The organism is Streptomyces montanus, assembly GCF_005786655.1.
GTDB classification, from domain to species: domain Bacteria; phylum Actinomycetota; class Actinomycetes; order Streptomycetales; family Streptomycetaceae; genus Streptomyces; species Streptomyces sporangiiformans.
In genome coordinates, this window is record NZ_VBZC01000007.1 from 115,343 (window position 1) to 173,013 (window position 57,671).

Annotated in this window: 46 protein-coding genes and 2 pseudogenes (2 of these 48 running past the window's edge); 20 read left to right on the forward strand and 28 right to left on the reverse strand. The window is 70.3% G+C overall.

What is annotated here, in order from left to right; translation table 11 throughout:
* A protein-coding gene (locus FE633_RS08155; protein WP_138044418.1) for an ABC transporter substrate-binding protein crosses the window boundary here: on the reverse strand, window positions 1–520 show its 5' end (the start). The gene continues 767 nt to the left of window position 1, outside the view; only the first 520 of its 1,287 coding nucleotides appear in the window; its start codon is at window positions 518–520; its stop codon lies beyond the left edge, outside the window.
* 367 nt (window positions 521–887) lie between these two features.
* On the opposite strand from FE633_RS08155, the gene FE633_RS08160 reads away from it, so the two are divergent.
* Window positions 888–2,228 (forward strand): Gfo/Idh/MocA family protein, encoded by a 1,341-nt coding sequence (locus FE633_RS08160; RefSeq protein ID WP_138044419.1) that lies wholly within the window; start codon window positions 888–890, stop codon window positions 2,226–2,228.
* 156 nt (window positions 2,229–2,384) lie between these two features.
* Here the strand turns inward: FE633_RS08160 and FE633_RS08165 are convergent, their stop codons facing one another.
* Together FE633_RS08165 and FE633_RS08170 are read right to left on the reverse strand one after the other, a co-directional pair.
* Complete coding sequence (locus FE633_RS08165) at window positions 2,385–2,681, reverse strand: hypothetical protein (RefSeq protein ID WP_138044420.1); 297 nt, start codon at window positions 2,679–2,681, stop codon at window positions 2,385–2,387.
* A gap of 172 nt (window positions 2,682–2,853) precedes the next feature.
* Window positions 2,854–3,840 carry an LLM class flavin-dependent oxidoreductase gene (locus FE633_RS08170; protein ID WP_138044421.1) on the reverse strand — a complete coding sequence of 329 codons (987 nt, stop codon included), beginning with the start codon at window positions 3,838–3,840 and terminating at the stop codon, window positions 2,854–2,856.
* Window positions 3,841–4,005: 165 nt separating this feature from the next.
* On the opposite strand from FE633_RS08170, the gene FE633_RS08175 reads away from it, so the two are divergent.
* Window positions 4,006–4,446 carry an SRPBCC family protein gene (locus FE633_RS08175; RefSeq protein ID WP_138044505.1) on the forward strand — a complete coding sequence of 147 codons (441 nt, stop codon included), beginning with the start codon at window positions 4,006–4,008 and terminating at the stop codon, window positions 4,444–4,446.
* A gap of 123 nt (window positions 4,447–4,569) precedes the next feature.
* Window positions 4,570–5,061, forward strand: a complete 492-nt coding sequence (locus FE633_RS08180) for a hypothetical protein (protein ID WP_138044422.1) — start codon at window positions 4,570–4,572, stop codon at window positions 5,059–5,061.
* 5 nt (window positions 5,062–5,066) lie between these two features.
* On the opposite strand, the gene FE633_RS08185 is transcribed toward FE633_RS08180, so the two are convergent.
* A complete protein-coding gene (locus FE633_RS08185) occupies window positions 5,067–5,876 on the reverse strand; it encodes an HAD family hydrolase (protein ID WP_246113493.1) in 810 nt (269 codons plus the stop codon).
* A 22-nt stretch (window positions 5,877–5,898) separates the two neighbouring features.
* On the opposite strand from FE633_RS08185, the gene FE633_RS08190 reads away from it, so the two are divergent.
* Window positions 5,899–6,612, forward strand: a complete 714-nt coding sequence (locus FE633_RS08190; protein ID WP_138044423.1) for a MerR family transcriptional regulator — start codon at window positions 5,899–5,901, stop codon at window positions 6,610–6,612.
* 123 nt (window positions 6,613–6,735) lie between these two features.
* On the forward strand, window positions 6,736–7,698 hold the full coding sequence (locus tag FE633_RS08195; protein ID WP_138044424.1) for an LptM family lipoprotein: 963 nt from the start codon (window positions 6,736–6,738) through the stop codon (window positions 7,696–7,698).
* A 223-nt stretch (window positions 7,699–7,921) separates the two neighbouring features.
* On the opposite strand, the gene pdxR is transcribed toward FE633_RS08195, so the two are convergent.
* Window positions 7,922–9,361: a MocR-like pyridoxine biosynthesis transcription factor PdxR gene (gene pdxR, locus FE633_RS08205; protein WP_246113494.1), complete on the reverse strand. Its 1,440-nt coding sequence runs from the start codon at window positions 9,359–9,361 to the stop codon at window positions 7,922–7,924.
* Window positions 9,362–9,407: 46 nt separating this feature from the next.
* On the opposite strand from pdxR, the gene FE633_RS08210 reads away from it, so the two are divergent.
* From FE633_RS08210 to FE633_RS08220, 3 genes and pseudogenes are all read left to right on the forward strand, one after another.
* Window positions 9,408–10,349: an aldo/keto reductase gene (locus FE633_RS08210; protein ID WP_138044426.1), complete on the forward strand. Its 942-nt coding sequence runs from the start codon at window positions 9,408–9,410 to the stop codon at window positions 10,347–10,349.
* 16 nt (window positions 10,350–10,365) lie between these two features.
* On the forward strand, window positions 10,366–11,217 hold the full coding sequence (locus FE633_RS08215) for an NAD(P)H-binding protein (protein ID WP_138044427.1): 852 nt from the start codon (window positions 10,366–10,368) through the stop codon (window positions 11,215–11,217).
* 233 nt (window positions 11,218–11,450) lie between these two features.
* Window positions 11,451–11,678, forward strand: a pseudogene (locus FE633_RS08220) (hypothetical protein); the annotation flags it as partial.
* A 30-nt stretch (window positions 11,679–11,708) separates the two neighbouring features.
* Here the strand turns inward: FE633_RS08220 and FE633_RS08225 are convergent.
* From FE633_RS08225 to FE633_RS08260, 8 genes are all read right to left on the reverse strand, one after another.
* A complete protein-coding gene (locus tag FE633_RS08225) occupies window positions 11,709–12,746 on the reverse strand; it encodes a LacI family DNA-binding transcriptional regulator (protein WP_138044428.1) in 1,038 nt (345 codons plus the stop codon).
* Between the two features lie 89 nt (window positions 12,747–12,835).
* Window positions 12,836–14,887, reverse strand: coding sequence for an alpha-L-fucosidase (locus FE633_RS08230; protein WP_138044429.1), 2,052 nt, complete (start codon window positions 14,885–14,887; stop codon window positions 12,836–12,838).
* A 19-nt stretch (window positions 14,888–14,906) separates the two neighbouring features.
* Window positions 14,907–15,233, reverse strand: coding sequence for a hypothetical protein (locus tag FE633_RS08235; RefSeq protein ID WP_138044430.1), 327 nt, complete (start codon window positions 15,231–15,233; stop codon window positions 14,907–14,909).
* A gap of 225 nt (window positions 15,234–15,458) precedes the next feature.
* On the reverse strand, window positions 15,459–16,424 hold the full coding sequence (locus tag FE633_RS08240) for an ABC transporter ATP-binding protein (protein WP_246113506.1): 966 nt from the start codon (window positions 16,422–16,424) through the stop codon (window positions 15,459–15,461).
* An 82-nt stretch (window positions 16,425–16,506) separates the two neighbouring features.
* Window positions 16,507–17,553, reverse strand: coding sequence for an ABC transporter ATP-binding protein (locus tag FE633_RS08245; protein ID WP_138044432.1), 1,047 nt, complete (start codon window positions 17,551–17,553; stop codon window positions 16,507–16,509).
* Complete coding sequence (locus FE633_RS08250) at window positions 17,543–18,451, reverse strand: ABC transporter permease (RefSeq protein ID WP_246113496.1); 909 nt, start codon at window positions 18,449–18,451, stop codon at window positions 17,543–17,545. Before FE633_RS08250 ends, FE633_RS08245 begins: the two co-directional genes overlap by 11 nt.
* Window positions 18,452–18,458: 7 nt before the next feature.
* Entirely contained in the window at window positions 18,459–19,541 is a 1,083-nt protein-coding gene (locus FE633_RS08255; RefSeq protein WP_138044433.1) for an ABC transporter permease, read from the reverse strand.
* A 12-nt stretch (window positions 19,542–19,553) separates the two neighbouring features.
* Window positions 19,554–21,194 carry an ABC transporter substrate-binding protein gene (locus tag FE633_RS08260; RefSeq protein ID WP_138044434.1) on the reverse strand — a complete coding sequence of 547 codons (1,641 nt, stop codon included), beginning with the start codon at window positions 21,192–21,194 and terminating at the stop codon, window positions 19,554–19,556.
* Window positions 21,195–21,595: 401 nt separating this feature from the next.
* Here FE633_RS08260 and FE633_RS08265 point away from each other — a divergent pair, with 401 nt between their 5' ends.
* Window positions 21,596–24,655 carry an alpha-mannosidase gene (locus FE633_RS08265; protein ID WP_138044435.1) on the forward strand — a complete coding sequence of 1,020 codons (3,060 nt, stop codon included), beginning with the start codon at window positions 21,596–21,598 and terminating at the stop codon, window positions 24,653–24,655.
* Window positions 24,656–24,709: 54 nt separating this feature from the next.
* On the forward strand, window positions 24,710–27,802 hold the full coding sequence (locus tag FE633_RS08270; protein ID WP_138044436.1) for a glycoside hydrolase family 2 TIM barrel-domain containing protein: 3,093 nt from the start codon (window positions 24,710–24,712) through the stop codon (window positions 27,800–27,802).
* 328 nt (window positions 27,803–28,130) lie between these two features.
* Here the strand turns inward: FE633_RS08270 and FE633_RS49170 are convergent, their stop codons facing one another.
* Window positions 28,131–28,259, reverse strand: coding sequence for a hypothetical protein (locus FE633_RS49170; RefSeq protein WP_281291148.1), 129 nt, complete (start codon window positions 28,257–28,259; stop codon window positions 28,131–28,133).
* A gap of 21 nt (window positions 28,260–28,280) precedes the next feature.
* Between FE633_RS49170 and FE633_RS49710 the strand changes: the two are divergent.
* Both FE633_RS49710 and FE633_RS08285 read left to right on the forward strand, forming a co-directional pair.
* A pseudogene (locus FE633_RS49710) lies at window positions 28,281–28,385 on the forward strand (transposase); the annotation flags it as partial.
* Between the two features lie 221 nt (window positions 28,386–28,606).
* The gene (locus tag FE633_RS08285; protein WP_246113498.1) at window positions 28,607–30,121 is read left to right on the forward strand and encodes an alpha/beta fold hydrolase; all 1,515 of its coding nucleotides are present in this window, start codon (window positions 28,607–28,609) and stop codon (window positions 30,119–30,121) included.
* A gap of 141 nt (window positions 30,122–30,262) precedes the next feature.
* On the opposite strand, the gene FE633_RS08290 is transcribed toward FE633_RS08285, so the two are convergent.
* The 5 genes from FE633_RS08290 to FE633_RS08310 all read right to left on the reverse strand — a co-directional run bounded on the left by FE633_RS08290 (window position 30,263) and on the right by FE633_RS08310 (window position 36,851).
* Window positions 30,263–31,393 (reverse strand): glycoside hydrolase family 6 protein, encoded by a 1,131-nt coding sequence (locus FE633_RS08290; protein ID WP_138044437.1) that lies wholly within the window; start codon window positions 31,391–31,393, stop codon window positions 30,263–30,265.
* A gap of 358 nt (window positions 31,394–31,751) precedes the next feature.
* The gene (locus FE633_RS08295) at window positions 31,752–32,927 is read right to left on the reverse strand and encodes an XdhC family protein (protein WP_138044438.1); all 1,176 of its coding nucleotides are present in this window, start codon (window positions 32,925–32,927) and stop codon (window positions 31,752–31,754) included.
* The gene (locus FE633_RS08300) at window positions 32,903–35,353 is read right to left on the reverse strand and encodes a xanthine dehydrogenase family protein molybdopterin-binding subunit (protein ID WP_138044439.1); all 2,451 of its coding nucleotides are present in this window, start codon (window positions 35,351–35,353) and stop codon (window positions 32,903–32,905) included. The genes FE633_RS08295 and FE633_RS08300 overlap by 25 nt, the downstream gene beginning before the upstream one ends.
* A 2-nt stretch (window positions 35,354–35,355) precedes the next feature.
* Window positions 35,356–35,952, reverse strand: coding sequence for a (2Fe-2S)-binding protein (locus FE633_RS08305; protein WP_138044440.1), 597 nt, complete (start codon window positions 35,950–35,952; stop codon window positions 35,356–35,358).
* Window positions 35,952–36,851 (reverse strand): FAD binding domain-containing protein, encoded by a 900-nt coding sequence (locus FE633_RS08310; RefSeq protein WP_138044441.1) that lies wholly within the window; start codon window positions 36,849–36,851, stop codon window positions 35,952–35,954. The genes FE633_RS08305 and FE633_RS08310 overlap by 1 nt, the downstream gene beginning before the upstream one ends.
* 253 nt (window positions 36,852–37,104) lie before the next feature.
* Here FE633_RS08310 and FE633_RS08320 point away from each other — a divergent pair, with 253 nt between their 5' ends.
* Window positions 37,105–38,892 carry a PucR family transcriptional regulator gene (locus FE633_RS08320; protein WP_138044443.1) on the forward strand — a complete coding sequence of 596 codons (1,788 nt, stop codon included), beginning with the start codon at window positions 37,105–37,107 and terminating at the stop codon, window positions 38,890–38,892.
* Between the two features lie 151 nt (window positions 38,893–39,043).
* Window positions 39,044–39,823: a hypothetical protein gene (locus tag FE633_RS08325; protein ID WP_138044444.1), complete on the forward strand. Its 780-nt coding sequence runs from the start codon at window positions 39,044–39,046 to the stop codon at window positions 39,821–39,823.
* A 33-nt stretch (window positions 39,824–39,856) separates the two neighbouring features.
* On the opposite strand, the gene FE633_RS08330 is transcribed toward FE633_RS08325, so the two are convergent.
* The gene (locus tag FE633_RS08330) at window positions 39,857–40,792 is read right to left on the reverse strand and encodes a GntR family transcriptional regulator (protein ID WP_138044445.1); all 936 of its coding nucleotides are present in this window, start codon (window positions 40,790–40,792) and stop codon (window positions 39,857–39,859) included.
* A gap of 237 nt (window positions 40,793–41,029) precedes the next feature.
* On the opposite strand from FE633_RS08330, the gene FE633_RS08335 reads away from it, so the two are divergent.
* Window positions 41,030–41,821 (forward strand): (2Fe-2S)-binding protein, encoded by a 792-nt coding sequence (locus tag FE633_RS08335; protein WP_138044446.1) that lies wholly within the window; start codon window positions 41,030–41,032, stop codon window positions 41,819–41,821.
* 367 nt (window positions 41,822–42,188) lie between these two features.
* The gene (locus tag FE633_RS08340; RefSeq protein WP_138044447.1) at window positions 42,189–43,229 is read left to right on the forward strand and encodes a DUF2637 domain-containing protein; all 1,041 of its coding nucleotides are present in this window, start codon (window positions 42,189–42,191) and stop codon (window positions 43,227–43,229) included.
* A gap of 201 nt (window positions 43,230–43,430) precedes the next feature.
* On the opposite strand, the gene FE633_RS08350 is transcribed toward FE633_RS08340, so the two are convergent.
* Window positions 43,431–43,853 (reverse strand): ATP-binding protein, encoded by a 423-nt coding sequence (locus tag FE633_RS08350; RefSeq protein WP_246113508.1) that lies wholly within the window; start codon window positions 43,851–43,853, stop codon window positions 43,431–43,433.
* A 255-nt stretch (window positions 43,854–44,108) separates the two neighbouring features.
* A complete protein-coding gene (locus tag FE633_RS08355; RefSeq protein ID WP_138044448.1) occupies window positions 44,109–45,689 on the reverse strand; it encodes a protein phosphatase 2C domain-containing protein in 1,581 nt (526 codons plus the stop codon).
* A gap of 154 nt (window positions 45,690–45,843) precedes the next feature.
* Here FE633_RS08355 and FE633_RS08360 point away from each other — a divergent pair, with 154 nt between their 5' ends.
* Both FE633_RS08360 and FE633_RS08365 read left to right on the forward strand, forming a co-directional pair.
* Window positions 45,844–46,329: a DUF456 domain-containing protein gene (locus FE633_RS08360; RefSeq protein WP_138044449.1), complete on the forward strand. Its 486-nt coding sequence runs from the start codon at window positions 45,844–45,846 to the stop codon at window positions 46,327–46,329.
* Between the two features lie 116 nt (window positions 46,330–46,445).
* The gene (locus FE633_RS08365; RefSeq protein ID WP_138044450.1) at window positions 46,446–48,824 is read left to right on the forward strand and encodes a glycosyl hydrolase family 95 catalytic domain-containing protein; all 2,379 of its coding nucleotides are present in this window, start codon (window positions 46,446–46,448) and stop codon (window positions 48,822–48,824) included.
* 61 nt (window positions 48,825–48,885) lie between these two features.
* On the opposite strand, the gene FE633_RS08370 is transcribed toward FE633_RS08365, so the two are convergent.
* From FE633_RS08370 to rsgA, 4 genes are all read right to left on the reverse strand, one after another.
* Window positions 48,886–49,398, reverse strand: coding sequence for a methylated-DNA--[protein]-cysteine S-methyltransferase (locus tag FE633_RS08370; protein ID WP_138044510.1), 513 nt, complete (start codon window positions 49,396–49,398; stop codon window positions 48,886–48,888).
* Window positions 49,399–49,403: 5 nt separating this feature from the next.
* A complete protein-coding gene (locus FE633_RS08375; RefSeq protein WP_246113499.1) occupies window positions 49,404–50,849 on the reverse strand; it encodes a DNA-3-methyladenine glycosylase 2 family protein in 1,446 nt (481 codons plus the stop codon).
* Between the two features lie 79 nt (window positions 50,850–50,928).
* Complete coding sequence (locus FE633_RS08380) at window positions 50,929–51,705, reverse strand: ArsR/SmtB family transcription factor (RefSeq protein ID WP_246113500.1); 777 nt, start codon at window positions 51,703–51,705, stop codon at window positions 50,929–50,931.
* 221 nt (window positions 51,706–51,926) lie between these two features.
* The gene (rsgA, locus tag FE633_RS08390; protein ID WP_171059857.1) at window positions 51,927–53,042 is read right to left on the reverse strand and encodes a ribosome small subunit-dependent GTPase A; all 1,116 of its coding nucleotides are present in this window, start codon (window positions 53,040–53,042) and stop codon (window positions 51,927–51,929) included.
* Between the two features lie 414 nt (window positions 53,043–53,456).
* Here rsgA and FE633_RS08395 point away from each other — a divergent pair, with 414 nt between their 5' ends.
* Both FE633_RS08395 and FE633_RS08400 read left to right on the forward strand, forming a co-directional pair.
* On the forward strand, window positions 53,457–55,988 hold the full coding sequence (locus FE633_RS08395) for a tetratricopeptide repeat protein (protein ID WP_171059858.1): 2,532 nt from the start codon (window positions 53,457–53,459) through the stop codon (window positions 55,986–55,988).
* Between the two features lie 177 nt (window positions 55,989–56,165).
* Entirely contained in the window at window positions 56,166–56,969 is an 804-nt protein-coding gene (locus FE633_RS08400) for a Crp/Fnr family transcriptional regulator (protein WP_138044455.1), read from the forward strand.
* On the opposite strand, the gene FE633_RS08405 is transcribed toward FE633_RS08400, so the two are convergent.
* On the reverse strand, window positions 56,902–57,393 hold the full coding sequence (locus FE633_RS08405) for a Pycsar system effector family protein (protein ID WP_138044456.1): 492 nt from the start codon (window positions 57,391–57,393) through the stop codon (window positions 56,902–56,904). The genes FE633_RS08400 and FE633_RS08405 overlap by 68 nt on opposite strands.
* A 3-nt stretch (window positions 57,394–57,396) precedes the next feature.
* Window positions 57,397–57,671, reverse strand: partial view of a hypothetical protein gene (locus tag FE633_RS08410; RefSeq protein WP_138044457.1) — the 3' end only. It continues 730 nt past the right edge of the window; the window shows 275 of its 1,005 coding nt (coding positions 731–1,005); its start codon lies beyond the right edge, outside the window; it ends in the stop codon at window positions 57,397–57,399.

A 57,671-nucleotide genomic window follows, 5' to 3' on the forward strand; every position in this document is an offset into this window, starting at 1 on the left:
ATGTCCAGCCTTCGCGCGGCAGTTCGACGCCCGTGGCCTTCCACTGCTTCGCGTCGTACACGATGGTCTCGGTGCCGCGTGCCTGGGGAACCGCGTACTGCTTGCCGTCCACGACGCCCGTGGCCAGCAGCCCCGCGTCGATGTCGGCGGTGCTCAGCGCGGACCGCTGCTTCGCCAGGTCCAGCAGCACGCCGCCGGACGCGTACTGGTCGATCATGCGGTAGTCGAGCTGCATCACGTCGGGGGCGTCACCGCCGGCGGCCTGCGTGGCCAGCTTCTGCTTGTACGCGTCGTATCCCGCGAACGACGTCTGTACGTCGATGCCGGGGTGCTGTTTCTCGAACAGCGCGACCGCCTCCTCGGTGCGGGCCGCCCGGTCCGGGTTGCCCCACCAGGTGTAGCGGAGCACGGCCTTGCCGCCGCCGCCCGAGTCGCCGGACCCCGAACAGCCGGAGAGCGCCGCACAGAGTGCCAGCACCGCGGCCGTCGCGCAGGACCTCGTTGTCCTGTTTCCGGGCATACGCAGAGTCACCTCTCCCAGTAAGAAAGCGCTTGCACCCAGGTCGACCCTAGGGAACGTCCGGATGTCACTACAAGACCCGTGTAGCGAGAAACGGAAATGCGACCTCCGCTCGGCGGGACTGACGGGCATGCGGGGGCAGCGGGCCGGCTGGGTTGGTGCAAACGTTGCCAGTTCATTTCCAATGGGCCCGGAAACTACGCCCGTAGCAGCCACCCAGTCAATGAAGAAGAGCCAATCAACGGCCAGCCAACAGGGAGTTGTACACCAGGAGCACCCCTTGTCCCGGGAACCCTCACATGCAATCGTTGCCGCTGTCACCCATCTCATCCGCACCGAGGCACGCCCGCCGGGAAACGGAGACCGCATGACCGCCGACCCCGCACGCCCCCGCCGCTGCGCCGTGGTGGGCCTGGGCGCCCGTGCCCAGCTCTTCACCCAGGCGCTGACCGGCCCGCACGCGGACCGTACGGAACTGGTGGGCTTCTGCGATGTCAACGCGCACCGCATGGCCGTCCACAACGACTGGCTGGCCGCCGACAGGCCCGGCCGGGAGCCCGTACCGGCGTACGCGGCCGAGGACTTCGACGAGATGCTGCGCCGCGAACGTGTCGACCTCGTCGTCGTCTGCAGCGTGGACCGTACCCACGACGACTACATCGTGCGCGCGCTGGAAGCGGGCTGCGACGTGGTCACCGAGAAGCCGATGACCACGGACGCCGACAAGGCCCGCCGCATCCTGGACGCCCAGCGGCGCACCGGCCGCGAGGTGCGGGTCGCCTTCAACTACCGCTATAACCCCGTCCATTCAGCCGTACGGGAGGCCATCGCGGCCGGTGAGATCGGCGAGGTCGGCTCCGTGCACTTCGAGTGGCTGCTCGATCTGCGGCACGGCGCCGACTACTTCCGCCGCTGGCACCGCGACAAGGCCAACTCCGGTGGCCTGATGGTCCACAAGGCCACCCACCACTTCGATCTCGTCAACTGGTGGCTGGGCACCGAGCCCGAGACGGTCTACGCCCAGGGCGGCCTGTTCTTCTACGGCGACACCGCGGGCCGGCGCCGCGGCCTCGCCCGCCCCTACACCCGGGCCCACGGCTCCCCCGCGGCCGACGGCGACCCCTTCGCCGTACACCTCGCGGACTCGCCCGTGCTCAGCGCGCTGTATCTCGACGCCGAGCGGGAGGACGGCTACCACCGCGACCAGAACGTCTTCGGGCCCGGCGTGACCATCGAGGACGACATGGCGGTACTCGTGCGGTACGCGTCCGGTGCGACCCTGACGTACCACCTCACGGCGTACGCCCCCTGGGAGGGCTACCGGGTCTGCTTCAACGGCAGCGAGGGGCGGCTCGAACTGCTGGTCGAGGAGACGACATGGGTCCGCCCGGACGCCCGGGCGGAGGGCTCGGGCCCCGTGATGCACGGCTCGGCGGTCGGCGAGGACGTGGGCCGCACCGAACTGCTGCTACGGCGCTTCTGGGAGCGTCCGCGTGAGGTGAAGGTCGCGACCGGCGAGGGAGGGCACGGCGGCGGGGACGTCCGGATGCTGGCGGATCTGTTCGGCGAGCGGACCGGCGCCCCTGATGCCCTGGGGCGCGCGGCCGACGCGACGGACGGAGCGCGGTCCCTGGTGACGGGACTGGCGGCCAACCGGTCGTTCGAGACCGGGCTGCCGGTTCGGGCGCGGGACCTGCTGGACGTCTGACCTCCGGCTCGCCCGGTCACCGACGGACAGGAAACACCGAGGCCGTGCATGGAGTGGGACTGGAAGCCACGGATCCCCGCCCGAAACCTGTGCCGCCTAGCGGCACAGCAACGGACGACAAGGCCAGAATCCTCAGGCTTCAGCCCGAGGAGCAAGTCAAGGCGTCACCAGGTTGAAGACCGGGTAGATCTTCGGCTCCACCTCTGGAGCACCGGCCTCCCGCAGGAGAGGCAGGACGATTTCGCTGAACCGTCGGAACGCCTCTTCGGACTCCCAGACGTCGGCGACATACCAGCCATCGGGAGTGGGGGCGGAGGTGTGCGAGATGAGGCCGGGTACGGGCCAGTCCGTAGGGCTCTTGACCAGGCCCTTGCCTTGGTTCACCTTGTCGGCGACCTGCTCGTACTGGGCCTGGGTCATGCCGGGTTGGTCGAAGATCGCGATGATTGCCATGTGGCGCTCCGTTGCGGGCAGGTTTGCAGAGTCAGACTCAGCCGACCATCTCGGCAGGTCGGCCGCACCTCGGGCTGCGCCGTACGTGACGGACGGCGCGAAGCCGTCCACGCCGGTCGAGCGCTTCGGGTGTCGCGCTTGACCGGCGTGGTGGGCTCTGCGTTCCGGGTTCCTACGGTGCTGTCATGGCCTCTGAGTGTTTCTTGATGAGTTCGTAGGAACGGATGCGGTCGCGGAGGTCGTAGACGGGTGTGGTCAGCATCAGTTCGTCCGCTCCCGTCTCACCGGCCAGTTGCGTGAGCCGGTCCACGACGGCCTGGGGCGTTCCGACCGCTTGCTGGGCACGGAAGCCGGCCAGCGCCTGACGCTCCTGCGCCGTGAAGGCGTGGACGGCCGCCTCCGCCGGCGTGGGGAAGGGCGTCTCACTCAGTCCTTTGAGCAGCCCGGCCTTGACGACGTCCATCGGTCCGACTCGCCACGCGGCTTCTTCTTCCGTCTCGGCACACACCGCCTCCACGCACAACAGCACCCGAGGCTGCTCGCACCAACGGGATGGGGTGAACGCCTCCCGGTAACGCTCCAGGACCGCACGGGTGTTGTCCGGCCGGATGTGGTGTGCGACGGCGACCGGCAGGCCGAGTCCCGCGGCGAGAGCGGCACCCGCGGTGCTGGAGGCCAGCAGCCATGGCTCCGGCAGCGGGCCGAGTGCGACTTCGTCGACCAGAAATGACAGGATCGCGGCTATGTCGCCTTGGTACTCAGCATCCGTCGCCGGTCCGGCTCCGCGGCGAAGTGCCCGTGCGGTGGCCTCGTCAAAGGTGCCAGGACCGCGACCGATGCCCAGGTCGATGCGGTCCTGGTGCAAGGCTGCCAGCGTTCCGAACTGCTCCGCCACCATGATGGGTGCGTGGTTGGGGGCCAGCACTCCACCCGAACCGAGACGGATGACCGAGGTGGAAGCGGCGGCGTGCGCGGTCAGCACGACGGGTGGGAACGCGCCGATAGCGGGCGAGTGGTGATGCTCGGCGTACCAGATCCGGTGGTAGCCCAGCCGTTCCAGTTCCTGTGCGAAGGCCGCCGTGTCCCGCAGAGTGTCCACGGCTCGGGCGCCCGTCTGGACCATCGCGACTTCCAGCGCTGAGAGAGGTAAACCAACCATGGCGTCAGCATAGAGATCATGCGTTCGGCGAGGGAGCGGCGACCTCTTTTCGGCCACGGAGCGGCCGAGCGGAGCTCACTGCTCGAACCGGGCGGCACCGTGACCCGTTACGACGTCGGGAGCCGCTTCGCCCATGGGCTCGGCCGGCCTGCCTACGATCGGTCCGTGGCCCTCTTCCAGCTGGAACGCGTAGCTCCGGGTCCGGTCAGCGAGGTCTGGCGGCGGCTCACGACATGGGAACGCCACGGGGACGTCGTACCGCTCACCCGGGTCACCGTCGTCACCTCACCGCCGACCCGCGAGGGCACGGTCTTCGTGGCGCGATCGGGGATCGGACCCGTCGCCTTCGACGACCCGATGGAGGTCGTGACCTGGCGACCGCCGACGGACGGACACTCCGGGATGTGCCGTCTGGTCAAGCGCGGGACGTTCGTGACGGGGTGGGCCGACATTGCCGTGCATCCGCACGGGGACGGAGGTTCACGGGTGGTGTGGCGGGAGGAGCTGCGCGTGCGCCGGCTGCCGACCGCTTTCGACCGGCCACTGGGGTGGGTGGCCCGGGGGATGTTCGGGCGGGCGGTCGACGGGCTGCTGAAGCGGTCTTGATCTTGACGATACGATCAGCCTCACTCACGGGTCGGGGCATCGTGTGCCAATGAGGCATCGTGTGCCAAGGTGATGGCCATGTCGACGGCTGATCATCAAGACTGGTCATTCACCGCCGCGCGCGTGCCGGCGTCGTTTACCGCGTGCCGCGAGACGGACGCACAGGCCGCGGAGCACGCGCTCTCGGGGAACGCCACGCTCTGCGGCATCCCACGGGATCAAGTGACCGTGTACCGGCACCTGTTCTCCGCCAGGAAGGCAGAGGCGTGTCCGCAGTGCAGGACGAAGGCGGCCGACGCGCCCACCGAACCGGGAGTCCAAGAACTCCTTCACGGACGGCTTGAACACGCGGCGCCGAGTGGCCTGCGGGACGAACTGCTCGCGGCGCTCCGGCAGGGCGCCGACGTACGGCTCTGGATCAACGGGCCGACGGAACAGATGGTGCGCCACTACGCGGAGCTCCATCGGATCGTCGAGGGTGGTGAACTGATCACACCCGTGGTGCGCGGCGGCGGCCGGCTGGGCCTGGCACGTGTGGTTCACGGTGCTCAGGAGTTCGTCGTGTTCCTTCCGGAGGGCGGCGTGCCGTTGATAGCCCGCGCCGCGCCGGCGTAGTCACCTCAGCGGCGAAACCCTCTGGGCGGCTCCAACTGGGCCAGGCCGGGGGCGCCTTGTCCCGGTGAGCTGATGGCGTGGCTGATCGCGGAGGCGACGTCGTCGGCGATGTGGGTGGGCCGGCAGGAGTCCTCGGTCCACCGCCGGCCGTCCGACACCCACACGCTTCGAAGACCGAGCGCGTCGGCGCCGGCGATGTCGGCATGTGGTGAGTCGCCGATGACCCACGCGCCGGAGAGGGAGACGCCGACGGTTTCCGCCGCCGCCTGGAAGATCTCTGGGGCCGGTTTCTTGTGGCCGACGTCTTCGGAGATGACCCAGCCCTGTACGAGCTGGTCAAGTCCGGTGTGACGAATCTTCGCTTCTTGCTGGGCGGTACGGCCGTTGGTGACGATCACGCAGGTCCAGCCGACCGCCTGTGCTGTGCCCAGCGCCTCGCGGGAGGAGCGCGCCAGGACGACGCGATCGGCGGCGCCGTTGTCGAGCAGGGCACGGATGGCGGCGGTCGGCACAACGTCCCCGTAGCGGTCGGCCAGGGCCGCGGCGACCTCGTCGCGGGCGGTGTAGCCGCCGGCGTCGACGGTCATCACCCACGTGAGGTCGGTGTCGGGCAGGCCGTACTCGGCAAGGAAAGCAACGACGGCGGCGCGGAAGGCCGCATCGCGGTCGACCAGGGTGTTGTCGAGATCCAGCAGCAGCAACGGCATGACCGGCAGTAGATCACGGGCGTCGGCATCGGGTCGGATGGGTTTCCGTCCGCCGTCGACGTGATCGGCGAAGCCCGAGTCCGCCGCCGGCGGTTGACTCTCGGGCAACCCGAAACCCGATGCTGTTCGAGTGAGCAACGACAACCTCCTGAGCATCGGCAGCTTCGCGCTCCTCAGTGGCCTGTCCCTCCACGCCCTGCGGCACTACGACGAGGTCGGCCTCCTGCCTCCAGCCGTGGTCGACCCGGACACCGGCTACCGCCGCTACCGACCGGACCAGGTCCAACGCGCCCGACTGATCGGCGCCCTGCGCAAGGTCGACTTGCCACTCCACGAGATCCGCCGGCTCCTGGATGCCCCGGACCCCGTCACTGGCCAGGCCGTCCTCGCCCGCCACCGCCAGGAGCTGGCAGAACGTGCCCACACCCTGTCCCGCATGGTCCACACCGTGGATCACTTCATCGAACATGGAGTCGCTGTGCCCCAGGTGACCAGCCCGCGCATCGTCCAGGTGACCATCAACGTCCACGATCTGAACGAAGCGCGGGCCTTCTACGGACAAGTGTTCGCGGCGGAGTTCAACGAGGAGATCTTCTCCTTCCAGATCGGGACCTGGCCCGGTGAGGAATTCTTCCTGCTGACCGTCGCGCACGAACCCGACCACCCCGGCCCCGCAGGCCCTTCACGGTTCGGTCTCCTGGTCGCCGATCTCGACACGGTGCACCAACGGGCGCTCGACGCGGGCGCGACCGAGGTCGAGGCTCCTGTCGACCGGCCCTGGAAGCCCCGCTCCTCCTGCCTGACCGACCCCAGCGGCAACCGCATCGACCTCTTCCAGAGCTGAGCCCGCAGTCACAACTGTCGTAGATCGTCATCGCTGATCGGTCCCGGACCTGTGATCCGGCTGTGACCCGGAACTATGGCCTCCACCACAGTCGCGTACGCCGGGTCCTGATGAGCTGGCCCGATGCGCAGAGACGTCCCCCTCTTACTGGTCCTCGCCTCAGGCCTCGCCCTCGCGGCGTGCGGGCAGCAGACCGATCCGCCCGCGTCCCCCGCGCGGCCCACCTCGTCGGACGACCCGAGGTTCCTGCCGCTGGCCGCGTACGACATGCCCGACGACGACAGCCTTACGGTCGGCAGGGCCCGGTGGACGCTCGCCAAGGAGTGCATGGTCCGTCTCGGCTTCGACAGCCTGAAGAACCTCGACATCGACCCGCTACCCGCGTGGCCAAAACGCCCCGCCGGCACGGGCGTGGTGATGCTCGTCGCGTACTCCTCGGACAACTTCCGCTACGGCGTCCAGGATCCCGAGCAGGCCGCGCGGTACGGCTATCAGGGGGCGCAGGCCGAGAACGCGCGCCTCTACCCGGAGAAGAAGTGGTCCCTTTCCGAACACCTCGCGCTCACCGGCGAGTTCGTCAGGGAGGATCCGAAGACCGTGCACGGCCACCGGATCCCGAAACGCGGCTGTCTCGGCGACGCGGACCGCACGATCTTCGGGTCGAACCGCCAGGACCGGAAGGATCCGGTCCTGAACCTGGAGACCAAGAGCCTGCGCCAGGGCATGCGGGACCCCGCCTGGAAAAAGGCGGACAAGGCGTGGTCGGCCTGTATGCGGAAAGCGGGCTACCACTACGCCACCCCCAAGGACGCCGAGGCCGGCCGCGACCGCGATGCCCCGGAGCTGCAGAGACGGCTGGACGATCCGCAGTACGACCCGAACAAGCCGACCGCCCTCGAGAGGAAGACCGCGATCGCCGACGCCCGCTGCAAGCAGAAGACCGGCTACGTCCGCACCGTGCACGCCATCGACGTACGCATGCAGAACCAGCTCATCCCCAAGAACCGGACGAAGCTCAAGGAACAGCGCCGCTGGAACCGCGCCGCGACCCGCAAAGCCCACGACATCCTCGACGACCGGTCTTGAAGTGCTCTCCCGGCTGAAGCCGGGAGATTCCTGCTTACCTTGCGGCAGCGGGCCGGCTGCCGGGCGTGATGAGGCCGCACGCGGGAACAGCGCCGGGACGAGTTGGGGGCCGGGACCTCGCGCAGGGTGCCGCCATACCGGGCGGTCTCGTACGTCAACTTCGTGACCATACCTGGGACAGCTCGATGCCAGGCATGAACCCCGCGTCAGCGATCGTCATGACTCAGCTGTGCTTACGCGTTGGTGGCGAGGCCATCGGTGAACGCAACGCTTCGCGCAGGAGCGCGACGGCCGGGGGGATCTCCGTGTCGCTGATGTTGCCGTACCCGAGGACGAGAGCGGGTTCCGCCGACCGATGCGCGCGATAGTCGTCGAGGTCCGCCAGGTGTAGCCCGGCGGCGGCCGCCGCCCGGACCGCCCCGCGGGTGTCGGCGCCGTCCGGTAGGTGGAGCAGGATGTGCAGCCCGGCGGCGGTGCCGGCGACCCGGCCCTCCGGCACCTGGGCGCCGAGCGTCCGGACCAGCAGGTCGCGCCGGGATCGGAACCGCCGCCGCGCCGCGCGCAGGTGGGCGTCGTACCATCCGCGGTCGATGAAGGTGGCGAGCGCGAGTTGGTCCAGCACCGGTGGCGCGGCGGCGACGAGGTTCGCTGCCCGGAGCACCGGGGTCATCGCGGCAGGCGCGACCAGCCAGCCCAGGCCGAGGGCCGGCGACAGCGTCTTGCTGACCGAGCCGAGGAGGAAGACCCGGCTCGGGTCCATCCCCTGCATGACGGCGACGGGGTGGTGGTCGTAGCGGAACTCGGCGTCGTAGTCGTCTTCGATGACGAAGCCGTCCACCTCGCGGGCCCAGCGCACCAGACGTGCCCGGCGTGCCGGGGACAGCACCGTGCCGGTGGGAAACTGGTGTGCCGCGCCGACGACGACGGCCCGGGCCGGCGTACGCGCGAGGTCGTCGACGTGGAGGCCGTCGTGGTCCACGGGCACCGGGTGTACGCGTAGGCCGGCGCTGGTCGCGGCGTCCCGCAGCCGCCCCCAGCCCGGGTGTTCCACCGCCAGGTCGGCGATCCCGTCGGCGCGCAGCGCGCGGCACGTGCGTACCAGACCGTCGGTGACGCCCGCGCACACGGACACGGTCGCAGTGTGCGCGTCCGCGCCGCGCGAGCGCCGCAGGTACTGCGCGACGGTGGTACGCAGCACCGCGTGCCCGGCGGGGTCGGGCAGGCCGAGGTCGTAGTGGACGGCCGAGCCGGTGACCGCCCGGACGGCGTCCGCCCAGCGGCGGCGGGGAAACGCCCGCAGGTCGGGCAGGCCGGGTGCGAGGTCGTACCGGATCGGCGGCCGTGCCGGTGCGCGCTGCGCGCGAGGCCGCGGCGGTGCGGTGTCCGGTGACCACGAGACACGCGTCGCGGAACCCACCCGGGCGGAGAGGTAACCCTCCGCGATGAGCTGCCCGTACGCCTCCGTCACGACCCAACGTGAGCAGCGGAGCTCCTCAGCGAGCGCTCGGCTCGGTGGCACGGCGGCGCCCTCCGCCAGCCGGCCGTCCCGGATCGCGGTGCGCAGCGCGTGAGCCAGGCGATCGTGCAGGCGGCGCCGCCCGCCATCCGGAGGACCGACATCCAGCAGCGTCGCCCACGCGAGATTGGTCTGGGAAACAGCCACAAGATTGGAGCGTACCGCCGATCCGAATCCGCCTAGCGTGAGGGACATGATTGAGAACCTGGCTCTTGGGGCCATGCTGTTCGGCACGGCTCAGGACGAGCGCCGATCGTTCGAGCTCCTGGACCGCTTCGTGGACGCCGGAGGCGTCTGGATCGACACCGCCAACTGCTACGCGTTCTGGGACGACCCGACCGGCTTCGGCGGGCAGAGCGAGACGTTGCTCGGACGCTGGCTGGCACGCCGCCCGGGCGTCCGTGACCGCGTCAGGATCAGCACCAAGGTGGGCTGCGAGCCGACCGTGGCCGGACGCTTCCCGGAGACGGCCGAGGGCCTCTCCGCCGGGGCCGTCAAGAGCGGGATCGAGGGCAGTCTCCGACGACTGGGTACGGACCGCGTCGAGCTGTACTGGGCCCACAAGCCCGATTCGGCCACACCGCTGGAAGAGACGGTCGCCGCCTTCGACGAGCTCGTGTCCGCGGGTACGGTCGGCCGCCTCGGCTGCTCCAACTACCCCGTCTGGCAGATCGAGCGGGCACGGCAGATCGCGCGGGCCCACGGCAGTGCCGGCTTCACCGCGGTGCAGCAGCATCACACGTACCTGCAACCGCGCCCCGCGACCCGGCCCACCGTGGTGCACAGGTTCGGCGCGGTCACCGACGAGGTGCTCCACTACCTGGAGCACCACGCGGACATGGCTCTGTGGGCGTACACGCCGCTGCTGAGCGGCCGCTACACCCGCGCGGACAAACCTCTGCCCGCGGAGTACGACCACCCCGGCACCGCCCGCCGCCTCGCGATGCTCGACGAGATCGCCGCCGAGACCGGTACGAACCGCAACCGGGTGGTGTTGGCGTGGCTGACCGGAGGGAACCCGGCTGCCACGCCGATCGTCGGCGTCAGCACGGTCGGGCAACTGGACGAGGCGGTCGCGGGGGTGTCACTGGAGTTGACCGCCGATCAGCGCGAACGCCTGGACTCCGCGGTGTGACCTACGAGACGAGTCGATGCGAGGAGTTGTTGTGACGGTCCTGGTGACTGGTGGGCGTGGACATGTGGCGCGGGCGGTGGTTGACAGACTGCTGGCCGTCGGGCAGAAGGTGCGGGTGGCGAGCCGCAAGCCGGAGGAGGCGGTGCTGCCGGCAGGGGTGGAGGTGGTGAAAGCTGATCTGTCCGATCCGGACACCCTGCCGGGCTTACTGGACGGTGTCAGCAAGGTGTTCCTGTACGCGGACCCGAAGGGGATCGACGGGTTCGTCGCTGCCGCCGAGGTGTCCGGCTCACCTCACATCGTCGTGCTGTCCGCGAGCGGGGTGGAGGAGGGCGACCCCGCGACCGACCCCATCGTGCGGATGCACCGTGCCGCCGAGAGTGCCCTGCGCGCGTCCCGGCTTTCGTGGACGTTTCTGCGTCCGGGGACGTTCTCGACGAACACGTTGCAGTGGGCGCACGCCATCCGCGGCACGCGGGTGGTCAAGGCCCCGTTCCCGAACGCCCACGCCTCGGCGATCCATGAGAGCGACATCGCGGACATCGCTGTGCTGGCCATGACCGAGCCGGGCCATGAGGGCAAGGCGTATCCGCTGAGCGGTCCGGAGTCGGTGACGCAGCGGGAGCAGGTCGAGTGCATCTCCGAAGCCATCGGCCGCAAGGTCGTCCTGGAGGAGATCACCGCCGAGGAGTACCGGGACGCACTCGGCCGCTGGGGCGACGCGGAGGTGGTCGACACCCTGGTCAGGCACCTGGTCGAGGCCGATGGCCGCCCGGCCCCGGTGCTCACCACGTACCAGGACCTGACAGGCGAGCCGGGGCGCACCTACGCCGACTGGACGGCGGACCACGCCGACGACTTCCGCTGACTCCCACCGCATGCCGTCCTGTACGACGACGGGAAACAAGCAGTTTGAACGCGGGAATCGACAGCGCCACTCCCCAATCGGCGTGCTGGATTCCATCCTCACTACTCGCCAACTCCTCGGCGCCGGACCCGAAGCACTCGCGCAGGCGAAGACGCTGGTCCTCACTAGTCCAGCCCGGTACGCGGAACATGAGCACCCACCAGGCGCTGCGTGAGGATCTGGCGCGTTGCTTCCGGCAGGAGCTGCTGGTGGAGACCGCCCGTCTGTGGCGGTCGCTCGGCCACCACGACCACTGCGGCGTCTTCCACATCAACGGCGTCACCGGTCCCGACGAGTACAGCGCTGTCGCGGACGACAACACGTACACGAACCTGATGGCCCGGGCCAACCTGCTGGCCGCCGCCGACATCGCCGGGCGCCACCGCGAGGAGGCGGCGCGGCTCGGTGTCGACGACGAGGAGAAGGGCCGGACGAGCGTCTCCTTGAGACGATCATGTGGAGGCGCGGACGATCAGTTCCGGTACCACCCATGCGCCTTCTCCCACGGCCGGCTCCCGGCCTTGCAGCATCTGGGTAATCTGCTCGACCGCCAGTCGGCCTACCTGCCGCTTGTCGATGCACAGCGTGCTCAGCGCCGGCTCGACCAGTTCCCCCAGTGCCAGCCCGTCGAAGCCGAGGACGGCGATGTCGTCGGGCACGCGCAGGCCGCGGCGGCGGGCGGCACGCATGCCGCCGATCGCGACGAGGTCGTTGAAGCCGACGACAGCGGTGACGTCCGGATGGCGCTTCAGGAGCTGTTCGATGGCGTGCTCGCCTCCTGCCACGCTGTGGCCGTCGCAGTGGGTGAGCCAGTCCGGGCCCACCGGGAGTCCGTGGGCCCTTGCCTCGGCGAGGAAGTATGCACCGCGGGGGCTGTGGACCCCCGGCAATGCGCAGTCCAGCATGCCGATGCGCCGGTGCCCCCGCTCCACAAGGTGGGCCATGCCCTGCCGCATGCCGGTCGCGAAGTCGATCCCCACCGACCCGAACCGGGTCTGGTCGGGGGCTCGTTCCAGGAGCACCATCGGCAGACCGGAGGCGTACCGGGCGAGCTCGTCGTCGGCGCCGTCGAAGTAGCCGACGATGGCGTCGGCCTGACCGGACAGCAGATCCAGCGCCTCGCGTTCCTCCTCGGCGGCGTTGCGGGACTCGCACACGGTGACGTTCCACCCCTGCGGCTTGGCCACCTCCAGCACACCGGCGGCGACCTCGGGGAAGTACGGATTGGCCAGGTCGGAGAGGACCAGCCCGAGCGTCACCGAGCCCGCCTGCCGCAGGCCCCGGGCGTGCCGGCTGGGCCGGTAGTCGAGGCTGCGGACTGCTTCCAGCACCCGCTCCTTGGTCGCGGGGTCGATCTCGCCCTTGTCGTTGATGGCACGCGAGACGGTCTGCCGGGAGACTCCGGCCAGCCTCGCGACATCCACGATGGTGGCCCGGTCCGCTTTGATGAGTGCGTGACCAGCGCGTCGCTGCTGTTTGCCGGGCACCACTTTCAACCTCCTCACAGGTGTGTTCTGCCTGCTCCGAGAACCGCCCAAGAACTCTAACCGGGCCTCAGAGCCTGTGTCTGAGCAGGCTCTCAGCCGAGCGCGACGGCGAAGACGTGCACCCCGGATTCCTCGGGACTGGCCCCCGCGCCGTAGCGGGGAAGAGTGATCGACTCCAGGGTCTTCGCGGGGTCGAGCGACGCCGAGCACCAGCCGACGCGGGCGGGCCTGTCGACGCGTCCGCCGGGCCGGTTGTGGTAGGGCATCGACACGACCGTCTGCGCGGCGGCCGGGTAGTCGCCCTGCCCGAGGGTGTCGAGGGCCAGCAATGGGATCTCCTGCTGGGTGCCGTCCGTGTAGGTCACCAGGCCCGGCCCGAAGCTGCGGTCGGCAGTGCCGGCGAGCAGGAAGCCGATCCGGGACCCCGAGCCGCCCATCCTGATGGTCTGCCCGTCGGCCCGCACGTTGTCCGGCTCCCCGGGGGCCCTCTCGGGCCACCGGAACTCCAGTCCGCCGTGCGTGACCCGCCCGCCGGGGACGATGCCGGCCGCGGTCAGGGCCTGGGCGGACAGGCTCATGCCGGTGCCGTCCAAGTCGGCGAGGCCCGGTGCGTCGTCGCTGCTGATCCCTGCGTTGTCACGGGCCGCGGCGAACGAGTCGTGCACAGCAGGCTCGGGCACCGTCGGGTCGAGGAAGACAGAGACGGCCGGCCGCGGCATCCCGCGCGAGGCCAGGACACGGACCCGGACGCCGCCGGATGTGATCGGGTGCGGCAGCGACACCAGACGCCGGTGCCCCACGGTCGTGCCGGTCGCCACCTGGGTCCAGGCCCCGGACAGCCACGCGTCCACGGCGAAGGACTCGACGAGCTGCCCGTGCCTGATGTCCTCGCTCAGGCCCACGACGTTGAAGGTCCGCGGCTGGGGCAGTTCGACGGCCACGCTCCCCGAAGCCACCTCGTCGGCGCGTGCCCCGGAGGCGAGATCGTCTCCGTACACGTCGCGCAGGACGCGCCCGAACTCGGCAAGCCGCTCCACGTCCGGGTCGGCGAACAGTCCCCGCCGGTCCGGCGGGACGTTGAGCAGCAGTACGGCGTTGCGGCCCACCGAGTGCCGGTACAGGTCCATCAGCCGGGGCAGCGACTTGACGGCCGTGTCCTGGGAGGCGTGGTGGAACCAGCCCGGCCGGATGGAGACGTCGACCTCGGCGGGATACCAGGCGAAGTGGCCCGCCCGGCGCATGGCGGCCGGGACTGCGAGGTCGTGCTCCTCCTCTGCCACGGCGGTGGTCTGCCCGAACTCCGACGGCTCGCCGCGCATCGGGACGACGCTCCACTCGCTGTAACGGGCGTAGCCGCTCTCGTTGCCCACCCACCGGACGTCGGGGCCGCCGACCGCGCAGGTGGCGTCGGGAGCCAGGGCGCGCACCATGCCGAACCATGCGTCGTGGTCGTAGTGCTGCTTGGTCGCGGTCGGATCGGCTCCGTCCAGCCACACCTCGCTCATGGGACCGTACTCGGTGAGCAACTCGTACAGCTGGTTGAGGTAGTAGCGGTTGTAGTCGTCCACCGCGAAGGTGAACGACGGCAGTTCGCCCGAATCGACCCGGCCGGTCCGGTCGTCCCCGGGCACCAGGGTGGGGATGACGGTCTCGACTACAGGGCTGCCGTTGCCGTAGCAGCCGCCGGGGGCGTTCGTCTGGTGCAGGTCGGCCGGGGAGAGATAGACCCCGAGGCCCAGCCCGTGCGCGCGGGCGGCCTCGGCGAGCTCCTGTACGACGTCGCCTCGTCCGTCGCGCCAGGGCGTGGCCGCCACCGAGTGACCGGTGTAGCGGCTCGGCCACAGGCAGAACCCGTCGTGGTGCTTGGCGGTGAGGATCACCGACCTGAACCCGGCATCCGCGAGGCTGCGCACCCACTGCCCGCAGTCCAGCTCCGCCGGGTCGAACAGGGAGAGGTCGTCCGTGCCGGTGCCGCACTCCAGGCCGGTGAACGTGTTGATGCCGAAGTGCACGAACGCGACGAGCTCCTGCCGCTGCCAGGCGACTTGCCGGGGCGCCGGGCGGACCAGTGACGCCTTACGGCGTAGCTCCTCGTCGCTGTCGCCGGGGGCGACGGCGACCCGGAGGGAGACTGCGGATGTCATGGGGTTCCCTTGAATGCGCTCAGAGGGCGTGGTTGTCGTCGATGAGGCGGACGAAGGCGCGGGGGGTGACGACCTCGACGTGGGGAGCCAGTCCGTCGACGACGGTCTGCACGTTGGCCAGGCTCTTCGTCCAGCAGTGCACCAGGACCAGCGTGTAGCCGTCGGCGGAGGCCGGGTCGGCGGGCCGGCTGTTGATGTTGTCGATGAGTTCGGGTTCCTCGGTGAGGCCTGCCCACAGAACGTCCCGCTGCGAGGGCGATGCCGTAGGTGGTGTGCGGGAAGTTCTTCCAGACCGCGCCCGGTCCGCCCTCGTCGATGAAGATGCCTTCCGCAGAGGTGTTGGCAACCAGCCCCTGGAGCGAGGCCACCAGCACCCGGTCCGGGTTGGAGGTGAGGTTGGCGGACGGGATCACGTCCAGCGACCGCAGGGCGGAGCCCTTGGGCAGGGCGACTCCGGCCGAGGTGGCCGAGGCGCCTTGCGCCGCCGCGGCGCAGGCGGTGGCGGGCACGGCAGTCAGGGCGGAGGCCGCGAGTACCGACTTGCCGAGGGTCCTACGGCTGATGTTCATGGTCATGCGGATGCTCCGGACGGGTACAGCCAGCAGTGCACCCACTGGCCCGTGGGGTGTTCGGTGCGGGCCGGGAACGCCCGGCGGCAGTCGTCGGTGGCGAATGGGCAGCGGGGGTGGAAGCGGCAGCCCGGTGGCGGAGCGGCGAGGTTCGGGGGTTCACCGCTGTCCTCGACATCGGCGAAGACGGAGCTCCCGCCGGCCGTGACGGTGCGAGCCGGGTCGGGCGAGGCATCGAGCAGCAGCCGGGTGTACGGGTGCTGGGGATTCTGGATGATCTCCTCCGCCGGACCGCCCTCGACCATCTGGCCCGCATACATGACATGGATCTCCTCCGCCAGGTACCGGGCGCTGGCGATGTCGTGAGTGATGTAGAGGAGGGCCAGTTCCTCCTCGTCCCGGAGCCTGGCGAGCAGGTTGAGGATGTCCAGCCGCATCGACACGTCCAGCATGGAGATCGGTTCGTCGCCGAGGATCACCTTGGGACCGACCGCGAGTGCCCGGGCGATGGCCACCCGCTGCCGCTGGCCCCCGGACAGCTCGTGCGGCAGCTTGTCGATGAAGTCCTTGGTGGGCGTCAGGCTGACGCGCTCCAGGAGGTCGAGCATCCGTTCCTCGATGTCGTTCTTGCCCGCCCGGCCGTGGATGAGCAGGGCACGCCTGAGGTTGTGGCGGACGGTATGCATGGAGTTGAGGGAGGCGAACGGGTCCTGGAACACCATCTGGACCTCGGAGTAGTACTCCCGGGCCGCCCGGCCGCGGCCAGGAGCCACCGCCTTTCCGCGCAGCCGGATCTCGCCAGAGGTCGGGGTGTACATCAGCGCGAACAGCCGGGCCAGGGTGGTCTTGCCGCTGCCGCTCTCGCCGACGAGGGCAACGATCCTCCCGCGCCGCAGCTGCAGCGAGGCGTGCTCCAGCGCCCTGACGGTCGAGGTGCGGCCGAGCCCGCCGCGGACCGTGAAGTGCATGGTGACGTCGACCGCCTCCAGGACGGGCGGTTCGGCGCCTGCCTCGGGTCCGCGGTCGTGCGCCCGCGCGTCCACCCCGCCGTCAGTGTCCGACAGCATCGTCGGTCCTCTCCTTTCGTGCAGGCTCCTGAGCTGATCGCCCGGAGTGCAGCAGGCAGGCCACCTGCTGGTCGCCGACCGGGCGCAGCACCGGCAGGACGCTGTCGCACGCCGCGAACCGGTGCGGGCAGCGAGGGTGGAAGGCGCAGCCGGGCGGCGGGTCGCGCAGGTCCGGCGGCGAGCCCGGGATGCCGCTCAGCAGACGGACCGGTTCCCGCAGCGGCGGGAAGGAGGCCCGCAGGCCCTCGGTATAGGGGTGGCCCGGGCGGTGGTAGATGTCGAAGGCGGTGCCGATCTCGACGATCCGGCCCGCGTACATGATGGCGATCCGGTCGGCCAGCTCGACCAACAGCGACAGGTCGTGGGTCACGAACACCACGGCGAAGCCGAGCCGTGCGCGTAGGCGCAGGATGTTGGCAAGTATCTGACGCTGCATCACCACGTCGACGGCCGTGGTCGGTTCGTCCATGACGACGAGGTCGGCGCCACAGGCCAGGGCGAGGGCGATGGTCGCGCGCTGCCGGGTGCCGCCGGACAGTTCGTGCGGATAGCGGTTCGCCTGGTCGGCGGTGAGGCCGACCAGGGCCAGCAGTTCCCCGGTGCGTTCGCGAGCGTCCTGCCGGCTGAGCGTCCGGTCGTGTTCACGCAGGACGTCGGTGAACTGGGCGCTGAGCCGCATGACGGGGTTCAGGGCGTTCATGGCGCTCTGCAGCACGATGGCCATGTCCCGCCAGCGCAGCTTCCTCAGGTCCCGCTCGGTCAGGCCGACCAGGTCGACGGGTTCCGCGGCTCCCCGGGGCCGGAAGAGGATTTCGCCCGCCGTGGTCACCGCGGGCGGCCGCTCCAGCCGGGTCAGGGCGGTGATCAGGGTGGACTTGCCCGAGCCGGACTCGCCCGCGACGCCGAGGATCTCGCCGCGCCGGACGGTGAAGGACACGTCGTCGCAGGCGCACACGGACCCCCGCTCAGAGAGGTATTCGACGGTCAGCCCCCGGACGTCCAGCAGTGTCTCGCCGTTCTCACCGGGCATGCGACACCTCCTTGGCTCGGCTCGCCTGCTGCGCGCGCTTCACCAGGGACCGGTTGGCGTTGCGCAGACGCGGGTTGGAGATCTCGTCGACGCCGAAGTTGACCAGGGCGACGGAGGCACCGAGCAGGGCGATGCACAGGCCCGGCGGAGCGAACCACCACCACATGCCGCTGATGAGGGCGTTGCCCTGCTGCGCCTGGCTGATCATGATTCCCCAGCTGATGGTGCTGGGGTCGGAGACGCCGAGGAAAGCCAGGCCGGCCTCCGCCAGTACACCGCCGACGAAGCCGCCGAGGAACATGGCGGAGATCCAGCCGATCAGGTGCGGCAGGACCTCGACCATCGCCAGTCGCCACCGGCTCTCGCCGAGCATCCGCATGGCGAGGACGAACTCCCTGCTGCGCAGGCTCATGGCCTGGGCTCGCAGTGCCCGGGTGCCCCCCGCCCAGCCGAAGAGTCCGATGATGATGCCGATGACCACCGGACCGCCGCCCCGGGTGTAGCCGCTGATCACGAAGATCAGCGCGAACCCGGGCATGGTGAGGAAGACGTTGGTCAGACCCGTGAGGGCGGAGTCGACGATCCCGCCCGCAAGTCCGGCGGTCACCCCGACCACGACGGCGATGGAGGTACCGAGCACCGAGGCGACCAGACCGGCGAGCATCGACTCACGGGTGCCGGACACCAGTTGCGCCAGGACGTCCTGCCCGTTCGCGGTCGTCCCGAGCAGGTGCTTCGAACTCGGTGGCGCACTGACGGAGTTGAGGTCGAGAGCAGTTGCGCTTTGATGGAGCAGCTGGTGCGTCATCCACGGCCCGAACACGGCGAGCAGACAGAAGAAGGCGAACACGGCCGCGCCGAGGCGTACCTTCCAGCCGGTCAGCAGTCTCTTGACCACGTGTGTGTCACCTCGATTCCCTGGTCCGCGGATCCAGCAGGACGTACACCGAGTCCGCGACGAAGTTGGCCAGCAGCACGGCGAGGGTGATCAGCAGGAAGACGGCCTGCATCGTCGGGTAGTCACGCTTGGAGACCGCCTCGAAGAGCAGGAACCCCATGCCGGGGTACGAGAACACGATCTCGGTGAGCAGGGCGCCGCCGACCAGTCCGCCGATCGCGAGGGCGAAGTTGGTGATGCTGGGGAGCATCGCGTTGCGCGCGGCGTAGACCAGCATGACCTTCCAGCCGGGCAGGCCCTTGGCCCGGGCGAGCAGGACGTAGTCCTCGCTGAGCGTGGTGACCATCATGTTGCGCTGGCCGAAGACCCAGCCGCCGAACGAGGAGAAGACGATGGTGGCGACCGGCAGCAGGCCGTAGTGCAGTGTGCTCACCAGGAACGGCAGGTTGAGGCCGGGCAGGGTGTCCACCGAGTAGCCGCCGGACACGGGAGCCCAGCCGAGCTGGACGGCGAAGATCCACACGGCGAGCAGCGCGATCCAGAAGTACGGGACGACGCCGACCACCGTGGACAGCGGGGTCACCACGGTGTCGAACCGGCGGCCGGGCCGCCAGCCGACGACGATGCCGAGTCCCACGCCGATCACGAATGCGATCACCGTCGAACTGCCCACTAGCACGAGCGTCCAGGGCAGTGCCGCCCTGACCAGGTCGATCACCGGAACGGGGTACTGGCTGATGGACAGTCCCAGGTCGCCGTGGGCGAGTTCCCCGAGGTAGCCCAGATACTGGGAGAACAGGGGCCGGTCAGGGTTGCCGAAGAGCAGTTGGATGGAGTGGACGGTCGCGGGGGGCGGGGTCTGCCCGTTGCGCTGGGCCATCGCGCTGATGATCGCCTGTGCCGGGTCCCCCGGCATGAGCCGGGGGATGAAGAAGTTCAGCGTGATTGCGACCCACGTCACGAAGAGGTAGAAGCCGAGCCGGCTGCCGAGCCAGGTCCACCTGGTGCGGCGCCGGGCCGGGCGCGCGGCCTCCCCGGCCCCGCCCTGCGGGGCGAGGCCGGTCCCGGAGGCGGTCAGGGGGGCGGTCATCACGGTCTCCCCTCAGCCCTTGGCGGGCTTGAGGTGCAGAAGAGTGGTGATGAGCTCGGTGCCGGAACCGGTGTTGGCGAGGTAGTCCGGGTTCGCGGCCGGCGGCCACCCGGTCCAGTGCCTCGTGTTGGCCACGCCCGCGGCGCCGGAGGAGAAGAGCGGGATGGTCGGGACCTGGTCCACGAAGATCGCCTGGGCCTGCATGCCCAGCTGCTTCAGCCGGTTCTGGTCATCCGTACCGGCCATCTCGGCAAGGACCTTGTCGAAGGCGGCGTTGCGGAAGCGGACGCTGTTGTTGCTCGCCTCGGTGCCGATGGGGGAGGCCAGGGAGCCGTTGAACTGGTTCAGGGCGGTGTAGATGCCCTCACCGCTGGACAGCCAGGTCGACGCGAGGTCGTACTTGCCCTTGGCGACCTCGTCCGAGGCGTTCGCGCCGCCGCTGAGCTTGATGTCGATCCCGAGCGTCTGCTTGATCTGCTGGATGACGAGCTGGGCGATGGTCATGATGAACGGCGTGTCACTGGGCGCGACGAAGGTGACCGGCAGCTGCTTGCCGTCCTTCATGAGCCGGCCGCCCTGGACGGTGTAACCGCCGGCCTGCAGGGACGCCTTGGCGGCTGCCACGTCCTGCTTGCGCGGGGCCAGGTACTTCGGGTCGATCCAGTCCTTGTACGTCTTGGTCGACAGGCCGGTGGGGCTGGCGGGCGGTTCCTGGAGCGGCAGCTTGCTGGAGGCGAGCTTCGCGATGGCCGCGGTGTCGACGGCGTCGGCGAAGGCGCGGCGGACATGGACGTCGCTGAAGGGCGCCTTGCCGTTGTTGAGCATCACGGAGACCACCGAGCCGTCCCACGCCATGATGAAGCGGTGGCGCTGGGGATCGGAGGCGACGTAGCTCTTGGCGTCGATGTCACAGGTGCAGAAGTCGATGCTGTTGTTCTGCAGCTGCGTCTGGATGTTGGCGCTGGTGGCGGCGACGTACTTGAGGTTGGCCATGGCCGGCTTGCCGCCCCAGTAGTCCGTCCGGGCGGCCATGGTGACGGCCTGCGGCGAGAACGCCTTCATCGCGAACGGGCCGGTGCCGACGGGGTTCTTGTCCACGTAGGTGAGCGGTTTGCGGTTCACCCACAGCTTCTTCTCGATGATGTTGATGGTCTTCAGGTCGCCGAGCTGCTGGTAGGCAGCGGACTTCCAGGTGACCGCCACCGCATCGGAGCCCACCGCCTTGACGGCCGAGTACGTCGCGCCGCCCAGCTTGGGGTTCTTCAGCAGCAGGTCGAGGCTGTAGACCACGTCGGCGGGCGTGAGGGGATTGCCGTCGGAGAACTTCACGCCGGGCCGGAGCGTGAGGGTCGCGGTGCGTCCGCCGTCCGACCAGGCCCATGACTTCGCGAGCCACGGAATGAGCACACCGCCCTTCGCCCGGTTCGAGGCGAGGAGCGGCTCGTAGATGATGTTCAGCCCGGGACCGGTGTCCGACTGGCTGAACGGGTTGAAGTTGTTGGTGAACGTCGGGGCGCTGTTGGGCGCCTCGACGTTGATCGTGCCTGCGGTCCCCGAGGCCTGCTTGGCGACGCCTCCTGAGCAGGCGCCGAGGGACAGAGCCAGCCCGAGCGCGATGGCACAGGACGCACCCGGCCGCAGCCGCTTTCTCATGGTGTGTGTTCCTTCCACAGTTGCTTGGTTCTCGGCGCGCACGTCGCGTCGCGGATGTGGCCTCTGCGTAACGGGCCGACCAGAAGGAGAAACATCGGAGCTTTAGGCGCGCAGCAGCTGATGGGGGACGCGCGCCGATAACGATCCCGGGATCGTTCACGGGCTCTGTTGCGAACCGACTATGAGCGGGCCTCGGTGGGTTGTCAACACCTCTGCAAAAGCTTTGATAGTCCGAGGTGGTGAGGATGTGGGAGAAACCGCTTCCGGTTGCTGTGCACGGTTCCGGCGAGCGATCTCGCCGACGTTGGGCATTGACACTCTTCGAGTTGCGGTGCCAGCCTCAAAAGATCCGATGAGTGGTCGCGGATGACGGCGTCCCGTCGACACAGGGAGCATCAGTCATGCATGACGACAGAAGCCTGATAGAGACCAGGCTGGCGCAGGCACTGAGGGACCGGATCAGACCGAAGCTCTATCCGCGGTCGGTGCCCTTGGAGTTGGAGGCGTGGCACGCACCCGGCGAACCGGTGCCGGTGGCCGAGGGACTGACCGCGACGTACGAACCGGTCAAGACCGGCCAGGCGTGGGGCCGCCCCTGGGGGACCGTCTGGTTCCGGGTCCGCGGCAGCGTGCCCGAGGACTGGGCCGGGGCGACGGTCGAGGCCGTCATGGACCTCGGCTTCACCGGTGCCGGCCCCGGCTTCCAGGCGGAGGCGCTGGTCTACCGTCCGGACGCCACCGCCATCAAGTCCCTCAACCCGCGCACCCATTGGGTGCGGATCGCCGACCAGGCCGCGGGCGGCGAGGAGGTCCTGCTGTACCTGGAAGCCTCCTCCAACCCGGAGATCGACGGCCCCGTCAGCCGCATGGGCGACTGGGACACCGCCGGTGACGAGCCGATCTATCGCTTGCGCCGGATGGACTTGGCGGTGTTCGACACCGAGGTGTGGGAGCTGGTGCAGGACTTCGAAGTGCTGAACCAGCTGATGCTGCAACTGTCCACCGACGACGTGCGCCGCTGGGAGATCCTGCGCACCCTGGAACGTGCCGTGGACCTCCTGGACTTCCGCGGCGACGTGGGCGCCGCCGCAGCGGAGGCGCGCCGCGTGCTCGCCGACGCGCTGGCGAGACCCGCACACGCCTCTGCGCACCGGATCAGCGCGGTGGGCCACGCTCATATCGACTCGGCATGGCTGTGGCCGCTACGCGAAACGGTACGAAAAGTCGCCCGCACGACGTCCAACGTCACCGACCTCATGGACCGGCACCCAGGGTTCGTCTTCGCCATGTCCCAGGCGCAGCAACTGGAGTGGATCAAGGAACATCGGCCCGAGGTGTACGTCAGGGTCAAGGAGAAGGTGGCAAGCGGGCAGTTCGTGCCGGTCGGCGGCATGTGGGTGGAGGCCGACACCAACATGCCGGGTTCCGAGGCGATGGCCCGTCAGTTCACGTACGGCAAACGGTTCTTCCTTCAGGAGTTCGGCATCGAGACCGACGAGGCCTGGCTGCCCGACTCGTTCGGCTACTCGGCAGCGCTGCCACAGCTGGTGCGGCTGTCCAACTCCACGTACTTCCTGACCCAGAAGATCTCCTGGAGTCAGTTCAACAAGTTCCCGCACCACACCTTCTGGTGGGAGGGCATCGACGGCACCCGGGTGTTCACGCACTTCCCGCCGGTCGACACGTACAACGCGTCGTTCACCGGCGAGGAGATGGCGCACGCGGTGCGCAACTTCCAGGACAAGGGCTCCGCCACCCGCTCGCTGGTGCCCTTCGGGTGGGGCGACGGCGGCGGCGGTCCCACCCGCGAGATGCTTGCCCGAGCGCAGCGCCTCGCCGATCTGGAAGGATCGCCGCGCGTCGAGATCGAGACGCCGTCAGCCTTCTTCGAGAAGGCCCGGGCCGACTATCCGAACGCACCGGTGTGGCTGGGCGAGCTGTACCTGGAGCTGCACCGGGGCACCTACACGTCCGTCGCGACGACCAAGCAGGGCAACCGGCGCAGCGAACATCTGCTCCGCGAGGCAGAGTTGTGGTCCGCCACAGCCGCCGTCAGGACCGACTTCCCGTACCGGTACGAGCAGTTGGACCGGCTCTGGAAGACCATGCTGCTGCACCAGTTCCACGACATCCTGCCCGGATCCGGGATCGCCTGGGTCAACCGGGAAGCCCGCGACACCTACCGCGAGGTCATGTCCGAACTGGAGGACATCATCGGGGAGGCGCTGCGGGCGCTGGCCGGTGACTCCACAGCGGGCGGCGCCGTGACCTTCAACGCAGCTCCGCACGCTCGCGGTGGGGTGCGCGGCCTCGGTGCCGCTCTCTCCGCCGCGCCGCCGGAAGCAGCACGGGTCACCGTCACATGGTCCGACCAGGGCTGGGTCCTGGACAACGGCCTGCTGCGCGCCGTCATCGACGGCCGAGGACTGATCACGTCCGTGCGGGACCACGTCACCCGGCGGGAGGCCATCGCGCCCGGCGGCTACGGCAACCTGCTGCAGATCCACCCCGACCTGCCGAACAACGGCGACGCCTGGGACGTCGACCACTACTACCGCCACACCGTCACCGACCTGACGGAGGCGGACGAGGTGGCGCTCGCCGAGGACGGTCCGCAGGCCGTGAGCGTGAGGGTCGTCCGCCGCTTCCGGAACTCGACGATCGAGCAGACCCTGCGGCTCGCCGCCGGCTCGCCACGTCTCGACATCGACACCACCGTGGACTGGCGCGAGACCCGCACGATCCTCAAGGCGGCATTCGCGCTCGACGTCCACACCGACCGGTCCACTTCCGAGACGCAGTTCGGGCACGTGCAGCGCCCCACGCACACCAACACCTCATGGGACGCGGCCAAGTTCGAGATCTGCGCCCACCGGTGGATCCACGTCGGCGAACCCCGCTACGGCGTCGCCGTCGTCAACGACTCCACGTACGGGCACGACGTCACACGGTCGCGGCGCGCGGAGGAGGGCGGCGGGGACGGCGGGATCACCACGACCGTACGGCTGTCACTGCTGCGCTCACCCACCTTCCCCGACCCGGACCCGGACAGGGGCGTGCACCGGCTCGGCTACGCGCTCGTACCCGGGGCGACGATCGGCGACGCCGTCCGGGAGGGCTACCGCGTCAACCTGCCGGAGCGCACGATCCCTGGCGACGCGGAGGTCCCGCCCCTGGTCGCGGTCGACGACGACGCCGTGGTCATCGAGGCGGTCAAGCTCGCGGACGACGCCTCCGGTGACGTCGTGGTCCGGATGTACGAGGCGCACGGCGGGCGGACGCAGGCCCTGCTCACACCGGGCTTCGCGGCTGCCGGAGCGGTGGAGACGGACCTGTTGGAGCGGCCCTGGGCCGACGGCCGGGCACCGCGGCCCGCCGTGACCTCCGTACGCGCCGACGGCGCGGTGGAGCTGGCGCTGCGGCCGTTCCAGATCGTCACACTGCGGCTGGCCCGCGCATGACTACGCCCTCGCGGAAGCCACCGAAGCAGTCCGGGCCCACATCTTTGGAGAGACATGACCAGCTCCCGCGCCCTCCCGCTGTGCCTGTGGGACGCGCCCGACGTCAGCGGCTGGCGACGGCTGCCCATGCACGCCGTCTCCCGCCGCGATCACGGCACCCGCATCGCACTCGACGGCCGCTGGCGGTTCCAGCTGCTGCCGGCCCCCGAATCCCCGTTGGCGGACCGCTGGGCGGAGCTGGTGGTGCCCGGGTGCTGGACCATGCAGGACTTCGACGACATCCACGGCGTCGGCGACCTGCCGCAGTACACCAACTTCCGTATGCCGTGGCCCGAGCCTCCACCACATCTGCCGCCCGGCAACCCCACCGGGGTGCATGAGCGCGAGGTCGACATACCGGCCGCGTGGGCGGGCCGTCGCGTGGTGCTGCACGTGGGCGCAGCCGAGAGCGTGCTGATCGCCGAGGTCAATGGTGAGCCGGTGGGGGGTGGGAAGGACGCGCACCTGGCGAGCGAGTTCGACGTCACCGAGGCGATTCGCGCCGGGGACTCCAACACCGTACGGCTGACCGTCGTGAAGTGGTCCGACGCCACGTACGTCGAGGATCAGGATCACTGGTGGCACGGAGGTATCACCCGCTCCGTCTTCCTGTACGCGACCGACTCGCTGTACCTGGCCGACGTCCGCGTGAAGGCGGACCTGACGGACCTGACGGACCTGACGGACCTCAACTCCCCTGGCACAGGGCGGTTGCGGGTCGACGTCGACGCCCGGCACACCGCTGGGTTCCTCCCCGGCGGCTGGCATGTTTCCGGGCACCTCGAAGACCGGCGGGGGGCCGGCCCTGCCCGGCCGCTCGCCGCGGAAGCCGTCGAGGACCACCGGGCCTCCGACTGGCAGGGCCAGGCCACACTGACCGCCGGCGTCCCGGAGGTACGTGCCTGGTCGGCCGAGACACCCGAGCTGTACGACCTGACCGTACGACTCCACCACCCCGACGGCACGGTCGCCGACGAGACCCGCTGCCACGTCGGCTTCCGTACGGTCGAGATCGAGGGCAGGGACCTGCTGATCAACGGCGAGCGGGTGCTCGTCCGGGGCGTCAACCGGCATGACTTCCACCCGCTCACCGGACGCGTCCTCACCGAGGAGGACCTGCGCGCGGACCTGACGACCATGAAGCGGTTCGGCTTCAACGCCGTCCGTACCTCGCACTACCCCAACGACCCGGCCCTGCTCGACCTAGCCGACGAACTCGGCCTGTACGTGGTGGACGAGGCCGACATCGAAAGCCACGGCCACTACGACGAGATGGCGCACGATCCCGGCTACCGCGGTGCCTTCCTCGAACGGGTGGCGCGCATGGTGACCCGGGACAAGAACCACCCGAGCGTCGTCATCTGGTCACTGGGCAACGAGAGCGGCTACGGCTCCCACCACGACGCCGCCGCAGGGTGGCTGCGCCGCTACGACCCCACCCGCCCGCTGCAGTACGAGGGTGCGCTCGGCGGCGACTGGTCGCGGTCGGGGACCGCCACCGACATCATCTGCCCGATGTACACCTCGATCGACCGGATCGTCGCGCACGCCACCTCGGGCGGGCAGACCAAGCCGCTGATCCTGTGCGAGTACTCGCACGCCATGGGCAACGGCAACGGCTCCCTCGCCGACTACTGGACGGCCATCGAGTCCACACCGGGCCTGCAGGGCGGTTTCATCTGGGAGTTCTGGGACCACGGCATCCTGCAGCGGCTCTCCGACGGCCGCCCGGCTGGTCCGGGCACCATCGGAGGTTACGCGGACGGGGTCACCACGCCGGGCCACCGCTGGGCGTACGGTGGCGACTTCGGCGACAGTCCGCATGACGGAGCCTTCTGCGCCGACGGGCTGGTCCTCCCGGACCGCACACCAAAACCGGGTATGTACGAGCACCGGGAACTCGCCGCGCCCGTCCGTCTTGAACTGCTCGACTCCGGGGAGGTGCTCGTCCGCAACCGTCAGCATTTCCGTGACCTCGGCTGGTTGACGGGGGAGTGGCGGCTGGAGCCCGCTGGGCCGGCTGCTCCCGGTGACGCCATCGACGCCTCCGGCGTGCATGGCTCAGCAGTAACCGCTCCGGCGGAGCTCCCGCGCATCGGTCCCGGAGACTCCCGCGCCGTCCCGGTCCCGCCCGGGCTTCTCGCTCTGCTGCCCGAGGCGGGAGAAGTCTGGCTCACGTTGCGCGTTTCCACAGCCGCCGACGAGACCTGGGCGCCGCGCGGCACCGAGCTGTGCGCACCACAGGTCAGGCTACGGGGTGAGACGCGCGGACTCCCGACCCGCGCCGGCGCGGCCACCCCCACCGGCACTCCGGACCGCATCGAGGTGGACGACCAAGGATTCCTGGTCCACCCCCTGCTCACCGCACCCCCCACGCTCAGCCTGTGGCGCGCCCCGACCGACAACGACCGCCTGGCGGGAGTGGCCGACCGCTGGGAGGAGCAGGGGCTGCCGTCCCCCGAACGGACGTTGACCGACATCAAGCGTGACGGCGAGCGTCTCGTAGTACGGGCCGAATACACCACCGTCGCCGGAGTGGTACTCCACGAGCAGGCGTTCACGGCACTGGCCGGGGGCGTCCTCCTGCTGGAGGAGACGGCGGAGGTCCCCGATGCCCTCGACGACCTGGCCCGGGTCGGCACCGTCTTCAGCGTCACCTCCGGACTCGACCGGGTCGAGTGGTTCGGCCACGGCCCCGGGGAGACCTACCCCGACCGGTACGCGGGCGGCCCGGTCGGCCGCTACCGCTGCCTGGTGCGGGACCTGTTCACCCCGTACGTGCGCCCGCAGGAGAGCGGCGGACGCCACGGGGTGCGCTGGTTCACCCTCGCGGCACGAGAAGGCTCCGGCCCGGCCCTGGCCGTCCACCTGGACGTACCTCGGCAGGTCGGCCTGACCCACTTCACCGCCTCGGATCTGGCGGCCGCCCACCATCACGACGAACTCACCGCCCGTCCGCACCTCACCGTCCACCTGGACGCCGCCCACCGGGGACTCGGCACCGCCTCCTGTGGCCCCGACACCCTCCCGCCCTACCTGGTGGGACCGGGGCGCTACCACTGGTCGTGGACGCTGCGGGGCCGGTCGTCCGGCCAACCTGCGAGTTAGAACAACCGGCTCACGCGATCTTTCATCTCTAATCGGAACCTACACTGATCGGCCGACTGGCCTGGTGGCGCCCGCGTAGTCGTCTCCCCGGTACCAGTACGGCTCGATCCAAGCGGCGGCGGTCGGAGTGGTGTCGGCGCCGAAGCCTGTGTCGCTGGCGTACGTCTGGGCCTGGGTGAGTGGCTGTTGTCCTTCCGAATCTGAGGGCGGCGTTTTCGCTGGTCAGGCATAGGCTCGGTGATTCGGTGGGAGTGGTGGCGTGTCGTGTCGTCGCTCCCCAGGAGGTTGCGGATGCCGTCGGTCGTCGGACTGCTGGAACAGCACGAGCTCAGAACGACAAGAGCTTCTTGCCGATGGCAGCGTGCGCCTGGGCGTCGACCTTGAGCTCACATGCACGGGACAGTGCCAGTCGGGCACGATGCCCGAACTGCCGCTTCTCCAGGCCGTGTTCGCTCACGACGGCCGCACCTGCTGGTGGCACTACACGCCCAAAATGCAGCTCTCCAAGCTGGTCAACAGCCTCAAGGGCGTCAGCTCGCGAAGACTCCGCCAGAAGTACGACGCGCATGTGCGCCCGTACCTCTGAGACAAGCCCGGCCGACCATCGTCGGAGCCGCACCAAGTGCGGGAAGAACTCAGGACGCTGGAAGCAACCCCTGAGGCGCCCCCTGAGGACAACCCTGACCGCGTCCCGGTCCCTTCCCTGATTCCTGTCTTGCGCGGTTGTGCCCCGGTGGGCTCACTGCCATGTTCACCGGGGGCACCCCCCGTGCTCCATTTCGTAAGACCCTCGGAAGGGACTTCATGCACTTACTCTTCAGGGCGCTCACCGGAGTGCTCGCCGCCGGAGTGCTCGCCGGAGCGTTGACGCCGGGCGCGGAGGCGGCAGAGGCCGACCCTCCTGGCCGAGGCCTGACGACACAAGAAGCCATCGACTGGAAACCGTGCTCCAAGGACGCCTCGGCGGAATGCGGGACCCTGCGCCTGCCCGTCGACTGGGCCCGCCCGTCGGGCGAAAAATTCGATCTCGCGGTGGCCCGTCGCAAGGCGACCGATCCGGATCGCCGGGTCGGCGTGCTGCTGGTCAACCCGGGTGGACCGGGCGCATCGGGTGTGGACTTCGCCGTAGGGGATGCAACGTCCTACTTCAGCGCGGACATCCAGGAAAAGTTCGACATCATCGGATTCGACCCACGGGGTGTCGGGCGCAGCCAACCGGTCAAGTGCTCGCAGAAGCTGCTGAACCAACGCCCGTCGCCATACCCCCGCAACCAGGCGGAGTTCGATCAACTCGCCGAGTTCAACCGCACATTACGCGAGGACTGCCGACGGCACAGCGGTCCGGTCTTCGACCACGCCGACACCTTGAGCGTCGTCCGGGACATGGACGCGATCCGCAGGTCTCTGGGCGAGAAGAAGATCAACTACTTCGGCCACTCCTACGGCACGCTGATCGGCGAGCAGTACGCGGAGCAGTACGGCGACCGGATCCGGACCATGGCCCTCACCGCGAACATCGACCACAGCCTGGGCGCCCGCGAGTTCCTCGTCTCCTCGGCGGCCACCGCGGAGGACTCGTTCCACCAGTTCGTGAAGTGGTGTGAGTCCACCAGCTCCTGCGCCCTGCACGGCCGTGACGTCACCGCCGTATGGGACAACCTCCTCGCCAGGGCGGACCGGGGGGAGATACACGATCCGGAGAGCCCTGACCAGGTTCTCACCGCGAACGCGATCGCATTTACCGCCTTCAAGGAGTACTTCTACGGCCCGGACTGGGACGAGCTGGCCACATATGTGGCGGAGCTGGACGCACAGGAACCGAAGGAGCGGCGGCCGTCTCAGCAACCTCAACCGGGGACGTCGCAGGGAGCGGAGCAGCAGACGATCGCGGAACCGTTCTACGCGGTGTTCTGCCAGGACTGGCGATTCCGGCCGAAGGACTACCGCGAGTTCGCCGGCCTGACCACAGCCGAACTACGGGCCGCACCGCACATGCGCGGCGCACCACGCACCCACGCCGCGGTGGCCGGCTGCGTCGGCTGGCCCGACGAGGTGAACAACCCGCAGCATCGTCTGCGCATCACCGAGGCACCCAAGATCCTCATGCTGCATTCGCTGCACGACCCGGCGAACAACTACGCGTGGGCGACCAATGTGCACCGGCAGACGCGCAGGACGACTGTGCTGGTGCCGTACGAGGGCGCGGGACACAGCGTCTACGGCCGCAGTGACTGCACACGCGACGCCGTTGACGACTACCTCACGGAGCTGAAGATCCCGAGCGCCGGGAGTCGTTGTGGCCCCGCCGCGATGAACTGATCGCAAGGAGCAGGCCGCCCCGGCAGAGCACAACGCCGGGGCGGCCTCAACCGTTCACTCAAAGGCTGCGGAGCGGTGTGCGCACGTACGCCTCACGCCCCTCACGGGCGGGGCCGCCCCGGTACATTCCCGGAGGGGCCGTCAGACTCCGCCCAGGATGGGTGGATTGGCCAACCGCACCAGTTCCAGGGCCTGTTCGGGGAACCAGTCCCCCGCCTTCGGGTCGACCATCCCGCGTTCCGGATCCTCCGGTCCTTCCGTGCCCCGCAGGCACAGCCCGTCCGACTCGCCGGGGATCTTGATCCAGAGCCTCGCGTCCTGGAGCGGATCGCCCGTGCGCAGAGTGGGGCGCGCGCCGAGTCCGCGGTCGGGCGGGTTGCACCAGTCCTGCGGGTCCGTGTACTTGCCCGGGGGCGGGGTCCAGGGGCCCCGGCCGTTGCGGCTGGAGTCGGTGACGAAGTGCTTCATACGGGAGGCCGGCACCTGTACGTTCTCGTCGAGCCAGGCCTGCGCGTCGGCGCGTGGCGACCACTGGTTGGGGCAGGCGGCCGCGTCACCGCCTCCGTCGACGTAGGCGACGCACGACGAGATCAGCTTGCCGTACCAGGAGTTGGCGTCGTCGGTCTGGTAGTTGGACGTGTTCGTGTAGAAGCCCGACGCGCGGGCGACGCCGCCCTTGAGGAGGCGGGGGACGATCGAGTTGACCGAGTGCCAGCTGGAGTGGCCGGTGTCCAGGTACACGCGGGTGCCGCGCAGTGGTTCCAGCTTGTCGACCGCGTAGTTGACCTCGGTGTAGCGCGCCGCGGTCAGCGTCCCCTGGGCGTCGTCCTGACCGCAGTCGGCGGGGAGCAGGGCGAGGGAGTCGGGTTCGAGGACGACCAGCGCGTCACGGCTGCCGATGCCGCGCGCGATCGCGTCGATCCACGCCTTGTACTCGGCCGTGTTGGCGGCCCCGCCGGCCGAGTAGTTGGAGCAGTCGCGGCCGGGCACGTTGTAGAGCGCGAAGACCGGGAGCGTGCCGCCCCGGTCCGCGTCGCGCGCCACCTCGCGGATCTGCCGCTCGACCTGGCGCGGCGTCTGGTCGCCGTACCAGACCGCCTGCGGCGTGTGCGCCATGGTCAGGATGCCCGCCGCGTCGCGGAGCCGGCCCGCACGCCCCAACTCGAACGCCTGGCGGTATGCCGCCGGGTTCGCGTCGGGTACGTACAGGCCGGGTCTGTGCCGTTCGGAATTTTCCGCGTCCTCCGCGCCGGCAGTCGGCGCGGACAGCATAGAGGCCAGGCCAACCACTAGGGCAGCCAGGCCTGTTGAGATACGTCTCATGGGTTCACTCCTGGTTCGCAACGGTCGCCAAGGACTTGCGGGAGCGCTCCCACACGAGACTCGACGAGGGGTGGGCTCTCATCAATACGAGCGCGGGACAACGGGGCAGAGGAGAAGGATGAGACGCGATGACTTGGCTGCGGTCGGGACTTCCGGCAAGAGGACCACACGATCGCGGCCTGGATCCGCCGACAGCGCCTGAACTGCCGCGGACTTCACCCGATCGTTTCGCGCCACGTACGGCATGCCGCCCAAGGAGGTGACGCCTGACGCCAGACGCCAAGCGTCAGGCGTCAGGCGTCAGGCGTCAGGCCACCGTCCCGATCCGTCGCGTCGTCGCAGGCTCCTGCGACGACGCCTGCGCCGACGCGACGTCGTGGTGGATAGGGGTGTGCGCCCCGGTCAGCGAGACCCCGCTGCCGCCGCGCCGGTCGGCGACGATCTCCGAGGCGATCGACAGGGCTGTCTCCTCGGGCGTACGCGCCCCGAGGTCGAGGCCGATCGGGGACCTGAGCCGCGCCAGTTCCAGCTCCGTGACGCCGGCTCGCCGAAGGCGTTCGTTGCGGTCGAGGTGGGTCCGGCGCGAGCCCATCGCGCCGACGTACGCGACCGGCAGCCGCAGCGCGAGCCGGAGGAGCGGTACGTCGAACTTGGCGTCGTGGGTCAGCACGCACAACACCGTCCGGGCGTCCACGTCCGTGCGCTCCAGGTACTGGTGCGGCCACTCGACGACGATCTCGTCCGCCTCCGGGAAACGGGCCGCCGTGGCGAAGACGGGGCGCGCGTCGCACACCGTCACGTGGTAGCCCAGGAACCTGCCGACCCGTACGAGGGCCGACGCGAAGTCGATCGCGCCGAAGACGATCATCCGTGGCGGCGGCACCGATGACTCGACCAGAACCGTGAGCGGCGCTCCGCAGCGAGAGCCCTGCTCTCCGATTTCCAGGGTGCCGGTGCGGCCCGCGTCCAGGAAGGCGCCCGCCTCGGCCGCCACCGTGCGGTCCAGCTCCGGATGGGCACCGAATCCGCCTTCGTACGAGCCGTCGGGCCGTATGAGCAGAGCGCGGCCCAGCAGTTCCCCGGGCCCCGAGACGATCCGCGCGACCGCCGCCGCCTCCCCGCGGGCCGCGGTGGCCAGCGCGGCCGCGAACACCCCGCGCGCCGGCGAGGACGCACGGACCGGTGTGACGAGGATGTCGATGATCCCGCCGCAGGTCAGGCCGACCGCGAAGGCGTCCTCGTCGCTGTAGCCGAAGCGTTCGAGGACCGGCTCCCCGTCCTCCAGGACCTGTTGGCACAGTTCGTACACCGCGCCCTCCACGCAGCCGCCGGAGACCGAGCCGATCGCCGTGCCGTCGGCGTCGACCGCGAGTGCGGCGCCGGGCTCTCGGGGCGCGCTGCCGCCCACCGCCACCACGGTGGCCACGGCGAAGTCGCGCTCCTGCTCGACCCACCGGTTCAGTTCTTCGGCGATGTCCAGCATGTCTCGGTCTCCGTCAGATGCTCCGGCCGTACCGGTGTCCTGTTGAGCTCCAGACCCGTCGCGTCCCGGATCGCCGCGAGGACGGCCGGAGTCGATGACAGGGTCGGCGCCTCGCCGACGCCGCGGAGCCCGTACGGGGCGTGGTGGTCGGCGAGTTCGAGCACGTCGACGGGGATGGTCGGCGTGTCGAGGATCGTGGGGATCAGATAGTCCGTGAAAGAGGGGTTCCTGACCTTCGCCGTCTTCGGGTCGACGAGGATCTCCTCCATGACGGCCACGCCCAGGCCCTGGATCGTGCCGCCCTGGATCTGGCCGACCACGGACAGCGGGTTGAGCGCCTTGCCGACGTCCTGGGCGCAGGCCAGTTCGATGACCTTCACCAGGCCGAGCTCGGTGTCCACCTCGACGACGGCGCGGTGCGCGGCGAAGCTGTACTGGACGTGCCCGAAGCCCTGTCCGGTACGGAGGTCGAAGGGCTCGGTCGGCCGGTGCCGCCACTCCTCCTCGACCTCGACACACTCGCCTTCGAGTACGTCCGTCAGGCCGGCCAGGACCTCACCGCCGTCGGTGACCACCTTGCCGCCCTCCAACCGCAGCTCGGCCGTGGCCCAGGCGGGGTGGTACGTGCCGAACTTGCGGCGCCCGATCTCCAGGACCTGCTCACGGACGAGCTCGCAGGCGTTCTTGACGGCGCCACCGGTGACGTACGTCTGACGTGACGCCGAGGTCGAACCCGCGGAGCCCACCTGTGTGTCGGCCGGCTGGATGGTCACCTGGGTGACGCCGAGCTCGGTGCGGGCGATCTGGGCGTGGACGGTGACCCCTCCCTGGCCCACCTCCGCCATCGCGGTGTGCACGGTCACCACGGGCTCGCCGCCGGCCACCTCCATACGGACACGGGCGGTCGAGTAGTCGTCGAAGCCCTCGGAGAAGCCGACGTTCTTGATGCCGACCGCGTACCCCACACCGCGTACGACACCCTCGCCGTGCGTGGTGTTGGACAGACCGCCCGGCAGCTGGCGGACGTCCGCGCCCTCGGAGCTCTCCCACTGGCGCTCCGGCGGCAGCGGCATCGCCTTGACGCGGCGCAGGAGTTCGGCGACCGGTGCGGGCGAGTCGACGGGCTGCCCCGTCGGCATGAGGCTTCCCTGCTCCATCGCGTTGAGCCGCCGGAACTCGACCCGGTCCATGCCCACCTTGTCGGCGAGCTTGTCCATCTGCGCCTCGTACGCGAAGCACGCCTGCACCGCGCCGAAGCCGCGCATGGCGCCGCAGGGCGGGTTGTTGGTGTAGAGCGCGAGGGCCTCGATGTCGACGTCGTCGACGACGTACGGGCCCGCGCCGAGCGAGGCGGCGTTGCCGACGACGGCCGGGGAGGCGGAGGCGTACGCGCCGCCGTCAAGGACGATCCGGGCCTTGAGATGCGTCAACTTGCCGTCCTTCGTCGCCCCGTGCTCGTAGAAGAGCTTCGCCGGGTGGCGGTGGACGTGGCCGAAGAAGGACTCGAACCGGTTGTAGACGATCTTGACCGGCTTCCCGGTGCGCAGTGCCAGCAGGCACGCGTGGATCTGCATCGACAGGTCCTCGCGGCCGCCGAACGCGCCGCCGACACCGGAGAGCGTCATCCGGACCTTGTCCTCGGGCAGACCGAGGACGGGCGCGATCTGACGCAGGTCGGAGTGCAGCCACTGGGTGGCGATGTAGAGGTCGACCCCGCCGTCCTCGGCGGGGACGGCCAGGCCGGACTCGGGGCCGAGGAAGGCCTGGTCCTGCATGCCGAAGGTGTACTCGCCCCGGACGATGAAGTCCGCTCTCCCGGCGGCCTCTTCGGCGTCGCCGCGGATGATCGGCTGGCGGTGCAGGATGTTGGGGTGCGGGACGTGGCCCTTGATGGGGGTCCCCCCTGGACCGGAGCTTGTCGGAGGCCCTTGGGGGAGGTCCGTGCGGCTCTCGTGGATCAGGGGCGCGTCGGGCGCGATGGCGCTCGACTCATCGGTGACGACGGGCAGTTCGCGGTACTCGACCTTGATCTTCGCGGCGGCTCGGCGCGCGGTCTCCGGGTGATCGGCGGCCACGATCGCGACGGGCTCGCCGTGGTGGCGGACCTTGCCGTGGGCGAGGACCGGGGTGTCCTGGATCTCCAGGCCGTAGTGCCTCACGTCGGTGGGCAGGTCGTCGTACGTCAGGACGGCGTACACACCGGGCTGCGCGAGGGCCTCGCTCGTGTCGATGGAGACGATCTCCGCGTGGGCGACCGTGGAGCGCAGGATCTGACCCCACAGCATGTCCTCGTGCCACATGTCGGACGCGTACGCGAACTCGCCGGTGACCTTGAGGATGCCGTCCGGGCGGAGCGTGGACTCACCGACGCCGCCCCTGGTCCGGGATCCCTGCGTGATGTCGGTGGGCGTACCGGTCGTACCCATGCTCAGACCGCCTCGGACTGCCGGGCGGCCGCCAGACGGACCGCGTCCATGATCTTCTCGTAGCCGGTGCAGCGGCAGAGGTTGCCGGAGAGCGCCTCGCGGATGTCCTCGTCGGACGGGTTCGGGGTGCGCTCCAGCATCTCGTCGGCGGCGACCAGCAGACCCGGGGTGCAGAAGCCGCACTGCACGGCGCCGGCGTCGATGAACGCCTGCTGGATCGGCGAGAGCGTCGCACGCGGGACGGAGCCCGTGCCTTCGCCGGTCTGGGAGTCAGTGCCCCCCGCCTCCCACCGCCTGGCTTCGTCGAGCGGCGTACCGCATGCCCCGGTTCCGCATCCCTCGGCGCGCTGCTTGGCGTAGTCCGCCAGGCCCTCGACCGTGACGACCTCGCGCCCCTCTGCCTGGCCCGCCGCGACCAGACACGCACACACCGGTAGGCCGTCGAGCCGCACCGTGCACGACCCGCACTCCCCCTGCTCGCAGGCGTTCTTGGAACCCGGCAGGCCCAGGCGCTCCCGCAGCACGTACAGCAGGGACTCGCCCTCCCACACGTCGTCGGCTTCCTGCGGACGGCCGTTGACCGTGAAACTGACGCGCATTACGCGGCGCCCCCCATCTCGTGTCCGTCGCGGCCGGTGGCGCGATACGACTCCCAGGTCCAGGTCAGCGTGCGGCGGGCCATGACGCCGACCGCGTGGCGGCGGTAGTCCGCGGTGCCCCGGACGTCGTCGATCGGGTTGCAGGCGGCGGAGCACAGGTCCGCGAACTGCCGGGCGACCGAGGGGGTGATGATCTTGCCGCTGTCCCAGAAGCCGCCCTCGTCGAGCGCCGCGTTCAGGAACTCCTCGGCGGCCTTGGCCCGCACGGGCGTGGGCGCGGCCGAGCCGATGCCGGTCCGCACGGTGCGGGTCTCGGGATGCAGGGCCAGACCGAAGGCGCAGACGGCGATGACCATCGCGTTGCGAGTGCCGACCTTGGAGAACTGCTGCGGACCGTCGGCCTTCTTGATGTGTACGGCCCTGATCAGCTCGTCGGGGGCGAGCGCGTTGCGCTTCACCCCGGTGTAGAACGCGTCGATCGGGATGAGCCGGGAGCCGCGTACGGACTCGGCCTCGACCTCGGCGCCCGCCGCGAGGAGTGCCGGGTGGGCGTCACCGGCCGGGGACGCCGTGCCGAGGTTGCCGCCGACGCCGCCGCGGTTGCGGATCTGCGGGGAGGCCACGGTGTGGGAGGCCAGGGCGAGTCCCGGCAGCTCGCCCCGCAGACTCTCCATGATCCTGGTGTACGGGACGGAGGCGCCGAGCCGGACCGTCTCCTCGCCGACCTCCCAGTCGCCCAGCTCGCCGATGCGGTTCAGGTCCAGGAGGTACTCGGGCCGGCGGTGGTCGAAGTTGATCTCGACCATCACATCGGTGCCACCCGCGATCGGCACAGCGGTGGGGTGCTCGGCCTTCGCGGCGAGCGCCTCCTCCCAGCTGGCGGGGCGAAGGAAGTCCATGACCCGCTCTCTTCTTCGTGTCCTGCTCGTGTCCTGTTCACGCCGAATGAGGTAAGTACACATCGCCGTCCCGCAGCCGGGTCAGTCACGGAAACCATGAAGGAGTTGGCTGGCCAGAGGGCTCGTCTTGTAGATTCGTATGAACGGACGCCATCAGCAACCTCTTCGTTTTGCTCTGGAAACGTCGGACACAGCCCTCTGGAAACGTCCGACACAGCCCTCGGTTTCGAGACAAAGAACGGCGGCGACGAGAATGCGGCTGCGCGCACTGCTGGACTCCGACGCGCTGGGCCTGCGGCTGCTCGGCGGCGAGGACGAGCTGGACCGCGGTGTGCGCGGGGTGATGACCACGGATCTGCGGGATCCCAGCCGCTACCTGTCGGGCGGTGAGCTCGTCCTCACGGGTCTCGCGTGGCGGCGCGACGCAGCGGACTCCGAGCCTTTCGTACGGATCCTCGTGGCCGCCGGGGTCGCGGCGCTGGCCGCCGGTGAGGCCGAGCTGGGCGCCGTCCCCGACGACCTGGTGGTTGCCTGCGCCCGGCACCGGCTGCCGCTGTTCGCCGTCAACGAGTCGGTGGCCTTCGCGACGGTCACCGAGCATGTCGTACGGCAGGTCTCGGGTGAGCGGGCCGGGGATCTGGCGGCCGTGGTGGACCGGCACCGGCGGATGATGACCTCCGGCCCCGCGGGCGGCGGCCCGGACGTGGTGCTGGACCTGCTCGGCTCCGATCTGGACCTGCGGGCCTGGGTGCTCTCCTCCACCGGGCGCGCGATCGCGGGCTCGAACCTCTCGGGGGCGGCGCTGCCGGCCGAAGTCCGCGCCACACTGGCCGCCGAGCACCTGGCGGCGTCCCGCACCGGCCGGCGCGGGCCGTACCGCGTGACGGTCGACGGCACGGCGTACTCCCTCTTCCCGATCCACAGCTGGGGTCACCGCCCGGCGGCGACGGGGGGAGGCCGGGGTTCCACGGTGGCCTCGCGCGACGTACGCGAGACGGTGCTCTCGGACTGGCTGCTCGCGGTGGAGGCGGATGCCGGGGACTGGCCCGATGAGCGGCTCGATCTGCTGCGGGGCGTGGCGCAGCTGATCGCGGTGGAGCGGGACCGGCGGGACGCCGCGCGTACGGTGCGCCGCAGACTCGCCCAGGAAGTGCTGGAGCTGGTGCAGACCGGCGCCGCGTCCGCCGAGATCGCGGCGCGGCTGCGGGTCGCCGCGCCGGTGCTGCTGCCGGGGCTGGGCGCTGCCCCGCACTGGCAGGTCGTGGTGGCCCGCGTCGAGTGGGACGACGTACGCGGCGGGCTCCCCAGGCCCTCGGCCGAGGAGGGCGGCGGGCCACGGGCGGGAGAGATCGACGGGGGGCCGGTGGCCCAGGCGCTGCTGGAGGAGATCCTCGTCGCCCCTCCCCCAAGCTCTTCGGACAGGGAGCTCCCCCAGTCGTCCGGGCCCGATCAGTCCGACCGGATCGCGGTCGCCCATACGGGTGAGGAGGCGGTCGCGCTCGTCCCCCTTCCGGCTGTATCCACGGAGCACGACGGGTCCGAGTCCGGGCTGCACGCCGAAGCGCTGCTGGAGGCCGTACGCGGCCCGCTGTCGGCGGGCCTGAACGACGACGGGCGGCTCACCCTCGGCGTCAGCGCGGCCGTGCACTCGGCGGAGGGACTGCGCGGCGCCCTGGAGGAGGCCCGGCACGCGCGCCGGGTCGCGGCGGCCCGGCCCGGCCGGGTGTGCGCGGCGGGCCACCAGGAGCTGGCCTCCCATGTGCTGCTCCTGCCCTTCGTCCCCGACGACGTGCGCCGGGCTTTCACGGCCCGCCTCCTTGACCCGCTCCGGGACTACGACCGCCGGCACCGCGCCGAGCTGATCCCCACCCTGGAGGCCTTCCTCGACTGCGACGGCTCCTGGACGCGCTGCGCGAACCGTCTGCACCTGCACGTCAACACGCTGCGCTACCGGGTGGGCCGTATCGAGCAGTTGACGGGACGCGATCTTTCCCGGCTGGAGGACAAGCTGGACTTTTTCCTCGCGTTGCGGATGAGCTGACGTCACAGTGCTGCGGACGGGTGGCACCAAGTGCCGTTCGCGTCCCATGACTTTGTGAAATCCTTCACCCACCCTCTTGGCCGGGCGCGCCGATTCGTGCTGAGATGCGGCCACCACTCAACAGCTCAATGGCGTGCTCGGGGAGGGCAACGTGGCGTATCCCGCCATGTCTGATACCGGAACGGCTGCAGGGGACGATCCGCTCCAGATCGCGGTATGGCGGCTGCGCTCGCGCGCCTGCTGGGCCGACGCGGCCGCGCTTCTCGCCTCACACACGGCGGGCGCCGCTCTCCAGCGGGCCTCGCTCCTCGTGGAGCGGTGTCTCTACACCGCGGAGGGCTGGGAGGAGGCCGAGGACGCGCTGCGTACGGCGGAGGCGCTGGCCCGCAGTGACGACGAGCGGGGCGCCGCGGCCTGCGAGCGCGGACAGCTCGCATACGCCGCCACGATCCTCGGCGTGCGCGACCGGGCGGACGAGGCGCGGGCCGCGCTCGGCCGGTCCGCCGCGCTGATCGCACCGGGCTCTCCCGGTCGGGCCCTCCTCGACTTCCGGCGCGGTCTGCTCGCCGAGAACCTCGCCCACTCCCCGCAGTCGGCCCGTGCCGCCTACCGCCGCGCCCACGCGGGCGCCACCGCCCACGGCGACCCGCTGCTGCTCTCCTTCACCTGGCGCCACCTCGCCGGACTCGCCCTCCGCGAAGGGGAGTTGGCAGAGGCCCGGCACGGCTTCGGCGAATCCCTCCGGATCCGCGAGGAGCTGGGCTACCTCGTCGGCACGGCACCCGCGCTGGCTTCCCTCGCCGACGCCGAGACCGAGCCGGAGGCGTCCCGGCTGCGGGCCGAGGCGGGACGGCTGTTCCGGCTCCTCGGCGGCGTACCGACGTGGCTGGCACCGCAGTTGGCTCCGGCACCGCCGGCGGCGACGGCTTAGGCCCTGTCCGGCCCTGATCCGCCGGACAGGGCCCTAGGACGCGCCCTGGGACGCGCCCGCGAAGTGTCCTTGGACGAGGGACTGCACGACCGGCAGGTCCTGGGCGATCAACGCGTCGAGCAGCGTCGTGTGTTCGGCGGCGTCCGCCACCAGGTCGCGGCGGCGGGTGGCGGGGCCGCCGACGAGGGGCCACTGGGCGCGGCGGTGCAGGTCGTCGACGATCCGCACCAGCTGCTCGTTCCCCGCGAGGTCGAGCACGGCGCGGTGGAAGGCGCGGTCGGCTTCGGCGTAGGTCGCCCGGCAGCCGGTGGCCGCGGCCCGTGCCGTCGCCTCGACGAGGGGGCGCAGCTCCGCCCAGCGTGCGGCGGGCACCGTACGAGCCAGCCGCAGCACCACGGGGACCTCGATCAGCGTCCGGATCTCGGCGAGCTCCGCCAACTCACGCGCGCCGCGCTCGACCACGCGGAAGCCCCGGTTCGGTACGACCTCCACGGCGCCCTCGGTCGCGAGCTGCTGCATCGCCTCGCGCACGGGGGTCGCCGAGACACCGAAGCGTTCGCCCAGTGCGGGGGCGGAGTAGACCTCGCCGGGCGACAGCTCGCCGCCCACGAGGGCGGTACGGAGGGCGTGGAGGATCTGGCCTCGCACGGAGGACCGCTGGACGACGGGGCGGGGGGTGTCGTCGACCGCTTCCGCACCCTGCGCGCCCCCCGGCAGACTTCCGCCCGGCAAGCGTCCGTCCGCCGAGCGCGGTCGCGGGAGCGAGGGCTCGCTGTGGGTGTGCTCACCGCGGGCCGCGTCCGAGTGCGCGGCACCGTCCCGGAGCCCGCCGCCCTCGCGGCCCGCCCCACGCTCCCGGTCCACGACCACGGCCGCCGCCCGCGTCTGCGTCTGACGGAGGGCCTGACCGGCCTCCTCCGCCACGTCCCCGGCGGAGCCGTTCGCGTCACGCGGGCCGGCCTGCTCCACGGGGGCCTCCTCCGGGCTTGGCGGTACTTGTGGCCATTGCGGCCGATGTGGCCGTAGTCCTGCACGATAGGCGGAGCGAGCCGTAGTTCAAACCTCGATAACTTCGAGTAAGGTAAGGCTTACCTACAAACGATCGTGAATCGGTGGCCCTCGCATGTCCGCTCCCGCTCCGGCCGCAGCTTCTCCCGTCGGCGCCTCGCACCCGGCTCGTCAGCCGTCGCGGATGCCTACGACCTCATGACCGAGGCGTACCCCCACCTGAGCGTCATGGAGCTCGGCCCCGGAGAACCGGCCCCCGTCGGCGCAGGCTGGGTCGCCGTCGCGGGGCTCGCGGCGGGCGGAGCCGACCTCGACACGTTTCTCGCATGGGACAGCGCACAGGTACAGAGCGACTACGGACAGCGGGCCCGCCCGGACGTCGTCGCGAGCTTCGGCCTGCACCGGTACGCCTGGCCGGCCTGCCTGCTGTTCACGATGCCGTGGTTCCTGCTGCGCCGCGTGCCCCGCTTCCCCGTGGAGCACGTCTCCTTCCAGCGCACGCTCGGCCGCATGGCCGTGCGGGTCGGGGAGTTCGCCTGCCTGCCGGGCGACCCGGCCGCCACGCTGCCCGGCGCCCGCGTCGTACCGGACGAGGACGCCCTGCGCGCCGAGGTACGGGCCGCCGTGGCCGAGCACATGGAGCCGGTTCTCGGCGGCTTCGGACCCCGCATGCGACGCCGGGGACGCGCCCTGTGGGGCATGGCGACCGACGAGATCGTCGAGGGGCTCTGGTACGTCGCCCAACTCCTCGGCGAGGAGCGGCGCGCGATGGCCGAGTTGGAGCGGCTGCTCCCGGGCGCGACTCGCCCGTATGTCGGCACGGCCGCGTTCCGCGAGCTGACCGGCCCGAGCGGCAATGCCCTGACCACCCGCGACCGAGCGAGCTGCTGCTTCTTCTACACCGTGGACCCCGAGGACACGTGCGCCAACTGCCCGCGCAACTGCGACGCGGTCCGCATCGAGAAGCTGACAGCCGCCGCGGCCTGCTGACCGCCCCCGAGCCAATTCGGCCACCGCGGCGAGGAGTTCAGGCCACCCCGGGCGAACCGGCGCACCGGGCATCACCTAAGGTCAACTCGGACCGAGACACCCACCGGGACACCCTTCGAGACACCCCGCGCATTACAGGCGCTTCACAATTTCCTCACGCGTCGCGGGAACTTTCCGGGGAACCACCCGTACGGGTATCTTAATCGCACTCAACTCCCGTCCCTCGCGCGGTAGTTCGAGCAGAATGTCGCCCTGCGCATCCCCTTGCACTCCCTTGGCGGCCTCTTGCCCCGAAACCCCCTGAGGGCCGATGGGTTTGGGCCACTATGGCGGGCGTTACGCCCTATCCCAATGCAAGGGACCCCAGATGAGACTGACCGACATATCGCTGAACTGGCTGCTTCCGGGCGCCGTACTGCTCCTGGGCATGCTGGCGGCGGTAGCGGTACTCGCGCGCGGCAAGCGCTCCGGGGAGAACGCGAACGCGGACGACTCGTGGGAGCGCAGCGAGGAGCGACGCCGGCGCAAGGAGGCCATTTACGGCACGGCTTCCTATGTGCTCCTGTTCATCTGCGCAGCGGTCGCCGCCGCGCTCTCCTTTCACGGCCTGGTCGGCTTCGGCAAGCAGAACCTGAACCTCTCCGGTGGCTGGGAGTACCTGGTTCCCTTCGGCCTCGACGGCGCCGCGATGTTCTGCTCGGTGCTCGCGGTACGCGAGGCCAGCCACGGTGACGCGGCCCTCGGCTCCCGCATACTCGTGTGGACGTTCGCCGGCGCCGCGGCCTGGTTCAACTGGGTGCACGCTCCCCGGGGCGCCGGCCACGCGGGTGCTCCCCACTTCTTCGCCGGTATGTCCCTGTCGGCCGCGGTGCTGTTCGACCGCGCACTGAAGCAGACCCGCCGTGCGGCGCTGCGCGAGCAGGGGCTGGTGCCCCGGCCGCTGCCGCAGATCCGGATCGTACGGTGGCTGCGTGCCCCGCGTGAGACCTTCGGTGCCTGGTCGCTGATGCTGCTCGAGGGTGTGCGCACCCTGGACGAGGCGGTCGAGGAAGTGCGCGAGGACAAGCGGGAGAAGGAGCAGAACCGGCGGCGCCGGCGTGACCAGGAGAAGATGGAGCGAGCTCGTCTGCGGGCGATCACGCGCGGCCAGCGCGGGCTGATCGGACGCTCCCGGCAGGTCGAGGTGCAACAAGTGCCCGCCGCTCCGGCGCCCGCCCAGGTCACCGCGGAGCCTGCCATATCGGCTCCGGAGCCACTGCCCGTGCGCGCCCGTCCCTCCCTCACGGCCGTCAGCCACGCTTCTGAGCCGGTCACCGTCGACCTCACCGCCGAGGACGACACGATGGCGCTGCCTCGCCTGGACTCCCTGGAGCGCAAGCTCAAGGACCTGGAGCAGCAGTTCGGCTGAGGCGGAGAGCCTGGCAAACCAAGCCGCAAAAAGAGGGCGCCCTACGGCGAGTGAGCCGAAGGGGCGCGCCGGTGTCGAGAGGCCGAACGCGCGGAGGCCCCGACGAAGGAGGGGTCGAGCACGATCGGCCTCTCGACACCGGCTGTAGCGCCCCGGAGGCGAACCGAGCCCCAAAAAAGATGGAGCGCGGCGAACCGAGCCCTATAAAAGCTCGAACCAGACCGTCTTGCCCACCCCGTGCTGCCGTACGCCCCACGCGTCCGAGAGCGACTGCACCAGGACCAGGCCCCTGCCGTGCGTACCGTCGTCGGCCTTCGGCACCCGCAGTGTCGGCCTGCGCCCCACGAAGTCCCTGACCTCCACCCGGAGTCCATTCGGGCCGACGGTGGCCGTGAACACCGCGTCGTAGTCGGTGTGGATGAGGGCGTTGGTGACCAGTTCGCTGGTCAGCAGCTCCGCTATATCGGATCTGCCGGGCCTGCCCCACTGGGCGAGCAGGTCCCGCAGCGCCTTGCGCACCTCGGGCACGGCCCGTAGGTCTGCCCGCCCCAACCTGCGCCTGAGCTGCGGAAAGCCGTACTGGTCCGTCGCGCTGTCCGCCGATTTCTCCGCCGTCTTCGCCATCTTCGCTGCCTTCGCCGAGAAGGCCCCGGATACGACGGGACCACCTCCTCGTGCCTGCCTCTTCATGACCCCCGCCCGCACGCTGATGTCGTTCCCCTCCTGCTCGAACAGGTTCACGAGATGCATGCCCCCGCCCGGAACGTGGCAGTCATGTCGAATCGTCAACACCTCTGATACAGCCACGGGTGCCCCGCATGAGCGGAGATGAACCACTGCGTCCGCTGTCGCGCTGGGTCCATGAATCAGCGGACGCCGCTACGTCTCCCAAACGGCCGCGGCCGTACGGTCGTCGGCGTATCCCTTCACCCTGACCTGGACGTCCGCGAGGAAGGCGGCGAGACCGGGCGGATCGGCGTCCGCCCACCGGGCCGTCAGCTGCCGGGCGAGGTCGGGTTCGCCGCGCAGAGGTTCGGCCAGGCCGCCGGTGCACAGCAGCAGCGTGTCGCCGGGGCGGGCGACGGAGGCACGGAAGCGGAAGGGTTCGCGGGGCGGTTCGGGGGCGGGCTCGTACGGGCTCGGGGGTGTGGTGATGCCCAGGTCCATGGTGAGCCGGTCGCCCTCGGGGGTTTCGGAGGGCGGCGAGCCGAAGCCGACCACGGCTTCACCGGTGGCCTCGGCGACGTGCGGTTCTATGTCCTGCCACTCGCCGTCGCGCAGCCGGAACAGGCCGCCCGCGCCGATGCCGAAGAAGACGCGGGTACGGCACTCGGTGTCCGCGGGAAGCAGCAGGCAGCGCAGGCTCGCCGTGTACTCCTCGGGATCGATGCCCTGCTCGGCTGCGGTGGCCCGGAGCTTGCCGAGGCTGCGGTCGGTGAGGCGGTGCAGACCCGACTTGAGGTCACCGCGCCGCGCGGCCTTGATGTCCTCGGCCAGCCGTGCGTGGCTGCGGCCCACGGCCCGGCCGATCCACTGGCACGCCTCGGCGGCGGCCCGGTGCGCGCCGGGCGTCGCCCGCGCGCCGGTCGCCATGGCGACGAGCACCAGCGCCTGCTCCCCCGTCCCGAACCGGGCGGTCAGCAGCGAGTCCCGGCGTGGCTCGCCCCGGTACCGCGCCGAGTCCCCGCGCACGGAGGCGGCCCGCAGCGTGCAGGTCCCGTAGTGCGCCCCGTCCAGCACGGTGTCGGCCACCAGATCGTCCAGATCGTCCGGATCCGCGGGCGGCAGGGCGGTGGGTTCGGGGTCGTAGGTGGGCGGACCGGAGCCAACGTAGTCGACAGTGATGCGGGCGGGTTCGGGTGCGACTGCGGGGGCGGAGGCGGCAGGGACGTCGGGGACTTCCGAAGGGGCGTCCGGCAGCGTGGCGGGCGGGCCCTCAGTCGGACGGCTGGTAAGACCGGGAGCGGGTTCGCCGACCGGACCGTCGGCCTCTCCATCGGCCGGACCGTCGGCCGGTGCGCGCGACGCGGGCACCGCCGCCGCGGGTGTCTCCGTGGACGTGCCGATCGACGTGTCGATGGACGCCTCAACGGACGTATCAACGGACGTATCGACCAGGGGTGCCTCCGCGCGGAATCCCGGTGGCTTGGGGCCTGGGGGAAAGGAGGCGGGTGCCGGAGCTTCGGAGGGCGGGGCCTCCCAGGGGGCCCGCTCCCGCCGGAGCCCGCTGCGGTGCAGCGCGTCGGTGTCCGGCGGCCCGGAGGGCGGGGGCGACCCGGCGGTTTCCCCGCCGGGCGGACCCTGCTGCGCAGCGGCCCCGACCGTCCCCGCCGCCGAGGCGAACCGGTCGTCGAGGGAATCGGCCACGGCCGCGGGCCCCGTGTCCTCGGTGGAGTCGTCGTACAACTGCCCCCACCAGTCGTCGTCCTGACCGTTGGGTTTCTCCCCCTGCTGGCTCATGCCCCCAATTGTCCACCGCACGGGCCGGATGAAAACGGTGCATCAGGAAAAAGCGGCCCCGGGGGGGTGCGTGCCGAACGGCGATACGAAGCCGCCGACCCGGCTGCGGCCCGGCTGACCTGCGGGCTCGCCCGTACTCCGGCACCCTGGGCAGATGGGAGCGTGGGAACTCCTGCTGGTCGGCGTAGTGATACTGCTCGGCCTGTGCGGGGTGCTGATGCCCGGCGCGCCGGGATCGTGGCTCGTGTGGGCCGCGATCCTGTGGTGGGCGTTCGAGGACCCCGAGGGGCTCTCCTGGGCGGTCCTCGTGGGTGCCACCTGCGTCCAGTTCCTCTCCCAGGTGATCCGCTGGCAGCTGCCGCCACGCCGGCTGGTCGAGAGCGGCGCCACCCGCCGAATGGCGGTGTACGCCGGGGTCGGGGCACTGCTCGGCTTCTTCGTGCCGCCGGTGCTCGGCACGGTCCCCGGATTCCTGGGCGGGATCTATCTCTGCGAGCGGCTGCGGCTCGGCGGGCGCAGGGAGGCTGTGGCATCGGTTCGCCTGGTGATGCGCTCGGGCGGGACCAGCGTGCTGGTGGAGCTGTTCGCGTGTCTGCTGATCACGGGGGCATGGCTGGGTGCGGTCTTCTGGGGGCCGTGACCCCATCTTTCATCGGATCTCTTCCGCAATATTGACGATCTCTCGCGTCATCTCTACCTTGCGCACAGGGATAGCTCCGATGAATAGCTGTGCCGTACAAGCCGCCAGGAGGCGCGATGCCCAGCCCGTCCAGCCGCCGTTCCAGCCGCCCGTCCAGACGTACCGTGCTCGCCACCGGATCCGCGCTCGGCGGAACGCTGCTCGCGGGCGGGCTGCCCACCCAGGCCTCGGCGGCGGCGACCGCCGCCGAGGCCGGTTCCGACCCCTGGCGAACCGTTCTGGACGACGCGGACCTGGTGTGGCAGCGGATGCCGAAGACCTGGTACGAAGGCCCGTATCTGGGCAACGGCTTCCTCGGTTCCGGGATCTACGCCGAGCCGAGTCCTGAGGCCGGTACCGGTACCGATGCCGGCACCGGGGCCGAGACCTTCCAGGCCGTCCGCTTCAACGTGCAGCACTCCGAAGTCCAGGACCACCGCCCGCAGTTCGGCTCGCTCTTCGGGCTCGCCCGGCTGCCGATCGGCCACTTCACACTGGAGCCGGTGGGCACGATCACCGGCCTGGACTGGCGGCTCGGGCTGCGCGACGCCGAACTGACCGGAACGCTCACCACCGACCGGGGCACCCTCACCATCCGCGCCCTGGTGCACACCACCCGCTCCGTGCTGGCCGTCGAGGTGACACCGAGCGAAGGCGAGCGCGACTTCACCTGGGTGTTCCATCCGGCGAAGGCGATCAGCCCGCGCGCCGACTTCCGGCCGCTGCCGGAGGGGTACGCGGCCAACCCGCCCGCCGAGACCGGTGACCACGACGGCGTCTCCGCCGCCGTACAGCCACTGCTGTCCGGCGGGCAGCATGTCACCGCATGGCGGGAGCGCACCTGGGGTGGTACGCGGACGCTGTACGCGCATGTCGCGCACTCGTATCCGAAGTCGACGGCGCTCGGGCGGGCGCTGGCCGCTGTCCGGGACGCCTCGAAACTCTCGTACGACCTGCTGGCGGTCGCGCATCGCGCCTGGTGGCGCGCCTTCTACCGGAAGGGTTTCCTCTCCCTGCCCGACGCGCGCATCCAGCGCTTCTACTGGATCCAGCTCTACAAGACGGCCTCCGCGGCCCGGCGCGACGCGCCCGTGATGGCCACGTGCGGCCCCTGGGTGGAGTCCACGCCGTGGCCGGCGACCTGGTGGAACCTGAACGTGCAGTTGGAGTACTGGCTGATCCACGGATCCAATCACCTGGAACTGGACGCCGTGACCAGGGCGTTGAGCGAGTTCCGCGACAACCTCAAGGCCGAGATGGCACCCGCGTACCGCGCGGACTCGCTGGGCGTTCCGCGCACCACCGACGCCTCGCTGGTCAACGGCGGACCGACGGGCCCCGTCCTGGGCTACGGCGTCGGCATCCCGGGCCAGGACCCGCCGACTCCCGAGGTCGGCAACCTCACCTGGGCTCTGCACAACGTCTGGCTCAGCTACCGCCACACGATGGACGAGTCGATCCTCCGCGACGTCCTCTTCCCCCTCCTCCGCAAGGCGATCAACTACTACTTGCACTTCCTGGAGCCGGGCTCGGACGGCAAGCTGCACCTGCCGGCCACCTTCTCGCCCGAATACGGCGGCAACTCACGGGACTGCAACTACGACCTGATGCTGCTGACATGGGGGTGCCGCACCCTCCTTGACTCGGCGGAACTCCTCGGCATCGACGACGAGTTGGCGCCGCGCTGGCGGGAGGTCCTGGCCAAGCGGGTCGCGTATCCGACCGACGAGAACGGCTTCATGATCGGCGCGGACATCCCCTTCGCGAAGTCGCACCGCCACTACTCGCATCTCCTGGCGGTGTACCCGCTGTACGAGCTGACGGGCCGCACGGCCGACGAAAAGGCCCTGATCGAGAAGTCGTTGGCCCACTGGGTCGGCTTCGAGGGCGCCCTGCAGGGCTATACGTTCACCGGCGCGGCCTCGATGTCCGCGCTGCTGGGCAAGGGCGAGGACGCGCTCAGCTACCTCGGCCAGCTGATGACCCGCTTCATCCAGCCCAACACCATGTACAAGGAGACGGGCCCGGTCATCGAGACTCCCCTCTCGGCCGCCCAGTCGCTGCACGACATGATCTGCCAGTCCTGGGGCGGCGTCATCCGCGTCTTTCCCGCGCTGCCCGCCGCCTGGGCGGACCTGACGGTGCACAACTTCCGTACCCAGGGCGCGTTTCTGCTCAGCGCCGTACGAAAGGCCGGGGTGACCCGCTGGGTCCGGCTGCTCAGCGAGGCGGGTGCCCCCTGCGTCGTACGGCATGGCATCGCGGGCCCGATCGAGGTACGGGACAGCCGGGGACGCCCGCTGCGGTACGAGTCCGTGGACGACGGTGCGATCCAAGTCCGGCTGCCGGAAGGGGAGTCCGCGCTCATCACCGCCAAGGGCGACCGTCCGGACCTGCGGATCACACCGGTCGAGCCGAACGAGGAGGCACCACGCTGGGGGCTACCCACGTCGTGAATGGCGCGGCGGGACCGACCCACAATCCCATTCCCCCATTCCCCCTTTGCCTCATTCCCCCTCACTCCCCTTTTCGGCCCTCCAGGGTGAGGAGACGCAGCTTGCGGTCCAGCCCGCCCGCGTAACCGGTGAGGGAGCCGTCCGCGCCGATCACCCGGTGGCAGGGGCGGACGATCAGCAGCGGATTGGCGCCGATCGCGCCACCGATGGCGCGGACGGCGGCGCGCGGCGCACCGATCCACGCGGCGATCGCGCCGTAGGTGGTGGTCGCGCCGTACGGCACGGAGTCGAGGGCGGCCCAGACCTTCTCCCGGAATTCGGTCCCTGCCGTCCTCAACTCCAGCTGGAACTCCTTCAGTTCACCCCCGAAGTACGCGGCGAGCTGTTCCTCGGCGGCCCGGAAGAGTTCCGGGGAGCGCCGCCAGCCGGGCTGTACGGTGCGACCGCCCTTCTGGCCGGGCACGGAGAGGGAGGTCAGCGCGCCGGACTCGTCCGCGGTGAGGAGGAGCGGACCGACGGGGCTGTCGAGCGTCGTGTAGTGCGTGTAGTCATGCGGGGGCGGGGGCGGCGTCATGATGCTCATTCGTCGACTTCCAACTCACTTGTGTTTACGGTGACTTGATGTCCGGCGGCCTTCAGGTGCCGCAGGGCGTAGGAACGCCAGGGTCGCCAGCTGTCGGGGACCTGTTCCCCGGGCGGGCCGACGGCGACGTCCGGGTCGCCGAGAGCACGCGCACGGATGACGGCCACCGTGTGGGGATCCATGCCGGGCAGTGCGAGCAGGGCACTCGCCGCGTCATCGCGGTCGGCACCCGCGTCCAGACGCAGACGTCCGTCGGCGAGGGCTGCGGCCAGGGCGCCGAGGGTGCCCTCGGGTTCGGCCTCCGCGAGGACGGCGGGCTCGGGGAAGACATGCGTGAGCGTGCCGCAGGGCGCGTCGAGCGCTTTGCCGTACGCCCGTACCAGCCGCTCGGCCTCGTTCCGTCCGACCACGGCCCGCACCGCAAGCTCCTCCGGATCGGCGGCACCCGGCGAGCGCAGCCCCGGCCGGGCGGCCACAAGGGGTGCCAGGAGTGGATCGGCGGCCAGCCGCTCGTCCACGGCGTACGGATCGGCATCGAGATCGAACAGCCGGCGCAACCGCTGTACGGCGGTGGTGAGGTCGCGGAGGTCGGTGAGATGAAGCCGGGCGTCGAGCCAGCCGCTGGGGTGGTTCGAAGTCGGTGCCCGTCGCCCTGACCGGCGTTCGTCGACGGCGACGATGCCGGTGCCGTACGGCAGACGCAGGGTGCGGCGATAGGTACGGGAACCCGGGGCGCCGGCCACCACCTCGATGCCGGGTACGGCCTCGGCGGCGAGGAGGTCGAAGACGGGGCCGGACTGGTACGGGCCGCGGTGGGCGAGGCGCAGCGGGATACCGGCGGACGGAGTGCCGTCCGCATCGCGCGCCCCGGCTCCCCGACGGCCAGGTGCGGCGGCGCGCAACTCGCTGGGCGTGGACGCGTACACCGCGCGCATCGTGTCGTTGAACTGCCGCACGCTGGCGAAGCCTGCGGCGAAGGCGATCTCCGTGATCGGCAGCGCCGTGGTCTGGAGCAGTACCCGGGCGGTGTGCGCGCGCTGGGCGCGTGCCAGCGCGACCGGGCCCGCGCCCAGCTCGGCGGTGAGCTGCCGCTGGACCTGGCGAGCGCTGTAGCCGAGCCGTATCGCGAGCCCGGAGACGCCCTCGCGGTCCACGACGCCGTCTCCGATCATCCGCATCGCCCGTCCCACGACGTCCGCGCGCACATTCCACTCGGCGGAACCGGGGACGGCGTCCGGCCGGCACCTGCGGCAGGCCCGGAAGCCGGAACTCTGCGCCGCCGCGGCCGTCGCGTAGTACCGCACGTTGCGTCGCTTCGGCGTCACCGCCGGGCAGCTCGGCCGGCAGTAGATCCCGGTCGTCTCCACGGCGAAGAAGAACACCCCGTCAAACCGGGCGTCCCTGCTCCGCACGGCCTCGTACCTGGTCTCTTCCTTCGTCACACCCCCCAGTCTGCGCCCTCGCGGACGGCCGGGCTGGCGGAAATCGGACACGACGTTGAGGGCGGTTTCCCGGCCTCGTTCACACCGGCATCGGTCGGCCGGTCTCCAGCAACGTCTTGAGGCTGGACAGCACGACGGGCCAGCCCTGGTGCACCTGTTCCCGCATTTCGGTGCGCGGGTCGCTGCTGTGGATCGTGAGCTTGACCTGGGAGTCGGCCGTTTCTTCGAGGTGGAAACTCGCAGTGGCGCGGCGGGTGTCCGGGGCGGGGTTGTCGGGGGTCGGCACGAACCCGACCGTGTAGGTCAGCCGCCGCGGCGGGTCCGCCTCGATCACCTCGCCGCGCATGAACGGCTCGTCCGCTCCGGCGAATCGGTGTGCGACCGGCGACCCGGGCCGCCAGTCGGACTCCACCGCCACCGCGGTCTCGCCGGCACCCCAGTAGCGCCGGGTGAACTCGGGATCGGTCAGCGCCTTCCAGAGTTCTTCGGGCGTGGTGGCGATGTAGATCGTGTAGACGAAGTCGGGGCCGGTCACGGTTGTCTCCTCCAGTGCGGTCTTGAGTGAGCTCAGGGCGTTGAGTCGGTCGTGCTCGTACTGGCTGATCCATCGCTCGTGGATCTGCTGGATGGGCACCGGGTTGAGGTAGTGCAGCTTCTCCCTGCCGCGCCGGACGGCACTCACCAGGTTGGCGCTTTCGAGCACGGTCACGTGCTTGGAGACGGCCTGCCGAGTCATGCCGAGATCCTCGGAAAGCTCTTTGAGGGTCTGACCGTTGCGCTCGCGCAGCCGATCAAGCATGCGCCGACGTGTGGCGTCCGCGAGCGCCTTGAGCGCCGGTCCCAGGTCCGTAGTCACATCAGCAAAATAGGCAACCATATGGTTGCCTGTCAATGCCGCCCCGGATGCCGGAGCCTGGGCAGACGCGGCGGCCCCGCTCCAAGGGTTTTCGCCCCCGCCGCCCCTGCCCGTCCCATCCCTGAGGGCTCCGCCCCCAGACCCCCGGGGTTCACATGTCCGCTGCGGGTCCGTTGTGGCTGGTCGCGCGGTTCCCCGCGCCCCTGAAGGGGCGCTCAGGCTCAGCGCCAGCGCCCCCGCTTGGCCTCCATCGCGGCCCGCCCCTCAGCCCCCCGCCGCTTCCACTCGCGGCGAAGTTCGGACCGGGCGCGGGCATCGGTCTTGGCGACGATCCGCTGGTTCTCACGGAGCAGCTTGCGGTAGCTGTCGAGCCGGCGCTCCGGGAGGACACCGGAGTCGACGGCGGCGAGGACGGCGCAGCCCGGCTCCGCCCCATGCGCGCAGTCGTGGAAGCGGCACTCTTCGGCGAGTTCCTCGATCTCCGAGAACACCTGCCCGACCCCGCCCCCGGCGTCGAAGAGCCCCACACCCCGCAGCCCGGGCGTATCGATCAGAACGCCACCGCCAGGCAGGACGAGGAGGTTACGGGTCGTCGTGGTGTGCCGCCCCTTCCCGTCCACGTCCCGCGTCGCCTGCACCGACATCACGTCCTCGCCCAGCAGGGCGTTCGCGAGGGTCGACTTGCCCGCACCCGACTGCCCGAGCAGCACGGACGTACCGCCGGAGACCACCGCGGCGAGGACATCGATCCCGTCCCCCACCGCCGAGCTGACCGCCAGCACCTGCACCCCCGGCGCGCTCGTCTCCACGTCCTGCACCAGATGCGACAGTGTCGCGGCGTCGGGCACGAGATCCGCCTTGGTCAGGACGATCAGCGGCTGTGCCCCCGATTCCCAGGCGAGCGCCAGAAACCGCTCGATCCGCCCGAGATCGAGCTCCATCGCCAGCGACACGGCGACCACCGCGAAGTCGACGTTGGCGGCCAGGATCTGCCCCTCCGACCGCTTCGACGAGGTCGAGCGCACGAAGGCGGTGCGGCGCGGCAGATACTCCTGGACGTAGCGGGGGTCGCCGCCGGCATCGACGGCGGCCCAGTCCCCGGTGCAGATGACCCGCAGCGGATCGTGCGGCGTGACGAACTCGGTGTCGACGCGTACCAGCCCGTCGGCGGTGACCACATCGCACTGCCCACGGTCGACCCGCACAACACGGCCGGGCACCAGACCCCGCTCAAGGTACGGAGCGAACTCCGCATCCCAGCCCTCATCCCAGCCATACGGGGCGAGAGGGTGCGAAGACGCCTGAAGAGAAGAGAAAGACAAGGGGTGACCCTTCACAAGGGTGGCCCCGGCACCGCGCTCACTGGCGCGGGAAAAGAGTGAGGTCAGCCGGAGGCCACGGAGGTGGACTGAATGAACTTCCGGATGCGGGCAGCGCCCATCACAACGACAGCCATCGGTCACACCTCCCCAACCAAGCCAAGTCACCAGCGGCAACCCCGGGTTGCCGCTCGAACATCACCGACCCTAGAGGTACACGGGCCTCGGCGCCATCGAATTACGGCGCACCCGACAGCGGCATGCACGCGCTGCCGGAGCACGAGTCCTCGGGCGGCCCCGGCCGCCCGTCATCGCTGAAGTCCCGTTCTGCCGTTGTCACTTGGCCCTCGAACGTCACGTGCGGTGTTACGGAAGAGTACCAATGCCCTTTCGGCCGTGGGCGTGTACTCGATGCTCGTAGGGTTGTCGGTCATGGCCGTTGGTGAGCCGGTGCCGCACGGTACGCACAACATGATGTCGGGCGGGATAGTGATCGGCCCGATGGTGATGGGTCGGGATGTCACCGTGGAGTTGCCCGCGGCGGTGCCGTCGGCGTTGAACGGGTTGCATGCAGGCACGTCGCAGTTCGTCGGCCGTGGGGCGATCCTGCGTGAGCTCTTGGATCTGCTGGCCCCGGGCGCGGCGGGATCGACGGTGGTGCAGGTGTCGGCGGTCGCGGGCCTGGCCGGAGTGGGCAAGACGGAGCTTGCGTTGCAGGCCGCCCACCAGGCTTTGGCCCGGGGCTGGTTTCCCGGCGGCGCGTTGATGGTGGACCTGCACGGCTATGAGCCGGAGCCCAAACGGCTGGAGTCGGGCCAGGCGCTGAGTGGGCTGTTGCGGGCGTTGTGCGTGCCGGACGAGCACATTCCGCCGGGGGTGCAGGACCGGGAGCGGCTGTACCGGGCGATTCTGGCGGAGTACGCCGCGCAGGGCAGACGGATCCTGGTGGTGATCGACAATGCCTCCTCCGGCAACCAGGCCGCGCCCTTGCTCCCGGGTGCTGGGGCGGCGATCGTGACATCGCGGCACACCTTGGCCGACCTGGATGGCCGGCTGCTGGATCTGGATGTGCTGTCCGCTCCTGAGGCGGTCGACCTACTTGACCGACTGCTGCGCCTCAAGCGCGGGGATGCCGATACTCGGGTGGCGGACGACCCTGGTCAGGCACGTCGACTGGTGGAGTTCTGCTCGGGGTTGCCGTTGGCGGTGGCGATCGTCGCCGCGTTGCTGGCGGCCCAGCCCGCCAAACCCCTGGCCCGGATGGCCGCTGACCTGGCTGCCGAGCACGCCCGGCCGGCCGAGCTGCGGTATGAGCAAACAGCGGTGCGGGCGGCGTTCGACCTGTCCTACGGGAACCTGGACGACGCTCAGGGCCGGTTGTTCCGGCTGCTGACCGTCAACCCCGGGCCTGAGGTGTCCACGGAGGCGGCCGCGATCCTGTCCGGGCTGGAGGAGCGGCCGGCCCGGCGGTTGTTGGAGGAGCTCGCCCGAGCTCATCTCATCGAACCCGCGGGTGTCTACGGCAGGTGGCGGATGCACGACCTGGTCCGCCTGTACGCCTCCGACCTCGGCGAGGCCAACGCCGGCCAAGACGACCGAATGGGAGCGCGGGCGCGACTGCTGGAGTACTACCTGACCACCAGCTGGAACGCCTCGTCCCATCTGAATCCGACGATCACCGACCCGGCCGCGCATGGCTTCGGCTACCAGGAGCAGGCACTGGCCTGGTTGGATGCCGAGCTGCCCAACCTGGTGGCCGCCTGCCGTACCGGCGCCGAGCTCACCCCGTTCGCCGGGATGGTCATGGCCCGGTCCCTGGGCCACTACCTGGTCAGGCGGCGACGCTTCGAGGAATGGGTCGAGCTCGCCACGCTGGCCGTGCACGCGTCCCGTCGTCTCAGCGACCGGCACGCCGAATGCAAGGCGCTCGGCGACTTGGGCGCCGCCTTGATGAACGCGCGGCGGTTCACCGAGGCCATCACCACCTGCCGAGACGCCGTGGCACTGTGCCGTGAAACCGGCGACCGACGCGGTGAGGGGATGGCACTGGGGAACATGGCGCAGGCCTTGCGGGAGATGCGGCAGCCCGAGGAGGCCATGATCGCCTGCCGGGACGCCGACGTCATCTTCCGTGAGACCGGCTTTCGGCGCGAGGAGGGCCTGGCACTGGCCACCCTGGGTGGTGTCCTGCTGCAGTCACGGCAGTTCGAGGAGGCCGTCGTCGCCTGCCGGGATGCCGCCGCCATCCTCCGCGAGACCGGCGACCGCGACAACGAGGGGACAGCGCTGGTCAACCTGGGGTTGGCGCTGGTGGAGACGCACCGGTTCGAAGAGGCCGTTGCCGCTTGCCGGGACGCCATCGCCATCTTCCGTGACACGGGCAACCGGCACGGCGAAGTCCTGCCGTTGACCAACCTGGGAGTAGCCCTGCAGGAACTGGGGCGACACGAGGAAGCCGTCACCACCCACCAAGACACCGTCGCCATGTACCGCGAGACCGACGACCGGGACGGCGAGGGGCGGGCACTGGCCCACCTGGGGCGTGCTCTGGCGCGGTCACAGCGCTACGAGGAGGCCGTCACCACCTGTCGGGACGCCGTCGAGATCCTCCGCGAGACGGGTGACCGGCACAATGAGGGCTTGGCACTGACCGGCCTGGGCGTTGCTCTGCACGAAACACATCGGCTCGAGGAAGCCATCACGACCACCCGGGTCGCTGTCACGATCCTCCGCGAGGTCGGCGACCGGCACCACGAAGGCTGGGCGCTGATCAACCTGGGGCTGGACCTGATGGACGCGCGGCGGTTCACAGAGGGCATCGACGCGTGCCTCGACGCCACCGCCATCTTCCGTGAGACCGGGGACCGCGACAACGAGGGGACGGCGCTGGCCAACTTGAGGCTCGTACTGGGCAAGATGGTGCGGCCCGGGGACACCGACCCCACCAGCGCTTTTTCACCGTGAGCGCGGCGTGCAGCGCCGATGACCCACCCTTTACCACGTCATGTGCGCGGCGGGCGGCCCTGACCGAAAAGTCACACCAAAACGCCCAACTTCTGGGTGGGGCCCATTAAGCAGGGACACAATGCGTGACAGGCGGCATCTTGGCCGAAAACGAACGGCAATTCGAAGGGCCCATTCATGACGTCAACCGCTGCGCGCAACAGGCACGCTCCGCGGCCGTTGGAAGCTCGCTGGCCGGCGGCCAGCCTTCTGGGTGGACTCTCGGCAGAGACGCGCGATCACCTGATCGGACTCGGGCGGCCGGTGCGCTTCGACGGGGGTGAACGGCTGCTGCGCGAGGGCGAGTACGGCTCTCACGTCTTCCTGCTGCTGAGCGGCTGGTTCAAGGTGCTGGCCACGACGGAGAACGACCGGGAGGCGCTGATGGCGGTCCGGGCCGGTGGTGACATCGTCGGTGAACTGGCCTGTTTTGACGCGCAGCCGCGTGTGGCCACGGTCGTGGCGGCCGGGGCCGGCATGGCGAAGAAGATAGGTCGTCAGGACTTCCTCGCGTCTCTTGCGCGGTACGACGACGTCGCGCAGGCGGTGATGCGCGCGGTGGCGGGGAAGCTGCGCTGGGCAACCCGACGGCGACAGGAGTTCGGGGGTTGCGCAGTGGGTACCCGGGTGGCCCGGGTGCTGGGTGAGCTGACCCGGGTGTACGGCCGGCCCTGCGAGGCCGGAATGTCGATCGGGGTATCGCTGACCCAACCGGAGCTGGCCGCGCTGGTCGGGGCCTCCGAGCCGAGCGTGCACAGGGTGTTGCGTTCGCTCCGCGAGCATCGGGTCATTGAGACCGGGTACCGGCGGATCCTGGTCCGGGACATGCCCGAACTGGGCCGGATCGCCGGTACGGACTGGGGCGCTCCGCCGCTCATCGCGTTGCCCCGGCCAGCATCAGCCATATCGCCGCCGCCACCACCATCGCGGCGACCCAGCTGACGGCGCGGGCGGTGTAGCCGTTCTTGAGTGAGGCGATCCGGGCGATGGCGTCCGCCGTCGCCCATGCCTGGGCTGCCAACTGCCCGCCGACCGCCCCGGAGGGGTCGGCGACGTCCAGTGAGAACCGGCTCGGTGCCGAGTGCCGCCCCGTGCGCGGACGGATCACCTGGACCAGCAGGTATCCCGACACGGTGAAGCTGAGCAGGTACGCGAAGGTGGCGAGCCAGAAGAGCACGGCCACCGGCTCGGTCGGCGCCGGGGCGCCCACCGAGCCGACCTTGGTGGCGACGACGGCCACGAGGCCGACATGCACGGTGACCATCATTCCGGCCTTGGCGTCGGCCTGTTGGGTGACCTGCTGGAACGAGGCCATCGCGGCGACCGCCGCTGCCAACTCCTGTGCTGTCGGGGCGTGTTCGGCCATTGCTCAGTGCCCGCCGTGGTGGAAGTGATGGATGTGGTGGCCGAGATCGTGGTGATGCGGATCCTGGTGATGGTGATCCTGCTGCGAGTCGGGGTGATGCGGGTCGGGGTGATGCGGGTCGGGGTGATGCGGGTCCGGGTGATGGGCATCCGGGTGGTACGGGTCGGGGTGGTACGGATCCGCTTGAGGAGGATCCGCGTGGTGGGCGTCGTGCGGGCCCGCGTGGTCCGGTCCGTCGAAGTCACCGTCCCGGTAGCCCGTATCGGCACCGGACTCCG

What these genes read in the sequence shown, in the direction of transcription:
- FE633_RS08160 (WP_138044419.1), top strand. Translation starts at nt 888, where the DNA reads ATGACCGCCGACCCCGCACGCCCCCGCCGCTGCGCCGTGGTGGGCCTG.
- FE633_RS08165 (WP_138044420.1), bottom strand. Translation starts at nt 2,681, where the DNA reads ATGGCAATCATCGCGATCTTCGACCAACCCGGCATGACCCAGGCCCAG.
- FE633_RS08170 (WP_138044421.1), bottom strand. Translation starts at nt 3,840, where the DNA reads ATGGTTGGTTTACCTCTCTCAGCGCTGGAAGTCGCGATGGTCCAGACG.
- FE633_RS08195 (WP_138044424.1), top strand. Translation starts at nt 6,736, where the DNA reads ATGCGCAGAGACGTCCCCCTCTTACTGGTCCTCGCCTCAGGCCTCGCC.
- FE633_RS08210 (WP_138044426.1), top strand. Translation starts at nt 9,408, where the DNA reads ATGATTGAGAACCTGGCTCTTGGGGCCATGCTGTTCGGCACGGCTCAG.
- FE633_RS08215 (WP_138044427.1), top strand. Translation starts at nt 10,366, where the DNA reads ATGCGAGGAGTTGTTGTGACGGTCCTGGTGACTGGTGGGCGTGGACAT.
- FE633_RS08230 (WP_138044429.1), bottom strand. Translation starts at nt 14,887, where the DNA reads ATGACATCCGCAGTCTCCCTCCGGGTCGCCGTCGCCCCCGGCGACAGC.
- FE633_RS08240 (WP_246113506.1), bottom strand. Translation starts at nt 16,424, where the DNA reads ATGCACTTCACGGTCCGCGGCGGGCTCGGCCGCACCTCGACCGTCAGG.
- FE633_RS08245 (WP_138044432.1), bottom strand. Translation starts at nt 17,553, where the DNA reads ATGCCCGGTGAGAACGGCGAGACACTGCTGGACGTCCGGGGGCTGACC.
- FE633_RS08255 (WP_138044433.1), bottom strand. Translation starts at nt 19,541, where the DNA reads ATGACCGCCCCCCTGACCGCCTCCGGGACCGGCCTCGCCCCGCAGGGC.
- FE633_RS08260 (WP_138044434.1), bottom strand. Translation starts at nt 21,194, where the DNA reads ATGAGAAAGCGGCTGCGGCCGGGTGCGTCCTGTGCCATCGCGCTCGGG.
- FE633_RS08265 (WP_138044435.1), top strand. Translation starts at nt 21,596, where the DNA reads ATGCATGACGACAGAAGCCTGATAGAGACCAGGCTGGCGCAGGCACTG.
- FE633_RS08270 (WP_138044436.1), top strand. Translation starts at nt 24,710, where the DNA reads ATGACCAGCTCCCGCGCCCTCCCGCTGTGCCTGTGGGACGCGCCCGAC.
- FE633_RS08285 (WP_246113498.1), top strand. Translation starts at nt 28,607, where the DNA reads ATGCACTTACTCTTCAGGGCGCTCACCGGAGTGCTCGCCGCCGGAGTG.
- FE633_RS08290 (WP_138044437.1), bottom strand. Translation starts at nt 31,393, where the DNA reads ATGCTGTCCGCGCCGACTGCCGGCGCGGAGGACGCGGAAAATTCCGAA.
- FE633_RS08295 (WP_138044438.1), bottom strand. Translation starts at nt 32,927, where the DNA reads ATGCTGGACATCGCCGAAGAACTGAACCGGTGGGTCGAGCAGGAGCGC.
- FE633_RS08300 (WP_138044439.1), bottom strand. Translation starts at nt 35,353, where the DNA reads ATGGGTACGACCGGTACGCCCACCGACATCACGCAGGGATCCCGGACC.
- FE633_RS08305 (WP_138044440.1), bottom strand. Translation starts at nt 35,952, where the DNA reads ATGCGCGTCAGTTTCACGGTCAACGGCCGTCCGCAGGAAGCCGACGAC.
- FE633_RS08310 (WP_138044441.1), bottom strand. Translation starts at nt 36,851, where the DNA reads ATGGACTTCCTTCGCCCCGCCAGCTGGGAGGAGGCGCTCGCCGCGAAG.
- FE633_RS08320 (WP_138044443.1), top strand. Translation starts at nt 37,105, where the DNA reads ATGCGGCTGCGCGCACTGCTGGACTCCGACGCGCTGGGCCTGCGGCTG.
- FE633_RS08335 (WP_138044446.1), top strand. Translation starts at nt 41,030, where the DNA reads ATGACCGAGGCGTACCCCCACCTGAGCGTCATGGAGCTCGGCCCCGGA.
- FE633_RS08340 (WP_138044447.1), top strand. Translation starts at nt 42,189, where the DNA reads ATGAGACTGACCGACATATCGCTGAACTGGCTGCTTCCGGGCGCCGTA.
- FE633_RS08350 (WP_246113508.1), bottom strand. Translation starts at nt 43,853, where the DNA reads ATGGCGAAGACGGCGGAGAAATCGGCGGACAGCGCGACGGACCAGTAC.
- FE633_RS08355 (WP_138044448.1), bottom strand. Translation starts at nt 45,689, where the DNA reads ATGAGCCAGCAGGGGGAGAAACCCAACGGTCAGGACGACGACTGGTGG.
- FE633_RS08360 (WP_138044449.1), top strand. Translation starts at nt 45,844, where the DNA reads ATGGGAGCGTGGGAACTCCTGCTGGTCGGCGTAGTGATACTGCTCGGC.
- FE633_RS08365 (WP_138044450.1), top strand. Translation starts at nt 46,446, where the DNA reads ATGCCCAGCCCGTCCAGCCGCCGTTCCAGCCGCCCGTCCAGACGTACC.
- FE633_RS08370 (WP_138044510.1), bottom strand. Translation starts at nt 49,398, where the DNA reads ATGACGCCGCCCCCGCCCCCGCATGACTACACGCACTACACGACGCTC.
- FE633_RS08395 (WP_171059858.1), top strand. Translation starts at nt 53,457, where the DNA reads ATGGCCGTTGGTGAGCCGGTGCCGCACGGTACGCACAACATGATGTCG.
- FE633_RS08400 (WP_138044455.1), top strand. Translation starts at nt 56,166, where the DNA reads ATGACGTCAACCGCTGCGCGCAACAGGCACGCTCCGCGGCCGTTGGAA.
- FE633_RS08405 (WP_138044456.1), bottom strand. Translation starts at nt 57,393, where the DNA reads ATGGCCGAACACGCCCCGACAGCACAGGAGTTGGCAGCGGCGGTCGCC.